The following is a 57,671-nucleotide window of genomic DNA, read 5'->3' on the forward strand; positions in this document are numbered from 1 at the left end:
GTTCGGGGTCCTGCCACTTGCGCAGGTTCATGCGCTGGTCCTGCAGGGCATGCGTCAGTTCGTGCGCCATGACGGGCTTCTGCTGGTCGATCGGAACCCAGTCCAGCAGCGTCATCTGTTTGTTCTTGTTGTCGTAGTACCCGGCGATCTGTTCGGTGAGCAGACTCAGCAGGAACGGCCGCAGCTTGAAGTCGCGGTCGAGCATTCCGAACTTCTTCAGCACAAGTTCGCTGCGCTCCATGCGCTTGTTGCCCTTGTCTTCGTCGAACTTCGTCCGTAACTCTTTGGCCACGGCATCGCGCGGCACAAAGGCCACCTTTACGGGCTTGTGAATGGCAAGTCCGGTATCTTTGCTGACGAAGTGGAAGATGTCCTCTTCGCTCGAGAGGATGTCGCGCTTCTGCTCTTCGGTCAACTTGCCGTCCACCGCGATGGTCGTCTGCCCGCTTTCGAGCACAGGAGGCGTCGTCTGGCCCTTCGGAGCGCCCGCAGCCGGGGTGTTCGAATTCGGCGTTTTTGGAGTTTCGACCGCCTGAGCCTGTACCTGCAGCGTGCCAACCAACAGTCCTAATCCCACCAAACCAACGCCGAAACGACTATCCAATGCTGTTGCCTCCGTAAAACCCACTGCGTGTCATCCACGAGTCTACCCATACCCGGCAAACTTCGCCCAGCCTTAGTGGCTGGAGCGTAGGGTGACGGGACAAAAGCTCACCTCTACTCCGAAAGCAAAAGCAAAAGGGTGAGACGAAGAACAAGAGCAGCTACATCCTTCGCGCAGTATCGCACCGCGATTGAGGTGATTTATTTTGATATCACACCGATTCTCAAATCTTCCTCAGACACAGGCACCTCATGACATCGATTACTACGCGCAAGCTGCGTTTGTCCGCCCTGGCATCGATCCCCGCTCTCCTGCTTTCAGGCTGCGGTTTCGGAACGAGAAACATTACTTCGACTCCTTCAGCCGTTCGCGGAACCGTTTTTGGCGGCCAGCAGCCTGTCACGGGCTCGACCATTACCGTTTGGCAGGCTGGAGAAACCGGCTACGGCAGCGACCCGACCCAGTTGGCACAGACGACCACCGACGGCACAGGCAGCTTCAGTATTCCTGCGGGAAGCTACACCTGCACGGATGCCTCTGCCCCCGTTTACATCACAGCCTCGGGCGGCTATGCCAACCCCGCTTACGCCAACCCGAATATCCTTCTGGCTGCGGGCCTCGGCGCCTGCGGAACGGCACCCCAGGCGATCGTCAACATCAACGAAGTCACCACGGCGGCGACAGCCTATGCGCTCTCGCACTTCTTCACCACGGTCTTTGGTTCGTCCTCGACGAACGGCTTTGGCGCGACCCCAGGGGACATGGCTTCGCTTGAGCTTTCAAACGCCAACACCATTTCCATGCTGGTCGATATTCCGAGTGGTGTAGCCCGCGCCAGCAGCAATGGCATCACCCGCGAAGACACTCGTCTGAACACGATCGCCAACATCCTGGCCGCGTGCGTCAACGACTCTTCGAGCTTCTCGAACTGCGCGACGCTTTACAGCGATGTGCCTCCGCCCGCAGGCAGCACGAACACTCCGACCAACACGCTGCAGGCCGCGGTCAGCCTCGCACTCAACCCGACGCAGAACATCGGCAGCCTCTACTCGCTGCAAGCGGCGACGGCACCCTTTGTCGGTCTGCCGACGCAGCCTGACGATCTCGGCCTTGTTGTCGCTTACAGCAGCACGGACTTTGGACTTGCCATCAACAACGCGCTTCCCGGTGGAGGCTTCAGCAACATCGACATCGATCCCAACGGCCGTGTTTTCTTTCCCTCGGACGCAACCGGCAAAACAGGTATGGGCTACTTTGATCCATCGACGGGAAGTTTCAGCTCTTTGCTGGCGTCAGGTTTACTGGTCACGCCGCAATATCTTGCAATCACCCCGGATGGATTCGTTGCGGAATCAGACCTCGGCTCCAATGTGGTTGCAGCCCTCTCAAATGATCTAACGACGACGCAGACAGAAACTGTTGATACAGCAGGAGCTACCACCAGTGCCGCTTATCTCGTGGAAGGAGAGGAACTTCTTCTTGGAGAACATACCGCCAGTGGAGCGAATACGGTTACTTATGGAGGTGGAAGTATTGGCGCGTTTAGTGCTCCTATAACAAGCATCAATATTGGTTTAGCCTCTCAGACGATCTTCGCTATGACGGGAGGTTTATCCTCCCCCTGCTCACTCGAAGCACTGACCGATGTGGACGACGTTTACACCACCCAGACCTTGTCCGCGACCTCCAGCAACTGCCAGAGCGGCGGTCTATACGCCGCAAGCAACGGTAACAACGCAGTTGCGGTCGGCGCAGCCTCCACCGCGGACCAGCTTTGCACCAACCTCAACGGATGCCTCCCCATTCCGTTTCTAGTTCAGCCTGAAGGCATTGCCCTTGACGGCGGCTTGACCACATGGACTGCCGATGCAGGAAACAACGCAATTGTCGGGGTAAACACCGAGGTCAGCGTCTTCCAGCACCCTGCGACTTTGCCTCGCCCTTACGGGTTGGCCATTGATGGCAGCGGCAACGTATGGGTCTCGAACGCTGGGTGCGTCGCGACCACGACGGACTCCTGCACGCCCGGCACGTTCGTGCTGAGCGAGTTGGTAGGTGCAGCCGCGCCGACCATCGCTCCTCTTGGAAACCAGGTTGGGGATGTGTATGCCGGAACCAAACCCCAGGCACGCACTACGGTCACGCAATCGCTGTCCCTGCACCAATTGCTTTCCCACTCGATCAAGAAGTAGTCAGAAGCCGCCGTTTCCCCCTTCCGCCGCTCCCTTGGGCGGCAGGAGAAACGGCGGCTTTTTCTATCTGCGCGTTTGCGTCACTACAATGGTTGTGGAACGCCGCGCATCTCCTGACGGCGAAGATCATCCAACAGTCCGACGCATGATGCCTTCAAACCAGATCCAGCCCCTCCTCGAATCCGCCGCACTCGCGCAGCTTGCTGACCGTGCGTTCCTCCGCATCACCGGCTCTGACGCCACGCGTTGGCTCAACGGTATGGTGACGAACTCTATCCAGGCCATGCAGCCCGGCGAAGGCAGCTATAACTTCCTGCTGAACGCGCAGGGCCGCATCATGGGCGATGCGTATATCTATCGCGAGCACAGCGAGCCAATCACCTACCTGCTCGCCACCAGCAGCGCACAGGTGGAAGCGATCCGCTCGCTGCTGGACAAGTTCATCATCATGGACGATGTCGAGCTTGCCGACGCCGCACTCGAGCAAACCTCCCTGCTTCTCAGCGGCCCGGAGGCGGCGGTAGCGTTGCAGCGCGCAGGCTTGCCAGCGGTCGGCCCCCTTCGCCTTGCCCTGGCCGATACAGCGCACGGCCCGGTACTACTGACAACGACGCAGGCCGCAGGCACCTTTGAGCTTCGCGCGGAAGCAGCGACCATCGCTGCGCTGCAAGCTGCGCTCGCTCTGCCGGAACTCTCTTCCGCAGCACTTGAAGCTTTCCGCGTCTTCACCGGCACACCGCTTTACGGCACGGACATTCGCAACACCGACACGGCCAAGGACCTGCCTCAGGAGACCAACCAGCCCCACGCCCTGCACTTCAGCAAGGGCTGCTACCTCGGCCAGGAAATCGTCGAGCGCATCCGCTCGCGCGGTCAGGTCCACAAGCTCTTCACAAAGTTCGAGCTCACCGGCGCTCTTCCGGAGCAACTGCCTGCGCCGCTTGAGTCAGAAGGCAAGCCCGCAGGCGAGTTGACGAGCGCAACCCAGATCGGCGATAAGCTCTACGCGCTCGGCTACGCCCGCCGCGAGTTTCTGGAGCTGAAGAAACCGATAACCTATAGCGGTGGCACCGCGACACCACGCCTCTAACCGCCAACGCATCCAACGAGTTACGCAACATCGATTCACCCGACATTCCGAAGCAAAGCGAGAACATCATGGCCGACAAGCCCTTCGTCATCAACGACCGCCGCAAGTTCACCGCCGAAGGCGACATCCGCCCCGACGTGGAGCGCTCCCCTGCCGAGCCCACGCCTGAGCCCAGTGCTCCTGTAGCTGCCGAAGCCGAGGCCTCGCGCGGTCCGCAGCTCGTCACCGAAGCTACGGCCCCGGAAGAGACCGTAGCCGCGGAAGCTCCCGCAGCAGCCAGCGAAGAGGCCGAGCAGCAGGCTTATCCCGAGATCCCAGCCGAGCAGTTTGAGCAGGTGACGCGTGCGTACAACGCCACGCTCGACCGGCTCGATACCGCTGTGCGCGCGATGGATCCCGGCGGCCAGCACATGCCCGCGATGAACTTCGAGCGCTTCATTCAGTCGCTCTACATGCAGGCGCTCATGCAACTTGGCGGCATTCAGGACCCCAGCGGCCAGCCACCGCGTGTCGACCTCATGGGTGCACGCTCGACGATCGACATGCTGGGCCTCATCAGCGAAAAGGCAGACGGCAACCTCAACGAGAGCGAGACCAAGCTGCTCACCTCCGCGCTCTTTGAGCTGCGCATGGCGTTCCTCGAAGTCACACAGGCGCTCTCTCAGCAGGCCGCCCAGCGTGGCCCCGGTGGCGCACCGGGCTCCATGCCTCCACCCCCGGGTGGGCCCACGCTCATCCGCTAAGCAGAACAGCAAATTCAACGGCGTGCCTTCGTGGCACGCCGTTGAATTTAGCCCTTAGCTTTGTTCCGCAAGGCTTTCTCCACAGGGCCACGAACAGCCCATACTCCGCTACCCTAGAGGAAGCAGATGCAAGCCACCCTGACTTTCTTCGGCACCGGTACCAGCATGGGAGTTCCCACGCTGGGCTGCCCGTGCGCCGTCTGTCAGGACGCCTATCTTCCGGGCTCACCGAACCGTCGTACCCGGCCTTCGATTCTGCTCAGCTTCAACGCGCACAACGTCCTCATCGATACCGGCCCGGACTTCCACGTGCAGGCTGTGCGCGAGCATCTTTCGAGCGTCGACGCCGTGCTCTACACCCACGGTCACGCCGACCACATCCTCGGCATGGATGACCTCCGCCCGCTTTCCTTCGGCAAGCCCGGCGGCCTGCCGCTCTTCGCCGACAACCTCACCGCGCCGGTCATCGAGCGTGTCTTCGAGTACACCTTCCGCAAGGTCGACCGCTACCCGACTTCGGCACGCGTTGAGATGAACCGTATTCCATCCACACCAGGCGCACGCATTCCTCTGCTCGGTACGGAGTTCGTGCGTATCCCCGTCACGCATGGGCGAAACACGATCACCGGTTATCGATTCGGCTCCGCCGCCTACCTGACGGACATGAGCGACATTCCAGAAGACGCCCTTCCGCTGCTGCAGGGCCTGGACATCCTGATCCTTGACGCTCTGCGCCGCGAGCCGCACCCGTCGCACTCACACCTCGCGAAGTCGGTCGCACTCGTCGAGCAACTCAAGCCCAAACGAGCCTTCTTCACGCACATCTCTCACGACCTCGATCACAACGCCATCAACGCCGAGCTACCGCCCCACATTCAGCTCGCACACGACAGCCTCAAGCTGGACTTCGACATCAGCCCCATCCCATAGCAATGAAGATTTTTCGCTCCATCGACGAACTCACCAACGCGCTGCCTGCAGGCACGCGCTCGGTTGTCACCATCGGCAACTTCGACGGCGTGCACCTCGGCCACCAGATGGTGATTCGCAACGTACGCACGCGTGCCCGGCAACTCAACGCGCTTGCTATCGCCGTCACCTTCGATCCGCATCCTTCGCACGTCCTGCGCCCCGAGCCGCGCCTTCGCCTGCTTACGCCCGTGGACGAGAAGCTCCGCCTCCTCGCGGCTACCGGGCTCGACGCCGTTCTGCTGCTGCCCTTCACCGAAGACCTGCGCCACACCTCCGCGCGCAGCTTCGCGGAGAACGTCCTCCGCAACGGCCTCAACGCCATCGAAGTCCACGAAGGGGAGACCTTCCGCTTCGGCCACCATGCCGAGGCCGACATCCGGTCGCTTGCGCAGCTTGGCCATGACTTTGCGTTCTCTGTCCGCGCCTGGCAACCGTTCGTGCTGCGCGGCGACGCCGTCTCCTCCAGCCGCATCCGCTCGCTGGTCGCCAGGGGTGAACTTTCCGAGGCACGCGCGCTGCTCGGGCGCAGCTTCTCCGTACGCTCGACGCCAGCCTCCGGCCGTGGCTACGGGACGAAGTACGCTGTGCCCACGATCAACATCGCGCCCTACGCTGATCTTCTGCCCGCAAACGGCGTCTACATTACAACGCTGCGTATCGGCGAAGGCCCCGATGCTCGCCTCTTCCGCGGCGTTACGAACGCGGGGAACCGTCCGACCTTTGGCGCGGACTCCTTCGCAGTCGAGTCCTACCTCTTCCACTTCGAGCCGTTGGAACTAACCGAGCAAACACCGCTGGAGCTGACCTTCCTCAAGCGACTTCGCGCCGAACAACGCTTTGAGTCCCCCGACCTGCTGAAGCAACAGATTGGCCGCGACGTCGCCCGCGCGCAACGCTTCTTCGGTCTTTGCCACGCACTCGATAAGTCCAACCGTTAGCTGGCCTTTCTGTTGACGAAAGATAAAAAGCTCCACGAACTTCTTCGTGGAGCTTTGCGTTTCTAACGACCGTTATGTCGAGGTTTCTCTTACTCAGGCAAATCGTGCATTAAGGCTTAGACGCTCCAGCCTTCGGCGGCCCAGCCACGACGGGAGGCTTGACTACCGGCTTACTTGCCGGAGCAACGGGCTTCGCAGCAGAGACTGCGCCTTCACTACCTCCCACAGGAGCAGGCTCCGGCTGCATCCGAATCACCGGGGCAGGGGGAGAATCGTCGTCATCGTCGGAGTCATCGTCGTCAGACTTCGCAGGCTTCTTCGCCACAATAGGCTGCTCGCCAGCCGGTGCCACTGGCACATCCAGCTGCTTCTTCGGCGCGTCGTAGCGGGCGAACTGCTCGTTCGGAACCTTCTCCGTCGCCACCTTCATGAAGTCCATCCACGCTGGCAAGGCGGCCTTTGCGCCGGTTTCCTTGTCACCGAGCGGCTGCGAAGGGTTGTCATACCCCACCCAGACACCGCACGTCACCGACGGCGAAAAGCCCAGGAACCATGCGTCGGTGAAGCTGTTCGTCGTACCCGTCTTGCCACCCAAAGCATGGTGGAGCTGCAACGCCTGCGTCGCCGTGCCGTGATTCACCACGGCCTCCAGCAGCACCATCATCTTGCGCGCGATGTCGAGCGTGATGACTTCCTTCACCTCAGGCGTCTTCTGTTCCAGCGGCAGGCCATCAGCCTGTGCCACGCGGCGAATGTAATGCGGAGCGATGCGAATGCCGTCGTTCGGGAAGACACTGTAGCTCGCGACCTGCTCGCTCAACGTAATGCCAGCCGCTCCGATAGCCACCGGCAGGAAGTTCGGCAGAGGGCTGGTCACGCCAAAGTTCCGCGCCACTTCGATCACCTTCTTGATGCCGACCTTATCCGCCAACCGCAGAGCCGGGATATTGCGCGACTCCGCAAACGCATCCGTCAGCGTCATCGGTCCCTTCCAGTCGGCCTCGTAGTTGTGCGGCGTATACGGCCCGTTCGGCGTGTAGAAGCTCGCAGGCGAATCCATCACGATGTCTGACGGCTTCATGCCCGCCTCAAACGCCGCAACGTAGTCATATGGCTTGAACGACGATCCGACCTGCCGCTGTGCCTGTGTCGCACGGTTGAACTGGCTAAGAGCAAAGTCACGTCCACCCACCATCGCCAGCACTTCGCCGTTGGCGTTGTTCACCGCCATGATCGCACCCTGCGCGCCAGAGTCCTGCTCCAGCAGCAGCTTCGGAGTCTCCCCTGCCACCTTTGCCGCAATCTTCACATAAACAATGTCGCCGGGCTTGGCCAGGTCAGTCGCCTTCGTCTTCTGCGTCCAGATCCACTGCGTCGCGTCCATCGTGGACTCCACCGCACCGATGCGCACTGTCATCCTGGTCGGCGTCACCTCTGTAACTAGCGCGTGGAAGTACGCACCCTCCACCACAGGCTGCGCCCAATCAGGATGCTTGTACTCTTCGAGCGTCTGCGTGCCGTTCAATACGTTCTGCAGGCGCCCCTTCCAGCCACGACGACGCTCATACGTGGCCAAGTCATCCAGCAACGCCTTCTGGGCCGCACGCTGCATGTCGAGATCGAGCGTTGTGTATACCCGGAGCCCCGCGCCGTGCACCTCTTCGACACCGTACTCGTGCTCCAGTTGACGCCGCACCTCTTCGACAAAGTACGGAGCCTCAGAGTTCGCAGGCGTCTCAAGTTTCAGCCCCAGCGGAGCGTTCTTCGCCTCGGTGTACTGCCCGAGCGTGATCTTGTGGTCTTCGAGCATCTCGCTCAGTACCAGGTTTCGGCGGCGCAACGCGCGCTCTGGGTGCCGCACCGGGGAGAATTCCTCCGGGCCCTTGGGCAACCCCGCCAGCGTTGCTGCTTCCGGCAGCGTCAGGTCGCGAGCGTGCTTGGAGAAGTAATACTCTGCGCCTGCTTCAAACCCGTACGTTCCACGGCCAAGGTAAATCTGGTTCGCGTAGAGCGCAAAGATCTGCTGCTTGGTGAAGTGGCGCTCGATCTGTAGCGTCAGGAAAATCTCCTGCAGCTTGCGACCGTACGTCTTTTCGCTCGAGAGAAACAGATTGCGCGCCAGTTGCATCGTCAGCGTCGACGCGCCCTGCGAACGCTTCTTCGAGTGCAGATCCTTCCACGCCGCTCCGATCACGCGAATCAGATTCACGCCGCCATTCGTCATGAAGTTCTTATCTTCAATCGACAGAATCGCGTCGCGCAGTACCGGAGGGAAATCAGAGTACGGCACAACAATGCGGCGCTCGAGTGCGAAGGAGCCAATCACCTTGCCATGAATGTCGAGTAGCTCTGTCGTCGTGCTGGGCCGGTATCGTTCAAGGTCCGCCATCTGCGGCAGGTTGATCGAGTACGTCATCATCAGCCCGACCATCACGCCAAAAATGGCAGAAGCGCCGATCAGCAGCCAAAACGCCGCCTTCGCCGCAATCTTGCGCGAGCGAAACTCCGGCTCACGAAACGGAAATTTGCCCATCGCGCGCCAGAAGGTTTCGCGCACGCGACCATCGGCCGCAGACTGGGTCCGCTTCGTCGATTCCTGATTCAAGAGGCTCACGGCAAGCTCCACCTTACCACGCACCTGCCAACTTGCTCACCCCGACCGCGCGCTCGCGGCAAGCCTTCCATCGGATCAACAGGACTCAGTATGCTCCGTCCTTCCCCGGCTCCTCTGAAAACGAAAAAGCGGCGGGCCGAAGCCGCCGCTTTTTCAGGTATCGCGAAGAAACTACGCTGCAGCCGTCTTCGCCTTCAGCATTTCGAGTCCCTTGTTCAACTGGGCATCGACCAGCGGTGCCTTCTTCTTCACAGCGGTCTTGGTCGCAGCGTCCTTCGCAGGAGCAGCATCGTCATCCACCGAATCATCCGACAGATCGTTGGAAACCAACGTAGCAGGCGTTACGCCTGCATCTTCGAACTTCTTCCCGTCCGGAGCGGCATACTTGGCGATGGAGAGAATCAACGCTCCGCCATCAGGCATATCGAATGTTTTCGACTGCACACCTTCACCAAAGGTACGCTCGCCAACGAGTTCACCGCGCTTGCTATCGGCAATCGCCGCAGCAGCCAGTTCAGCTGCTCCAGCCGTGCCACGGTTTACCAGAACAACCAGCGGCGACTTCGTGTTCACAGCCTTCGAAGCCTCTGCCGTAAATGTCTGCTTGGCAACCTTCTGACCCTCTAGGGTCGCCAGCGTTCCCGAAGCAACAAAGAAGTTCGCCAGTCGCACGCCTTCGCTCATGTCACCCGTGGCGACATCACGCAGGTCGAGCAGAATCTTCTTACCCGGCTGCTTAGAAGCAGCCTTCAGCTTGCCTTCGATCGCCGAAACATGATCCTTATCCAGAACAACCGGCTTCAGATACACGATCGAGCCGTTCTCGTATGCGGTCTCCGATGGGGCCGGTTCCACGATAACGACGCGATTCACCGTGATCGGCTCAGGCTTTGCCGAACGCGGACGCAACACACCAAGCTTCAACTCCGAACCAGGCGCACCCACCATCATCAGCTGGATCATCGCCAGCGAGATGTCGCGCGTGTCCTTGCCGTTGATAGCTTCGAGAATGTCACCATCGTTCAAATTTGCCTTGTCTGCGGGCGAACCCGGAACAACACTGACGACCGTCGCATAGCCAAAGCGCTTGGACATAACAACGCCAATCTGTCCCTTACCCTGCTTGGCATCTTTCCACGCCTTGTAATCATCGGGATTCAAATAGCTCGAATCTGCATCCAGCGACTCCAACAAACCACGCAGCGCACCGTGCGTCACCTTGGTGATGTTCGGATCTTCCACGTAGTCGTTCTGCACGTGCTGCAGCACTTCCCTGTAGACGTTGATCTGGCGATACGCACCGTCCTGCGGGCCATCGCTCGCCGCATGGACACCATGGAAGTTCACGCCCAGAAACAGGCCAAGCAACACCACTACCGATACCGCCAGCAAACCCAGCTTTGCGCTCTTAGGCATAGACGAAGAACTCGCTCCAGTCACAAACAGAAACACACCGGTAAAACTACCAGTCAACGCAGTTTAGACGCACCACGCACGAATAGGATACCCCCACAGCCTTCGCCATCTCTTTCCCGCGCTTCATTATGTCCCTGTGATCGATTTCCCCACAGAAGCATCGGCGATCCACCTTGCAACCCACAGCCCTCTCGCCTAGAATAGACAAGTCGCAGGTTCGCGGATTTACCGCTGGAAGCTCGGCATCACCCGGCGGTGTAGCTCAGATGGTTAGAGCGACGGACTCATAACCCGTAGGTCACTGGTTCGATTCCAGTCACCGCCACCACTTTCTTTAAAAAACACTCTTTTCTAAAAGCCACGCGTTTGCACCGAGCCTTTCTAACTCGTCCGCTGCTCGCCCTGGCCACCTTCTTTGACCAGCCCTGCAAAATTGCCTCCGACAGCCTTGGCTGCCGCCTGCAGCCCTATTTGACCGGCCTCTATATCGTCGCCGGCATTCTGGGATTGGTGCTCGTCGCGGTCATCGCCGCCGCCATTCAGCAGTACCGCCGTAACAAGCGCACGGACCTCAAACCTCAATGACCGCCAGCCTGAACGTCCTCGGCGTCATCCCTGCGCGCCTCGCCTCCACGCGCCTGCCTCGGAAGGTTCTGCTCCCCCTCGCAGGTGAACCGCTGCTTGCGTGGGTCTACGCCGCGGCGAAACGCTGCCCGCAGTTCTCTGACGTCGTGATCGCCTGCGACTCGCAGGAGGTGGCGAACCTCTGCGCCGAACGCAACTGGCCCTACCAGCTCACCTCGCCAGAGCTTCCCTCCGGCACCGACCGCCTGCACGCTGTCGCCCAGCAGATTCCCGCCGACATCTACGTCAACGTCCAGGGCGACGAACCCCTGCTGCGCGTCGGCCACATCGCCGCGCTGCTTGCCCCGTTTGCTCAGCCACACGTCGACGTCACGACGCTGAAAGTCCGCTGCACGTCCGAAAATATCGGCAACCCGAACGCCGTCAAAGTAGTCACCGCCAACGATGGCCGCGCACTCTACTTCTCCCGAGCCACCATCCCCTACGACCGCGACGCCGCCGGCAACGTAACCTACTTCAAGCATCTCGGTCTGTACGCCTATCGAGCCGCAGCCTTGCGCCGCTTCGCCGAGCTCCCACCCTCACCGCTCGAACAGATCGAACGCCTCGAGCAGCTTCGCCTGCTTGAAAACGGTCTCGCACTCTACGTTACAGAGACGGAGCACGACACCATCGGCGTCGATACGGAAGCCGACCTGGAACGCGTAGCCGCGTTGCTCCAGGCTCCCCAGGCATAGCCTGCTAAACAGTCTTCGCTTCAAACTCCAGCAGCGGCCCGACCGTCTCAATCAGCTGCACATCCGCAAGCGATTGAACCACCCAGTCCGCTCGCGCCTCGCGCACCTGCTCAATCGTGTGCGACGTAACCACGCCGAGTACGCGAGCCCCCGCAGCGTGTCCTGCCTTCATGCCGCTTGGAGCATCTTCCATCACGACACACTGCGCCGGATCAAAGCCCAGCAGCTCCGCTCCCTTGCGATAGGGCTCAGGATCAGGCTTGCCTTTGGTCACGTCATCGGCCGTGATGTAGCGCTCCGGCAACGGTAACCCCGCAGCCTTCACGCGAGCCTCCATCAACCGTCCACTCGCTGAAGTCACGATCGTCCAACGCCCCGCAGGCAGGCTGGCCAGCAGAGCTGCGGCCCCAGGCAGAACATGCACATCTGCGACGTCAGCAATCTCCAGGTCTTCGATCACGCGCAAACCTTCCTGCGGATCGATCCACGGAGCTGACTGCTTCACGATGTCAATTGCCCGCACACCGTGCGGAATCTGAAACGTCTCCCAGCCCGGTACGTTGTACATCTGCGCCCAACGCTTCCAGCAGCGTTCGGCGCTGGCAATCGAAGACAGCAGCACGCCGTCCATATCAAACAAGAGCGCTGCTGCTTCGAATGCCGCCACTTACTTCCCGCCTTCGAGCACAAACTTCTGTGCTGCATCCAGGACCATCTTCACGCTCTCCTGCGAACAGCTCTCGCAGTACACGCGCAGCAACGGCTCCGTGCCGCTGGCGCGCAGCAGTAGCCACGTCTCCGCAGCGTTGGGCTTGCCTGCACAGGCCGGGTTCTCCAGGTAAAACTTGATGCCGTCGAGCGTCTCAGTCTTCAGAACCTTCAGCCCTGCAACCTCGCTCACACCAGCCTTCGCGCGTGCAATCGCCGACTCCTTGACGTCGTTAGTAATGTGCATGTCGACACGACCATACTGGTGCTCGCCGTACTCTTCCTGCAGCGCCGCCACAAGCTCGCCAAGCGTCTTCTTCTCATCCGCCATCACGTTCGCAATCAGCAGGCTGTTCAGCAGACCATCGCGCTCCGGCAGGTGCTTCGAGATGCCGATGCCGCCGGACTCTTCGCCGCCGATCAGAATGTCCTGTTCGAGCATCAGATCGCAGACAAACTTGAAGCCGATACCGTGCTCGTGCAGCTTGCGACCGTACTTCGCCGAGATGCGGTCCAGCATCTTCGTCGTGTTGAACGCACGCGTCACATCGCCCGGCCATCCCTTGCGCTTCAACAGCCACTCGAGAATTACTGCGTAGACCTTATGGGCATCAACAACGTTGCCGTTCTCGTCCACCGCGCCGATGCGATCAGCATCGCCGTCCGTGATCAGACCAGCATCACACTTGGCTTCGACAACGGCCTTCTGCGTCGGTGCAATGTGCGGAAGAATCGGCTCCGGGTTGATGCCCGGGAACGCCGGATTCCACTCCGAGCGGAACTCCACAAACGGAATGCCTGCGCGCGTAAAGATGCCCGCAAGGTAGCCCTTGCCCGCGCCATACATCGTGTCGATCAGGAAGCGGTAGCCCGAAGCCTTGATCGCCTTGAGATCGACAAACGCCTCCAGAGCCGCGATGTACTCCGGCGAGAAGTCGACCTCTTCGATTGGCGCCTTCTCCGCCGCTTCCGGCAACGGCTTCAGCAGGTAGCTTTCGATCGACTTGATGATTCCGGGCGAACCCGATCCACCGTAGCTCGCCTTGTACTTCACACCGTTCCACTCGGCCGGGTTGTGGCTCGACGTAATCATCACGCCGCCAGCAGCCTTGCGCCCACGCACCGCAAACGACAGCTCCGGCGTCGGCGTCACCTTGTTGCCGAGCGCCACAGGAATGCCTGCCGTCGCCAGCACTTCGGCCACCACCTTGGCAAAGGACTTCGAACCGAAGCGCGTGTCATAGCCGATGCAAACACCAGCCTTTGCGTCTTCCTGCTCGATCACATAGTGCGCAATCGCCCGCGCAGCTACGCGCACGTTCTCATACGTAAAGTCGTCGGCAATAATGCCGCGCCAGCCGTCAGTACCGAACTTCACCACCGTCGTTTCGCTCATCGCACTCTCTCTCAAACGATCAAGACGAAAGATCATTCTGATCTCTCGTCTCTGATCTCTCGTTTCGGATCACGTACTAAATCAAATCTTCTCGGCCGCCTTCGTGCACAGCCCGCACAATCTTACTGACATCCTGCGAACGCGCGCGCGTCGTGATCAGCAGAGCGTCTTCCGTCTCCACCACGACCAGGTCATCGACACCCAGCAACGCAACCGTCTTACCCGGCGCATACACATAGTTGCCGCTCGACTGGATCGCAAATACGCCCGTCGTCTCACCATCGAGCACGTTGTCGCCCTCGTGCTCAACGCGGTGTTCATACAAGGAAGCCCACGAGCCAAGATCATTCCATCCGAAGTCTGCCGGCAGGCAGTAGATGTCCGAACGCTTCTCGCCCTTGGTCGAACGGCGTTCGAGGATCGCGTAATCCACCGAGATGTTCTCGCAGTTCGGGTACTCCCGCGCAAACACTGCGTCGAACTCCGGCGTGCCGTACGCAGCCGCAATCTTCTCCAGCGGCTCGGCGAGATCAGGAATGTGCTCGCGAACGGCAGCACACAGAGTCTTCGCGCTCCACAGGAAGATGCCACCGTTCCAAACGAAGTTCCCTGCCGCCAGAAACTTCTCGGCGGTGTGAGCGTCCGGCTTTTCACGGAAGCGCTTCACGCGATGCACAACGATCGGCGCAAAGCCCTTCGCCTGCTCATCACGCTCGTACACCGCGCCCTGCTCGATGTAGCCGTATCCCGTCTCAGCACGAGTCGGCGGAACACCGAGCACCACGATGTTTTCGCCTGCAGCAGCAAGCTCGATGCCCTTCGCAAGAACCTCGGCAAAGCGCTTCGTGTTCGCCACCACGTGGTCGCTGGGGAAGATGCCCAGCACCGTCTCCGGCGCTGCCTTCTCCAGCAGGAACGCAGCCAGCGCACACGCAGGCGCAGTGTTTCGCGCACAAGGCTCGCTGATAACGTGCTCGCCAGTGACTTCCGGCAACTGCTCCACGATCACATCGCGAAGCCAGCCATTCGTGATCACCCACGTATCCGCAGCGGACGCGACCGGCTTCAACCGAGCCAGCGTCTGCTGAATCATCGTACGAGTGCCTTCAAGCGCCAGCACCTGCTTGGCGCGGGCGCGGCGCGAGCGCGGCCAGAACCGCGTCCCGCTACCGCCTGCCAGAATGACCGGTGCAAACTTCACAGCATCGTTGCTTGCCATCGTCGCCATGCGCTCCCGCGCGAACTACTTCAGGTTGCCGAGGAAGGTACGCAGGCGCTCGATGCCCTTGTCGATCACATCAGCCGACACCGCATACGACAGGCGAATGTGCTCCTTCGTGCCGAACGGCTCAGCAGGAACGCACACGATGTGCGCTTCCGTCAGCAGCTTCGCGGCGAGGTCGCTTGCGCTCGTAATGCCACCCTTGCCGATGAAGTTCTTGATGTTCGGATAGACGTAGAACGCACCCTGCGGCACCGTGCACGTCAGGCCAGGAATCGTCTTGAAGCCTTCCAGCACGCGGTCGCGAAGCTTGATGTAATCCGCACGCATCTCCGCAACGCACTCCTGCGACGACGACAGAGCTGCGATCGACGCACGCTGCACGATGCTCGACGTGTTTGACGTCGACTGTGACTGCAGCTTGCTCATCGCCGAGATGATCTGCTTCGGTCCCAGCGCAAAGCCAGCACGCCAGCCCGTCATCGCATAGGTCTTCGAGAGCGAGCCGAGCACGATGATGTGCTCCTTGCACTCGGTCAGCGAAGCGCCCGAGTAGATGTCGCCATCGAACGCGAGGTACACGTAGCACTCGTCGAGCAGCGCATAGATGCCGCGCTCATGGCAAAGCTGAATGATCGCGAACAGGTCTTCCTTCGGCAGAATCGCGCCCGAGGGGTTCGACGGAAAGTTGAGAATGATCGCCTTCGTCTTCGGCGTGATCGCGGCTTCGATCATCTCCTTCGTCACGCGGAAGTTCTCCGCTTCGCTCGTCTCGACGAAGACGCACTTGCCGCCGACGAACTCAACGATGTCCTTGTAGCTCACCCAGAACGGCGTCGGGATGATGACCTCATCGCCGTGGTCGATCAGAACTTCTGCGGCGTTGAAGATTGCCAGCTTGCCGCCTGCCGAAAACACGCACTCTTCCGGCGTGTAATTCGTGCCAAAGTCCTCCGCATGACGATCGACGATCGCCTTACGCACCTGCGGGATACCGGCTACAGCCGTGTAACGCGTGAAGTTCGAATGAATCGCTTCAATGGCTGCGTCTTTGATGTGCTGCGGGGTCGAGAAGTGCGGCTCACCGGCACCGAAGTCGGCGAGGTCAATCCCTGCAGCCTTCATCTTCAGCGCTTCGGCAGTAATGGCCATCGTGGCCGATACTTCAATACGGTTGATGCGGTCGGTAAGAACTTTGCGTGATGCAGCTGTAGCTGAACTCATGCAAACAGTTTCGCAGATTCCGCCGTGTGAAACTACCCCACCGCGTACATCCTTTGGAGCGTTTATCGACGCTTTCGTAACACCCACGTCGTCATGCACCGGTGGTCCTGCACGACGGTCGTTTTCAGCGGGTCCACCATCAGCGCATTCATCTGCTCGGTCATCGACATCAAAGCGGCTTCATCCACCAGAAACCACTCACTGCCATCGTTGATCCGGAAGATCTGCCCATGCAGCCGTTCAAACTCCATGCCAATGCGCGAACCCAACCGGCAGAACAGGACACCGCCCGGCTTTACGCACCGCCAAAGCTCCTCCACCATCGCCAGAAAGTGCTCTTCGTCCCGCGCAAAGTGCAGCACCGAGTTACACAGCACCACGTCGGCCACGCCGTCTTCAAACGGCATCGACTCAATCGCACCCACGCGGAAGTTCTCTGCCGGAAGCTCCGGAGCCAGCAACCCCGCCAGCGCCCGAACATGCTCCACGCCCGCTGGATTCGCATCCAACGCCAGCACCTTGCAGCCTTCGCGCAGCAGGTAAACCAGGTTCCGACCGTAGCCGCAGCCAGCGTCCAACACCGTCATCGGCGGCGCAATATTACCGCGCAGAATCTGGTCAAAAACGTAAATATCGATCTGCCCGAACTGCTCCTCCAGGCTCATCGTCCCCACGGGGGAGTTATGCATCCAAACGCTCCGGAACCTTTCGGCGCAACCGCTCCAGCACCACCGGCGGCACCAGTTCTGAGATATCTCCGCCTAGCTCCACCACGCCTTTGATCATCCGCGAGCTCACATACGTGTACTTCTCTGCGGGCATCATAAAGAGCGTCTCCAGCTCCGGCGCCAGCTTGCGATTCATCATCGCCATCTGAAACTCGTACTCGTAATCGGAGACCGCGCGAATACCGCGAATCACGGCGCGCGCCTGAATCGACCGGGCAAACTCCACCATCAGCCCATCGAACGTCGCCACACGAACGTTACCAAACTCACGCACCGCCTCGCGCGTCATCTCTTCGCGCTCCGGCACGCTGAACAGCGGCGCGCCCTTCTCCGAGTTGCGCAGAATGGCCACGACCAGTTCATCGGCCAACCGCGCTCCTCGCGCAATCAGGTCCAGGTGCCCATTCGTCAACGGATCAAACGTTCCGGGATATATCGCAATCAAAGACATCGCATCAGCAGAATACAGTCTCGCTCCCCCAAGTGCATCTTCACGGGACCAGCCACAAAACTCTGCGAACACTTTTGCCTCTTCGCCGGTCACACTCTCAGCAGAAAATATTGACCCGCCGTGCCCCATTTTCAGAGGCGCGGTGTCTAAGCCACTGTCACACCTATCCGCCTCACCGAGGACACCCACCATGCCGCGCCCGCTCTACCTGCTCACCGCGCCGTTCCTTCTTCTCCCTCTCAGCCTTCATGCTCAGCGCCCAAAACCAGCCTCCGAGACATCCCTCCCGGTCACCCACGTCTCGCTTTATAAAAACGGCGTCGGCTACTTCGAACTCTCAGGCCACGTCACCGGCAACGCCGCCGTCACCATCCCCTTCACCAGCTCGCAGCTCAACGACGTCCTGCAGTCGCTCACCGCCATCGACCTCAACGGCGGACGCATCTCTGGAGCGGGCTACAACTCCACCACACCGCTCGAGCAACAGCTCAAAACGCTCTCCCTCAACCTCAACGAGAACCCCACCGCCGCCGACTTCTACGCGGCGATTCGTGGCGCCCGTGTGGCCGTATCGTCCGGCGGAGCCAGCATCACCGGACGCCTGCTCTCCGTCGAAGCCCGCTCCACCGAGATCAAAGGCGAAGACACGAAGACCGCCGACAAATACTTCCTCACCGTAGCCTCCGACGAAGGCACCGTCCGCACCGTCGAGCTCACCGCCACCACCAGCGTCCGCCTGCTCGACACCGCGCTCCACACCGACGTCACCCGCTACCTGCAACTGCTCGACTCCAACCGCTCACAGGGCCTGCGCCACCTTACCCTCACCGACAGCGGCAGCGGCTCGCGCGAACTCCACGTCAGCTACATCTCCGAGGTTCCGGTCTGGAAGTCGACCTACCGCATCCTCGTCACCGGCACCAACCCCACGGCCACCCTGCAAGGCTGGTCCGTCGTAGACAACACCACCGGCACCGACTGGATCAACGTCCACCTCTCCCTCATCGCGGGCGCGCCACAGAGCTTCATCCAGCCTCTCTCGCAACCCATCTACACCCGCCGCCCCGAAATCCCCATCGCCCAGGAAGCCCAACTCACGCCGCAGACCTTCGACTCGTCGATTGAAGCGAATGGCAAAGCCGATCGCTTTACAGGCGGCGGTCTGGAGAACTTAGCCGCTCCAGCAAAGCTCCCACCCAACTTCCGTACGCGCAACAACAACAGCAATGGCATCGCTGGCATGGCAGGCGGAGTCCCCGGCGGAGTGGCAGGAGGCTTTGGAGCCATGACAGATAGCGTGACCGTAAGCGCCATGTCCGCAGAAATTGCGGTTCCACCACCTCCACCACCTCCACCATCCTCCTACGAAGATTCCGTCATCGCCTCCACCACACCCACCGCCAAAGCCGCAGGCTTCGACGACTTCTTCGCCTACAACCTTTCCGAACCCATCACCATTCGCAAGAACGAGTCCGCCCTCGTCCCCATCCTCCAGACCAAACTCCCCGTCGAATCCGTCACACTCCTCGCCTACCGCAACGGCTACACCTCGCAGCCGCTTCGCGCCCTCTGGCTTACCAACAACTCCGGCCTCACCCTCGACAGCGGCTCCTTCACCATCATCGAATCCGGCAACTTCTCCGGCGAAGGCCTCCTCGATCCCATCCACCCGGACGAAAAACGCCTCCTCTCCTACGCCGCCGACCAGGCCGTCCACGCCACCGCAGATGGCGACCGCTCCAACGAACACATCACCTTCCTGCGCGGCTCGAGAGGCGTACTGAACATCCACCGCATCGACCAGCACGAGGTCACACTCGTCCTGCACAACGCCGCGCCCACCACCCGCACCATCGTTGCCGAGGTGCCCTTCGTCAAAGGCTGGAAGCTCGATAGCCTCGACGCCTCCAACAGCGATCCCAAACCCGTCGAAACCACCCCGACCGTCTACCGCTTCCGCACCGAACTAGCTCCCGGGGAAACCAAGCGCCTCCACATCGGCGCCAACCGCCCCAGCTACGCCACCTACTACCTCACCAACTCCAACGACAACCTGTTCCAGTTCATCCTCACCACCACGAACCACGACCCCGCCCTCGAAGCCGCACTGCAACCGATCCTCGATGCCCGCCGGAACGTCGCCGAAGCTCAAAACGCCGTCGATATCACCAACGCCAAGTTCACCAGCCTCCGCTCCGACGAAGACCGCCAACGCGCCAACATCACCGCCCTCGCCAACGCCGACAAAGGCTCCCGCGAGCGCTTTGTCCGCGACCTGAACAAGACCGAAGACGACATCACCGCCACTCAAACTACCCTCAAACAGCAGCGATCCACTCTGGACAGCGCCAAAGCCGACCTCGCCACAAGAATTGAGAACTTCAGCATTAACACCAAGCACTAAACTTTTGCTCAAACGAACAAACGAAAAACGGCGCGGAGAGCATCTCTCTCCGCGCCGTTCCGACTTCCAGCTTCCTCGTACGTCCTTGCCTTTACGCCTGCGGCTTCGGTACGAACAACACCATCTGCGCAGCGAACGCTGGCCACTTCGCCAACATCGTCTCCGCCAGCTTGCTGTGCGCGAGTTCCTTGTGCAGCTTCACCAGCGAGTTCAAGCCAGCCTGCTGCTCCGGGGTTGCGTCCTCAAACGTCACAGCCTCAAGGAACTCCGTGTGATAGCGCGTATCACGCAGAATATCGCCGTCAATATCCCACACCCACGCCGAGCCACCCGTCATACCCGCGCCGAAGTTAATGCCGATGCGTCCGAGGATCACCACCGTGCCACCGGTCATGTACTCGCAGGCATGGTCGCCCGCGCCTTCCACTACCGCCGTCACGCCGGAGTTACGCACCGCAAAGCGCTCACCCACGCGGCCTGCCGCGAACATACGACCAGCCGTCGCGCCGTAAAGCGCCACGTTGCCCAGCAGAACATGCTCGTGAGACTCGGTTGCTGCGCGACCTTCTGCGCGGATGATCAGGTCCGCACCGCTCAGGCCCTTACCAACAAAGTCATTCGCCTGTCCGGTCAGGATGATCTTCGTTCCCGTACCGGCGAACGAGCCAAACGACTGTCCCGCCGTGCCATGCAGATCAAAGGTCGCATCGATCGACTCGAGTTCGCCCTTCACCTTCAACAGAGCCGCTTCGCCCGCCAGGCGCGCACCCACCGAGCGATGCTCGTTGTTGATCTCAGCCTTCACGTAGAAGGGCTCGCCCTTCTTCGCTGCCGCGATCGCCGGAGCGGTCCACGGCTCGTCGAGGGGATGATCCTCGCCGGGACGCGTGTTGAAGCCGCCCATCCAGCGCGTCGCGCCTTCACCCACCTGTGCCAGTACCGGCGTCAGATCGAGGTTGCCCTCAAACCGCACCTGTTCCAGCAGATCCACGCGGCCAACCGCCTCTTCCAACGAACGCAGACCGAACTTCGCGAGAAGCTTTTGCAGGTCAGCAGCAATCTGCTGGAAGAGCACCACCACATGCTCCGGCTTACCACGGAACTTCGCCCGCAGATCAGGACGCTGCGTCGCAATACCGGTCGGGCAGGTGTTCAAGTGACACTGACGCGCCATATCGCAACCCAGCGCGACCAGCACGGCCGTGCCAAACGCATACTCGTCCGCGCCCAGCAGCGCAGCGACCAGAACATCGCGCGCCGTCGACATACCGCCATCAGCACGCAGACGTACACGACCGCGCATGCCGCTATCGCGCAGTTGCTGCTGCGCTTCCGCCAGGCCAAGCTCCCACGGATTGCCAGCGTACTTGATGCTCGACAGAGCCGCAGCGCCCGTGCCGCCGTTGTTGCCCGCAATCACGATGAAGTCCGCATACGCCTTCGCGACACCAGCCGCAACCGTACCCACACCCATCGACGACACCAGCTTCACGCCAACCGCAGCCTTCGGGTTTACACGCTTCAAGTCATAGATCAACTGGGCCAGATCTTCGATCGAGTAGATGTCATGATGCGGCGGCGGCGAGATGAGAGAAACGCCAGGCTGCGCATGGCGCAACCGCGCGATCAGTCCCGAAACCTTGTGCCCCGGAAGCTGTCCGCCCTCACCGGGCTTGGCTCCCTGCGCCACCTTGATCTCAATTTCTTCTGCATGAGCCAGATACTCGGCCGTAACGCCAAAGCGACCCGAAGCAATCTGCTTGATCTTGTTGTTCAGGCTCACGCCCGTGTGCACCGCCGGAGCCTGCACCAACTCAGCCACAGCAGCTCCACCGCCAGAACCGTTCGCTTCGACAGCCGAACCGCCATCGCCGTTCGGCGTCTGCGGAGCCATGCCAGCCGGACGATACACAGCAGGATCTTCGCCGCCTTCGCCCGTGTTCGAGCGTGCGCCGATCATGTTCATCGCAGCCGTAATCGTCTGATGCGCCTCCGGGCTCAACGAGCCCAGCGACATCGCCGACGCGATGAAGCGGTGGCAAAGCGTATCCGGCTTCTCCACCTCGTCCAGCGCCAGCTCCGGCCCTGCCGGACGAATCTCCATCAACTCCCGCAACGTCGACGGCTCGGTCGTATCCACCGCACGCGAGAAGATCTGGAACGCGCTCGACGGATCTTCCGCCGGAACACCCGCACGCGTCGAGCCCATCACCGTCTGCAGCGACTTCACGTTCAGCGGAGCCCACTTGTGGGGCTCGCTCACATCCGACTTACGGAAGCGTACCCAGCCATAATCCGGCAGGTCGCTCACCGGTGCGCCATCCACCGCAGGAGCTTCCCAGCTCAAACGCAGGCGGCGATCCAGCTCCGCAAAACCCACACCCGACAGCGGTGCCGGGGTTCCCGGGAAGCAACGGTCCACCACGCTGCGGTGCAGGCCGAGGATGTCGAACAGATGCGCGCAACGGTAGCTGTTCACCACCGAAATGCCCATCTTCGACATCACCTTCGCAATGCCCGCATCGAGCGACTTCAGCATCAGCTTCTCGCCGTTAACATCTTCCGGAGCCAACGCCTTCGCGCTCTCCAGCGCCAGCCACGGGCACACCGCGCCCGCACCATATCCCAACAGCACGGCCATGTGATGAATGTCGCGAGCATCGCCCGCTTCCACCGCAATGCCGCACAACGTGCGCAGACCAGCCTGAACCAGCGCTTCGTGCACAATACCCGTAGCCATCGCCATCGGCACCGGCAGGGCCTGCGCGTTCGCTCCACGATCCGTCAGAATCAGCAGGCGAACACCCGAGCGCACCAGTTCCACCGCTTCGCGTGCCAGTTGGTCGGTCGCCTGCTCCAGCGAGAAGTTCGGCGCAAACGTGCACTTCAGCTCTTCGAGTCGCAGATCTTCCTTGTGCGGATACTCCCCCGCACGCAGTGCCGCCATCTGTCCCAGAGAAAGGAACGGCGACTCCATCGTCAGGCCCGGCAACGTCGCATGCTTGTCCAGCATGTGCGCCCAAGGTCCAAGACGCGAGTGCAGGCTCACCACCACGCTCTCGCGCAGCGGATCGATGGCCGGGTTCGTCACCTGCGCAAAACGCTGGCGGAAGAACGCATACAGCGGACGCGGCGACTTCGCCAGGAACGCCAGCGGCGTGTCATCTCCCATCGACCAGACTGCGTCCTTACCGGTCGCAGCCATCGGCTTCAGGATCATGTTCACGTCTTCCTTCGTGTATCCGAAGCCCTTCTGCAGACGCTGCAGCTCTTCCCCAACAGCCGTTTCCCCCGCAGCAATCGCTTCTAGCGGAGTGTCTTCGGCCAGCTCGACGTACGTTGCGCGCACGTCGAACTCATCCAGCATCTCTTCGTTGTGATAGATCTTGCGCTCGGCCATGTCCACGCCCAGCATCTCGCCGGGGCCAAGGCGGCCCGACTCGATCACCGTCGCCGGATCGAGGTCAACGAGACCCGCTTCCGATCCTGCAACAACCAGACCATCGCTCGTAATCGCGTAACGGCAGGGGCGCAGACCATTGCGGTCAAGCGCAGCACCAACCACCACGCCATCAGAGAACGCAATCGCGGCCGGTCCGTCCCACGGCTCGGCGACGTCCTGGTGGTACTTCAGGAACGGGTGGAAGCGCTTCACCATCGCAGGCGGCAACAACATACGGACCGCTTCTGCGATCGTGCGTCCGTTCTGCGAGATCAACTCAATCGTCTCGTCCAGCGAGGTCGAGTCCGTACCGTCCTTCGTCAGCACCGGCTTGCACTCTACCGGCAGCGACGAATCGCGAGCATCCATGCGTGAGCGATTGCCCCACACGGTGTTGATCTCGCCGTTGTGCCCCAGCTTGCGGCCCGGCTGCGCACGGTGCCAAGCCGGCAGCGTATTCGTCGCGTAACGCTGATGGAAGATCGCAAACGGCGTCACATACTCCGGCGACTGCAGGTCCGTGAAGAACTGCGGCAGCAGGCTGCCCATACACATGGACTTGTAGACCAGCGTCGTCGAGCTCAGCGAGCAGAAGTAACCTTCCACTTCACCGTTCTCCACGGCGCGCTCAAACTGCTTGCGCGCAAGATACAGGCGGCGCTCCATCGGACCAATGTCATGCTTGGACGCGTCCTTCACCAGCACCTGCTGAATCATCGGCATCGTCGAGCGGGCGATCTCACCCAGCACCTCCGGCTTGGTAGGAACCTCGCGCCACGTCAACACTTCCAGCTCCTGCGAACGCAGGCAGCTTTCCACCACCGACTGCACATTACGTGCGGTCGCGGGCGTGAACAACATGCCCACACCCAGCGTCTGGTCGTCTTCCAGCGTCACACCGGCAGACTCCAGCAGCAGCTTGCGCGGCACGCCGGTCATAATGCCCACACCGTCGCTCGAAGAGCCATCCGCCGCCACCGCACCGCGATGCGCCAGGCGCGAAAGCGCCGTCAGGGCGTCGTCCAGAATTTTGCGGCTCGGCTTATACAGAGCACTCGCAACAAAGCCCACGCCGCACGAATCGTGATCGAACATGGGATCAATCAAGGTCTTAAACGACGAAAGCTTTCCCGCACCGGCCGTAATGGCCTTAGCCGAGCCAATCACGGCACGCGTCATGGTGGGAGAGAGCTGTTCTTGTGCGCCGCTCATGGGAGCGCGCAGGTCGTTGAACTGATTATCGGCCATACCACACTATACTTCGCATCAAGGTCCAGAGGAAACCTCGCCCGCGTATTTCCTATGGATTACGCCTGTTTCCGCTCAAATCGGCTCCTCCCCCACCCCCTTCTCCCCGGCCGCTAATCGGCCCACTGCCCCCTTCGACAGCAATCGTTGTCAAAGATCCCACCATCGACAACGTATGTGGTATAAAAAATCACAACACAGAAACATTTCCTCGCCTTCTTTACGGTACGTACGAGAATCCGGCGGGTACAGGGCATGCATCGCGCTCATCGACTCGCAACTTCAACTGTTGTCGTGAACAGCATTTGTTCGAGGTACTATGCGCTTCTTGCTTGGCACAAAGAACGGCCGCTGCCAGAAACTGCGCTTATTTCTCCGGCAAACAGCGACCGCATGGACAACATCACCTGCATCTTTCCTGCGAGGTGCCCGTTGATTCGACTGACTGCTGCCCCGGCCGAGACTCCACGATCTGGCCTACGTTCTGCGGAACCGCGCCTCTCGCCGTGCGACCCCGGAAAGGAGATGCTCACCGATGAGTCCCTTGCATTGCACCTGCAGACCGGGGACCCTCAGGCGTTTGAGCTGCTCTTTGCCAGGCACTCTGCCTCTGTCCGACGTGTCGCCGCCAGCATTCTCCGTGACGCAGGCGAAGCCGACGATGTCGTCCAGATTGTCTTCTTTGACGTACACCGCGCCATCAAGCTCTACGACGCCACCCGCGGCACACTCCGCACCTGGCTACTGCAGTACGCCTACCATCGCGCGTTGAATCACAAGCAGTCCCTGCAAAGAAAAGGCTTCTACAGCGGCTCCCCTCTGGAAGCGGCAGAAGCTCCGTCCACCCTGCGTCGTTCCCTGCTCCCAGCGGAAGCGGCACAGGCTGTTCGCCAGGCTATCTCGCACCTCACCGAAGATCAGCGTCGCACCCTTGAGATGCTCTTCCTGGAAGGTGCCGAAATGTCCGACGTAGCTCTGCAGCTTGGGCAAAACCTTTCCAACGTACGTCATCACTACTATCGCGGTCTTCGCAAGCTTCGCGACGTGCTGCAGGGCTAAGGGTCCCGCACCGGACCCCGCCCTGCATCTCTGCGCACCCTCTACTTCAGGTGCGACTGAAACCAATCCAATACATGCGTCAGCAGCGCTTCCTGATGGTCGCGTTCGGCAAACACATGCGGTTCACGCGGAAAGCGAATCATCTCCGCATCCCGGCCCATATAACGAAGCCCGTTGTAGAACTCCTCGCCCTGGAACGTGGGCACCCGGGTGTCGGCATCGCCGTGCACTACGAGAACCGGAGTCACGCAGTCGCTTAGATACGTCACCGGTGAGTGATCGCGGTACATTTCGCGGTGTGTCGCGAAGGGGCCGAAGTAGCCGTCGAGGAAACTTGGGGCGATGTCGGTGGTTGTCGCCATGGAGACCAGGTCTGTCACGCCAGCGCCGATAATGGCCGCTTTGAAACGATTCGTGTGCGTGATCGTCCACGACGTCATGAAGCCGCCGTAGCTCCAGCCACCGGCAACCATCTTGTCCTTGTCCGCGATGCCCTGCGCGACGACGTAGTCCGCGCCATCCATCTCGTCCTTGAAGTCGGCGCCTCCCCAGTCCTGGAAGTTTGCTTCCGTGAACGCGGTTCCCTGTCCATCGGAGCCGCGGGGGTTCGGCAGCAGGACAGCGAAGCCATGCGAGGCCATCATTTGGGCCCAGTCATGCCAGGAGCTTAGCCAGCCGGACTCCCAGTCGCCCTCCGGACCGCCGTGGAACTGCACCAGCGTCTTGTACTTATGGCCCTTGACGTAGCCTGCGGGGAGAACGAGCACACCATAGATGGTGCGGCCATCCACGCTGCTCTTCCAGGAGATCTCCTTCACCTGCCCGAGCTTCCACTCGCGCACCTGCGGATTCGTCTCGGTCAGCGTCGTCCACTTACCGGCCTCCAGCGTGTTCACTTCTGCCGGATGGGCCGAGGTTCCCGTGGCAAATGACCAGCGTTTTGCCGTCTTTGGAGACTTCGTAATCGCGCAGCGTCGACTCATGCTCCGAGACGACCTTGATCGCGCCTGTCTTCAGATCGACTTCGCCGACAACTCCCGTTGTACGGGCGACACCGCTGAAGAAGAGATGCTTGCCGTCGCCGCTCCACTCCCCGTGCTGCCAGGTAATGGGGAGGTTTGCGCCAACGATCTGCTCCTTCTTCGTGGCCACGTCGTAAAGAATGGGAACGCCGGTGATCGAGCGTTCGGTCATCTTGCTGTAGCTCAGGTAAGCGCCGTCTGGCGACCAGTGGATCGGCATCGACATGGCATGCTCTGCGAGCGTTTGCTCGACCTGGCCGGTCGTGCTGCTGAGAATCTGGATCTTCGAGACGCGCCAGTAATCGTCGAGACGCGGGGTGGGCGAGATGCGCGTGAGGAAGTGCTTGCCGTCCGGCGACCAGTCGAAGTCGCAGAGGTTGCGATCGCCTTCGGTTACGAGCGTCGCGGTATGTGTCGCGAGGTCATAGACATAGAGGCGGTCGAAACGATAGTCAAAGTCCACGCGATAGTCGTCAACCTTCTTGTCCTTGCGCTCGCGCTCGGCTTTCGCGTCGGTATCGGTGCGCACAAAGGCGATCTTCGTTCCATCCGGCGACCACTTGAAGGTGGTGATGTTGCCGGGCAGATTTGTGAGAGGAACAGCCTCTCCTCCGCCCATGGGGAGCATCCAAAGCTGGTTCTCCTGCTTGGCATCCTTCGGCGCATCCTGCTCTTCTGCTTCCTTCAGCTCCGGGCGGGTTTCGACGCGCGCGAGCTTGAAGGGGATGGGGCTTTCGCCGTGCAGTTTGATGGGGTTTTTGCGGCGTGAGAGGAAGGCGATGGTCTTTCCGTCGGGCGACCAGCGCGGGAGCGAATCTGCGCCATCGCCGGAGGTTAGCTGGCGTGCGGTGCCGGCCTGTCCGGCGTTGGTGAGCCAGAGGGTCTCCATCTTAGGCAATGTCGCGGGTTGCGGGGTGGTGACGGAGTAGGCGATCTGTGCGCCGTTGGGCGAAAGCTGCACTTCACCGACCTTTTTCAAGGTGACGACGTCATGCGGTGTGATGACTTTGTCCTGTGCCGAGGCGGCCATGGCCGTCACCGCAAAGAGTGCAGAACCCGCAAATCGAATCGAAGCGCGCATCAGAAACCTCTCCCAAACTCATGTTTTGAAACGATTAAAACTACTACCGAAAAACTGGAAAACGTGCCTAACGGAGAAAAAAGTGGGATGCCCGTCTGACGGGGCATCCCTAGCCGTGGTGGAGACAACGTCGTTAGAACATGTACTTCAGCGCGAACTGCATCTGGCGCGAAGTTCCGAAGCCGAGCGTGTTGCCAAAGGTGCTCGTCAGCTTACCGAAGTTTGTTGTGTTTCCAGGAGTCGTCCAAGCAACGTTCGGGAAGCCAAAGTTCGGATGATTGAGGATGTTGAAGAACTCGGCGCGGAACTCGAGCGTCTGTCCTTCAGTGAGCTTCGTGTTCTTCAGCAGAGCAAAATCCCACTGGTTGAACTTCGGCCCGTAGATGGTGTTGCGGGACGAGTTACCGAACGTGCCGGTAGCAGGTCTGCTCCACGCAGCGGGATTCAGGTAGGTAATGTAGCCAGACGAATCGAATGTTCGGGCAAGATACTTGCCATTCGCGGGGTTAACGTCCGGGCGCTGATTGGTGTAGTTCTGGTTGCCGTAGGTGTTGATGCCAGACATAGCAACACTGGACGTTACACCGCTGCGGAAGATACCGAGCGAGTTGATGCCCCAACCTGTGGCAGCGACACGAACCGGAGCAGGTGCGGTACCAAGGAAGCTATGACCTTCTCCCATTGGCAAGTCATAGAGCAGGCTGAAGCTCATGTTGTGACGGATGTCACCAGAACCATTACCACGCTCTGAACGGATGTTGTTGACGTCCTGAGGATCGCTGGCATACAGACCCTGATCCTGGACGTCGTCGATGACGTGACCCCAGCTGTAGTTGCCGGTGAAATTCAGCGATTTACCCATGCGCTGCTTGACCTGCAGGTTCATGCCGCTGTAGCTGCTGAAGCCTGTGTTGGTCTGCAGATAGACATTGCCAAACTTCGTGTTCGGACGCACTGTAGCGTTCTGAGCGAAGAGGTTTGCATTCTCCTGGCGCCAGAGATTCACGCCATGGTTGCCAACGTAGCCCAACTGAACACCGGTGCTCTTGCCAATCTGCTGGGCAACACTGATGTTCCACTGAACCGAGTAGATGTCAGGCTTCGAGGTGGGAAAGCCATACACCGTGGGAGCAGGAGCTACGCCTGAAGACAGATAGTTGTTATACGGATAGGAAAGACCAGGGCTGGTCGTCTGCGTCAACTGAAGGTTGCCACTTACGTTGTTCAGAGGCACATTGTAAGAGCCAAAACCTACCGGATATGCCTGATAGAAGATACCTGAGCTGGCACGAATGACCGTGGTGGGCGTTGCAGAATAGGCCAAGCCAACGCGAGGCCCGAAGTCACGATAGTTGGTCTTGAAGTAGCCCTGGCCCGGGTTCATCAGGCTGGCCGTGATGGGGTCGTACGACTGTGTTGCATAGAACTTATCGTGAGGCACAGAAGCAACATCCCAACGTAGACCATAGTTAATGGTCAACTTCTGGTCGATCTGCCAGCTATCCTCAACGAACATTCCATACTGGGTAGCACGCGTTCCGTGTCCGGGGTTACCGGCAGTCTGCGTTACCGTCTGGAGGGTATTGTTTTCAAAAGCCAGAACATTTGCATAAGCAGCTACGCCTGTCGTAATGCTTTGGGAGTTCAACTGGATGCGATAGATTGTGCCGCCCCACTTGATCGTGTGGTGTCCCTTGACCAGGGTCATCTGGTCACCCCACTGGTAGCTGTTGTTGTTGCTGAGAGAGTTGCCACGCGAGCCAACAACTGTATCCATACCCGAGATCGAAACCTGCGGAATAGCTTCTGAAGAATCCAGACGGCTTGCCCAGCGCTGGAAGCCCATCAGGAAGTTGTTCAAGAAGTTGGGGTTGAACGTGTGTGTTTCGTTGATCGCGATGTTCGTTGTACGAAGCGGAACATTCTGATGGTCATTGAGACCAAGAGCCGTTGTTGTTACCCCAAACAGAACGCCTGTCGTCGCAGAGTCATTGATGTTTGCACGGACAAACATCGAATCCTTCGGAGTGAAGTTGTAGTCAACACGGATACTCCCCGTATTCTCCGCAACATTCGTGTTGCCAACAGTGGTGTAGCTCGCCAGGTCGGGATTGGTCGAAAGCACATTCGTCGACGTCGGCAAGTTGGCAAGGATCGGTGCGAGTTCAGGATGAGCAGCGAGAGCCGTGGCGCGAGCAGCATTGCTCAGTACCGTTCCAGTGCCCGGAATACCAATGATCTGGCGCGAACCTTCGTAGTTTGCGAAGAAGAACGCCTTGTTGTGAATGATCGGGCCGGTGAAGTTGCCACCAAAGTCGTTGTAGCGGAACTCGGGCTTCGTGGTGCGCGAGAAGTAGTTACGTGCATCCAGCGCATCGTTGCGGAAGAAGTCATACGCTTCGCCGTGGTACTTGTTGGTACCCGACTTCGTAACAACGTTCACAAGCGAACCTGCAGCACGGCCGTACTCTGCCGGATAGCCGCTGGTCTGTGCGCGGAACTCCTGAATTGTCTCCAGCGAACCGGTCAGCAGGCGCGAACCGCGCTCGTAACCATTTGCCATGTAAGGCTGGTCAACACGCGAAGCATCGACACCGTCAATCGAGTACTGATTATGTACCGTGTGAAGGCCGTCGAAGCTGATATCCGAGATATAGCGCGAGCGGGCCACGGCACCGGGAGTCAACAACGAGAGGCGAGCGTAGTCGCGACCGTTGATTGGCAGATTCGTGATCTGCTTGTCCGTGATCGTTGCGCCCAACGAAGAGTCTGTAGAGTCAAGCATCAGCGAATTGGCATCAACGGTAACGCTTTCAGAGGCAGAGCCAACCAGAAGCGATACGTCGATACCATTGGTGACTGCAGCCTGCAGCGTGATGTTCTTGACGTCCTTACCTTCAAAGCCAGCGGACTCTACGTGCAGGGTATAGACGCCGGCTTCAAGGTTAGGGAACACATAAAAGCCTGAGTTGCTGCTCTTTGTCGTGCGTTCGACACCCGTGGCGGTGTTCCGCAGCACGATCTTCGCGTTGGGAATGACGTTCTTTGACGGGTCCGTGACAGTGCCGGACAATCCGCTGAACGCCTGCGCCGCCATGTACGCCGTGGTGCTGACAGCAAAGAGAGATGCACATAAGAATCGTGAAAATTGCTTTCGCAAACTGGCCTCCTCAGAACGATCGAGTCAAGGCCTGCATCGCGTTCGGCTCAGCACATATTCGTTGTGCTGTAGCGTCGCGGTACATTCGCAGCCTCGCAAAATTCCTTCTGTACTGTGAATTGCCGCAGGGAGATGAATTTTGTACCAAGTGAGGCAACTTTTTTCTGCGTGGTACATTTTGCCGCCTCGAACTGCATATCCAGTACGCCTACATCCGCTTGCTTTTGCGGAACTTCGAGGAGGATTTTCATGCGTTCCAGACACACAGCCGCCGTGGCTGCCCTGATTTGTTTCACCACGTACACGGCCGCGGCTGCGGCACAGACGCCCTCGGCCGACGTCTTTGCCCCGGGCCCCAGCCTTGTGCCGATCTCCACGCCGACGGTGCCGATGTCGCTGATGCGCAAGGCTTCGCCGTATACCGAGCACCGCGACGCGCACTTCGAGTCCTGGAACCCGACCAAGCGTTCCCTGCTGGTGCGGACGCGCTTTGGCGAGGTTCCGGGGATTCACGAGGTCAGCCAGCCGCTGGGGACCCGTCGCCAGATGACGTTCCTCCACGAGCCTGCGCGTGAGGCGCACTGGCAACCGAAGCTAGGAACGTACTTCACCTATATGAGCGATACGGGCGGAGCCGAGCAGTATCAGCTCTTCCGCAAGGACGTGGCCACGGGCGAGACGACGCTGCTGACAGATGGCAAGTCGCGCAATATGTACTCGGCGGCTTCGCCGGATGGACACTACATTGCCTGGGCGTCGACGCACCGCAATGGCGCTGATCTGGATTTGTGGATGGAAGATCCGCTGCATCCTGAGTCGGCGCACATGCTGAAGGAGTGGAAGGGTGGCGGTCTGCAGGTGCAGGACTGGTCGCCGGATGCGAAGTCGATCGTCGTACTGAACTATGTTGCAGTGACGGACTCTTCCCTTTCGCTGGTCAATGCGGAGACGGGTGAGGTGCGGAATCTGACCGCAGAGTTGACTCCCGGCACGCCGATGTCGTGGGCGGAGGCTCGTTTCTCCCCGGATGGCAAGTCGATTCTGGCGCTCTCGGATATGGGCTCGGAGTATCACCGGCTGTGGCGGTTGCCGCTGAACGGTGGCAAGCCTGTTTGCCTGACGCCGAAGATTCAGCGCGGCATCGATGTCTACGCCATCACGAAGGATGGCAGCACGATCGCGTACAGCCTGAACGATGAGGGCGTGAGCCGTCTGCACCTGATGCGGGCCGCGACCGGCGCAGAGCTGCCCGCACCGACGCTGCCGACGGGCGTGATTATGGACATGGGCTTTCATCCGCTGACGGGTGAGCTGGCGGTCTCGTTTTCGACGCCGACGAAGCCGTTCGATGTGTACACGTTGCCGCGTGGCACCGCTAAGCTGGTGCGCTGGACGTCGAGCGAGACAGGCGGGCTGGACCTGAGCGATGAAAAGCCTGCCGAGCTTATCCATTGGAAGGCGACAGATGGGCTGAAGCTTGCGGGCTTCCTCTTCCGGCCTCCGGCACGCTATACCGGCAAGCGCCCTGTGATCATTGATATCCACGGCGGTCCTGAAGGCCAGGCGCGTCCGGATTATCTCGATGATTACCACGAGTATCACTACTTGATCCGCGAGCGCGGCATTGCGGTGATCTATCCCAACGTTCGCGGTTCTGTGGGCTTTGGCAAGACGTTTTCGAAGCTCGACAACGGCGTGAAGCGCGAGGACTCGATCACCGACATTGGTGCGCTGCTGGACTGGATTGCTCAACAGCCTGATCTGGATGCCTCGCGCGTGCTGGTGGCGGGTATGAGCTATGGCGGCTATATGACGCTGTCGGTGGCGACGCAGTACAACAACCGCATCAAGGCGTCGATTGACACGGTTGGGCTGTCGAACATCATCACCTTCCTGGAGCACACGGCGGAGTATCGTCGTCAGCTTCGTCGCGTGGAGTATGGCGATGAGCGTGACCCGGCTGTTCGTGCGGCGCTGGAGAAAATTGCCCCGGCGAATCTGGCGGGAAATCTCACCAAGCCGATGATGATCCTTGCCGGACAGCGCGATCCGCGCGTGCCTTACTCGGAGTCCCTGCAGATGGCGGCGGCGGCGCGCAAGAACAATGCGCCGGTCTGGTTTCTGGGGATGAAGGACGAAGGTCACGTCTTCCAGAAGAAGAGCAACATCGACTACGGCTTCTACCTGAAGATCATGTTCGTGGATGAGTATCTTCTGAAGCCCTAACCGCGTCTCTACGAGGCGCACGTCCGTCCATCACTCAGGAGTGCTGAGGTGATATCACTTCAGCACTTCCTGATGTACCCTTCCTAAGTCGCAGCGGGACCCACTTTTCAGGAGCCGAAACACACCGTGCCGGACCAGAGCCTAAATACGCACGCTGATTTCGAAGAACGCACAGCACTTGCCGCAGGTGGCTATCTGCCTGCCGAGGAGATGGGTGCGTTCAAAGAACACCTCCTCGTCTGCGAGGAGTGCAGCCGACTGTACGAAGAGATGGTGGAACTCACCCTTCTGCTGCAACTCTCTTCCGAAGAGATCTTCGAGACCCCACGCAAGAAATAACCAAAGTTTCTCCACCTGCTGAAAGCATAACGAGAACGGCCGCCTGCGCGTGCAGGCGGCCGTTCTCGTTGTGCTGCGGAGTTGTTACTTCTTCTCTATCGTGGGGATAGAAGTTCGCCTGCTGCCACCAGCGCTCGGGCGTCTTCTTTGCCTGCGGCCAGATTTCGTCCAGGTTGTCGCCGCTGTAGAGCATGCCGCCACGCATCACCCAATGCACGCTGTTCGTGTTGTGGATGTCGGCGAGCGGGTTGCGGTCGAGAACGACGAGGTCGGCGAGTTTGCCCGGCTCGAGGGAGCCGAGGTCCTTCTCCAGACCGATGGCCTCTGCGCCGTCGAGGGTGGCGACGCGGAGCACCTCCATCGGCTTCATGCCGCCCATGGCCATCGCCCACATCTCCCAGTGAACCTGGAGGCCCTGCATCATGCCGTGGCCGCCCATGCCGACGATGCCGCCAGCGCGAAGGATCTTCGCGGCGTCGGCTGCCTGCTGAGGAAAGATGTACTCGTCGTCACGCGTCCACTGCATGCGCTCGGTGTCGTGTGCGAGGACGTAGGGGTCGATGAAGTGCTGGATCTTCGGGTCGTCGTGCACCTCGGTGTGTTCGAGGAAGTACTGCGTAGCCGTGGGGCCGCCGTAGGCCACGACGAGCGTGGGCGTATACGTGGTCCGGGCCTGCGCCTGCAGTTGCACGATGTCCTTGTAGATCGGCGTCTGTGGGTAGTTGTGCTCGTTCCCGCTGAAACCGTCGATGACCTGCGTGAGGTCCATGCGGGTGTCGATGCCGCCTTCGGTTGTCGGCATGGCCTTCAACTCCTGCGAGGCTTCAACCATCCACTGACGCTGCTGGCGGTCGCCCACCATATAGCTCTTCAGCAGATGCGTGCGATAGTACTGGGTGTAACGGCGGACGGTGTCCTCGGCGTCCTTCAGCGAGTGGAAGTCGTTCTCGTGGAAGATGCCGGGGCCGGTGGAGAAGGCTCGCGGACCGAGCACCCGGCCGGTGTCGGCGAGGTCCTGGTAGGCGAAGGCGTCGATGGTGAACGTCTGAGGATCGCGGGCGGCGGTGACGCCGTAGGCAAGATTTGCCTCAAGCGGCCAGTTCTCAAGATCAAGCACGTCGCGCCGGACCTGTGTCCAGTGGGCGTGAATGTCGATGAGGCCCGGGATGATCGTCTTGCCGGAGACATCGAGCACCTTGGCGTCCGCGGGGACAGCAACCGAACCCTGTGGGCCTACGGCCATGATGCGATCGTGCGTGACGACGACGTCGGCGTTTTCGATGACCTGATCGCCGTTCATCGTGATGACGCGTGCGCCGCGCAGGACAACGCTTCCCTCAGGCATGGCACGCGGCTCTTCGACACGCAGGAAGGTGTGCTGCGTATCCAGCGTTGCGGCTTCCTTGGCGCTGGCTGCAGGTGTCTTCTTTTTTCCGTCTTCCGCCTTCGCAGAGAACTCCTGCGGGGCTTTCGCGACCTTGTCCGCATCGGCGCTTTCCGCCGCGATGACCGTGGCGACGGGAATGCGGAAGAGAGTGGCCCCAGTGGTCCAGTAGATCTGCTGACCGTCCGGCGACCAGCCGATGTCGTCCACGCCTTCGACGCTGACGCGCTTGCCAGCAAGGCTGGGCTTCATGGGATCGAACTCAACGGCGGGGCCGCCGATGCGGGGCAGATCCACGAGCCAGGCTTGATGGTTCACCAACGCCACGGCGCGCGTGCCGTCGGGGCTTGGTTCGACCAGCGTGGCGTTGATCAACTCCTTGGCACCCTGCACGTCCCTGGCCTTGACGACCATGAGTTCGCGCACGTCACTGCCGTCGCGGCGCATGGAGATCAGGCCCTTGGGGCCGTCTGCGTAGATCCGGTCAGAACCGTTGACGAAGCGCGGACGGATGATGCCGCGAGCAGGCGTGAGGACCTGCGCCTTGCCGCCGTTCGCGGGAACGCTGACGAGGTCCGTGCCGGGGACGATGTTGACGCCGTGGAACATGTACTCCACACGACGCTCGCGGCGCGACTCCAGCGACGCACGCAGCGAGAGGATTTCATTGCCGCTGGGGGACCAGACGGGATCGCTGAAGAAGCTGGTGCCGTCGGTCAGGCGGACGGGATCGGCGCCTTCGACGGGAGCCTTCCAGATGGCACCACCGGCTTCAGCGTCCCAGGTGACGTAAGCGAGGGTTTTGCCATCGGCAGACCAGGCTGGCTGGAACTCTGCTGCGTCGCTCTTCGTCAGGCGACGCGCTTTGCCTGTGGCGACATCCGCCACGAAGACGTGCGCCAGAGAGGAGAACGCGACCCACTTGCCGTCGGGCGAAAGCGTGGCGTCGGAGGTGATGCGAGCCACAACCGGGCCTTCTTCCACGCGATGCGCGGAGTGAACGAGCGGACCGAGTTCCTGCTTTACGTCTGCGGTGAACGGGATCGGCGAGGCCTTGCCCGTGGCGACGTACACGCGATGCAGCTTGCCCCCGTAGGAGACGATGATCGCCGAGCTATCCGGGGTGAATGCGTAGCCCGGCAGCAGATCGCGCGTGCCGATGCCCTCCTGCTCGTCGCGGTCGATGGGATAAGCGAGCCAGTGGTCTTCCCCGGTCGCGAGGTTCCTGGCCTTCAGTCCGGATCTTGCGTTGAGACGAGTGCCAAAGACCATCCACTTGCCATCGGGCGAGATGCGCGGACGAATCGCGGAGCCCTGCTCGTCGGTGATGACGTCGTCGATGCCGGTGGTGGTGTCGCGGCGAACGATCTGCCAGAGGGGAAAGACAGCGTTATAGCCAAAGAGGCCCTTCCGCTGGCTGTAGTAGATGTAGCGGCCGTCGGGCGACTCCACGGCGCTGGAGACGTTCAGTTGCTGACCGCTGGGCATATTCGGCGTGGTCGCAGCCTTTGTGATCTGCACACCGTTTCCGCCGAGCACGTCATACATCCAAAGCTCGCGGCCGCCAAAAACGTCGGAGGTCTTTTCGACCAGGATGTACTTTCCATCGGGCGTCCACTCGGGGGAGACCCAGCCGGTCTGACGGTCCTTGGTGAGAGCGCGCGCGGCTGTGCCGTCGGTGTTCGAGATCCAAACGTTCTGTGCTCCGTCGCGATCGCTGACGAAGACAAGCTGCTTGCCGTCCGGCGAGTAGCGCGGCTGGGCGTCGTACGCCATGCCCGTCATCAGTGGCCTGGCTTCGCCGCCGGTGATGGGGAGCGTGTAGAGATCGCCAAGCAGTTCAAAGAGGATGGTTTTGCCGTCGGGCGACAGATCGAGGGAGATCCATGTGCCTTCGTCGGTGGTGAAGTGGATCGTGCGCGTCGACTTCAACGAGAGCGGCTGCGGCACGAGACCCTTCTCCTGTGCCAATCCAACTGTTCCTGAAGCGCTAACCGCAATTAGAGCCAAAGCTGTGCAAGCGCGGCTGAGGCCACGCAAAGCGAACGGTCCATTCATGGTGTTCACGGTCTCCTGACAAGTAGTGGGAGGGTGCGCTCCGCGAACTGCTACTGGCAGAAGTAGCAGCCTCGCGGCGCAGAGTCAACGCCCGATCTATCGCTTATCGACATTTGCCCGCGCGGGCCTGGGGTAAGCCCTACCGGGAGAGCCGGATAGAGGCTGCCGGGGAGCAGCGATTTCCCACAGAAATTCATCTTCAGAATCTTGACAAAACGGGCTATGAATATTTATACATAAGGAGTGGATTTTTATGCACCGTGACGCATTTTCGGCGTCACGTTTTTGTTTTGCCTGAAATCAGTGTCGATTCGCGGAAAGGAGCGCATAAAGATGAAACAACAACGTCACAGCGCTATCCGCGATCTGCTGGTGAAGAGCTCGGTTGCCAGCCAGGATGTGCTTCGCCGCAAGCTGGCGCAGCGCGGCATCCACGTCACGCAAGCGACGCTCTCGCGCGACATTAAAGAGCTGAACCTGCTGAAAGGCCAGGCAGGGTATGCCCTGCCTGCGTCGTTTGCCGTGGAAGAGGACGATGATGAGCCTGAGCTTGCTGATGTGCTCGGGAGCTTCGGCCTTGAGGTGCGGCAGGCGCAAAACCTGCTAGTTTTTCTGACCACCACTGGCGGCGCGCAGCCTATCGCCGCTCATATTGATTACGAGGAGTGGCCCGAGGTCGTTGGCACGATTGCCGGCGACAATACCGTCCTCCTCGTTTGCCCGGACAACAAGCAAGCAACGGCCCTGAAGGCCCGCCTGGACTCATACATTGCCTAACGCTACGCCCAATTCGCTCCGCGTCGCCGTCGCGGGTGTGACCGGTTATGCCGGTGCTGAACTCGCCCGCATTTTGCTCGACCACCCGCGCTTCCGCACGCAGGCACCGATCTTTCTTGGCCGTCCGGCGAGCGAAGGCGGCGCGGCTATCGCGCTGACGTCGCTGCATCCGCAGCTCTCCGGTCTGCCGAATACGGATGGCCTTTCTGTGATTCCCTTCGATTGGAACGAGTTGCAGCGCGAAGGCGTGGAGTTGCTCTTCCTGGCGACGCCGCATGAGCAGTCGCGCGAGTGGGCGCAGCAGGCGCTGGCGCACGGCATCCGCGTCGTGGACCTTTCTGCCGCGTGGCGGCTGGACACGCCGGCGTATCGCGCGATCTACAAGTTGGAGGACACGCCTGCGACCGACGCGCTGCAGACGGAAGCGGTCTACGGCTCGCCGGAGTTGCATGGCGCAGAGATTGCCAAGGCGCGGCTGGTGGCCAACCCAGGCTGCTATGCGACCAGCGTGATCCTTGCGCTGTCGCCGTTAGTACGCGCCAATATCGTTGATCTATCCGCAGGGATTATTGCGGATGCAAAGTCTGGTGTTTCCGGCGCGGGGAAGGCTCCCTCCGCCACCACGCACTTCATGTACGCGGCGGACAATCTTTCGGCGTACGCGGTCTTCGGCCATCGCCACACGGGCGAGCTGTATGAACAGCTCCAGCTGCAGCCGGACCAGATCCAGTTCACGCCGCACCTGCTGCCGATTCCGCGCGGCATTCTTTCAACGGTGTATGTGCGCTTTGCGGAGCCGCAAACTTTGATGTCGGTGCAGGCGCTGTTCAACGAGTTCTACCGCGATGCTCCGCTGGTGCGTGTGCGACAGAGCCCGATGCTGCCGCAGATCCAGCATGTGGTGCGGACGAGCTTCTGCGATATCGGCTTCCAGCTTTCGCCAGACGGCAAGCGCGCGGTCATCATCGCCTGCCTAGATAATCTGTTGAAGGGCGCTGCCTCGCAGGCGGTTGAGAATATGAATCTGATGGCCGGATGGCCGCAACAGGAGGGCCTGATCTAAATGCGTACGACGATCCACACCAATACGCGCGGCCTTGAACCGGTGGATGAACGCTGCGAGTTCCTGCACCACAGCAACCGGCAGACAGCCACAACGCAGGCGGTCGACGCAGCAGAGATCGTGCTCGAGCAGCGACGACAAGCGGCTTCCAGCGAAGACTCGCTTCCCCTCTCTGCCCTCTAATCCGTTTTCTTTCTCACCACGAACATTTCGTATCTGACGCACGGAGCAACACCATGAAATTCGTCATTAAACTCGGCGGAGCCGGTCTGGAAAATCCCACCACGCTTGCGCTCGCTGCAAAGTCACTCGCAGAGCTCGTCGCGGACGGGCATAAGGTCGCTGTGGTTCACGGCGGCGGCACGCAACTGACCAAGCTGCTCGCACAGCTTGGCAAGAAGAGCGAGTTCGTTGCCGGCCTTCGCATCACCGATGCGGAGACTCGCGATGCTGCGCTAATGGTTCTGGGCGGCCGCGTGAACAAGACGCTGGTTGCAGCGCTGAACAAGGCTGGCGTTTCGGCGATGGGCCTTACGGGCGGCGATGGACACGTCTTCAAGGCGCGGAAGAAGCACACCGAGCATGACCTCGGTTTCGTGGGCGAGATTGCGGCGACCGATCCCAAGTGGCTCGACGCGATCTGGGCGCTGGGTGCGATTCCTGTGATCAGCTCGATTGCTCTCGGCTTCGACGGCGAGTACTACAACATCAACGCCGACGAGATGGCTTCGGCGTGCGCGGTGGCGACGAAGGCGGATGCGCTGGTGTTTCTCACCGACGTTCCGGGCGTGAAGGGTGCAGACGGCGAAGTAATGCGCTGGCTTTCGCTGAAGGATGTACCCGAGTTGCAGAAGCAGGAAGTGGTCTCCGGCGGGATGCTGCCGAAGCTGAACGCCTGCAAGGACGCCCTGGCACATGGCGTGAAGCGCGTGCGTATTCTTCCGGCGGATGCAGCAGACCTGCTGCCGTCCTTCAGCTCGCAGCGCATCGATCGCGGAACGGAAGTTCTAGCGGCGTAGTCGCTACGCAGCGAATGATTCTTTGCGCCGATGGCGCGACCTACAGATTGTGACAAAAGGAACGCACACCATGAGCCTGACTGAACTGCAAGCTGCCGAATCGAAGCTCCTGCTTAATACCTATGCCCGCTACCCGCTGGAGATGACGCGCGGCGAAGGCGTGCGCCTGTTCGATGCCGAGGGCAACAGCTATCTCGATCTGCTGTCGGGTATCGGTGTTAGCGCGCTAGGGTACGGGCATCCGGCTATCACGGCGGCGATCACCAAGCAGGCGGACACGCTCATCCACACGAGCAACCTCTTTTACAACGCAGTGACGACAGAGTTGGCGCTGCGCTTGACGGAGACGACCGGACTCGACCGCGTGTTCTTCTGCAACTCCGGCACAGAGGCCTGGGAGGCTGCGATCAAGCTGGCACGCGCACACGCGTTGCTGCTACGCAACGAAGGCAAACAGATCGGCACGAAGATTCTTGCGCTGGAGCATAGCTTCCACGGCCGCACGATCGGTGCGGTTTCAACGACGCACAAGGCGGCGTACCGCGAGCCCTTTGCACCGGTTATGCCGGACGTCGTCTTCATTCCGCATAACGATGTGGCTGCGCTGAAGGCGACCTTCGACAGCTCGTTCTGCGCGATTGCGTTTGAAGTACTGCAGGGTGAGGGCGGGATCAACCCGATCTCGCAGGAGTTCCTGCAGACCGCGCGTGAGCTTTGCGACAACAGCGGCGCATTGCTGCTGCTTGATGAGATTCAGTCCGGCATGGGCCGCACCGGCAAGTGGACCGCGTATCAGCACTACGGCATTCAGCCTGACGTGACGACGTTGGCCAAGCCGATTGCAGGCGGAATTCCGATGGGTGCGATGCTCTGCACCGAAGAGGCTGCGCGCGCGTTCACGCCGGGGATGCATGGTACGACTTTTGGCGGCAATCCGTTTGCGTGTGCGGTAGCTGTAGCGGTGGTCGACACGATCAAGCAGGACAAGCTGCTCGACCATGTCACTGAGCTTGGCGCATACTTCAAGCAACAGCTTGTCGAGCTCAGCAAGAAGCACACCGCGATTGTCGATGTACGCGGTACAGGCTTCATGCTCGGCGCAGAGGTTGCGTCTGCTGATCTGGCCAAGGACGTTCACGCCACGATGATGAACGAACACCGCATCCTGCTGAACCGCACGCACGAAACAGTGCTGCGTTTTCTGCCGCCGTACCTGATTACCAAGGCTGACGTCGACCAGACGATCGCCGCGCTTGATACTCTCTTCGCAGCAGCAGCGACGAAGAGCCAAACCGTCGCAGTTACGGCTGCATCGTAGACCGCATATTGCGGTCTGCACGTTGATTTTTATATTCAGTTTCGGAGCAACAAAACATGGATACCAAGACCATCACCATGCCGACTCGCGGCTTCTCTTCCAAGGCAGCCGCTGCTATTCAGTCCGACACACGCTTTACCGAGATAGCCAAAGGCCTCTCCGGTCGCGACCTTACCTCAATTGCCGACTTCTCGGCCGAAGAGCTTGCTGCGGTGCTTGAGCTGGCGCACGCGGTGAAGGCGCAGCCGGAAGAGTTTCGCCACGCGCTCGACGCCAAGCAGATGGTCATGTTCTTCGAGAAGGCCTCGCTGCGCACACGCCTGACGTTTGAGGCTGCGATGAACACTGTCGGTGGCAATGCCATCTTTGTCGACCAGACGAAGGAGCCGCTCGGACAGCGCGAATCGATTCCCGATGTTGCTCGCAACCTCGAGCGCTGGATGAACGTTATCGTTCTCCGCACCTTTGCGCATGAGACCGTTACCGAGATGGCCGCGAACGCCAAGGTGCCGGTGATCAATGCGCTCTCGGAGCTGGAGCATCCGTGCCAGGCTGTTGCCGACTTCATGACGCTTGAAGAGCGCTTTGGCGATCTGACGGGCCTGAAGTTCACCTATGTGGGCGATGGCAATAATGTTTGCCACTCGCTGATGCTGGCAGGCGCGCTGCTTGGTGTCCATGTGACCGTGGCGACGCCGAAGGGCTTCGAGCCCGACCTCGACATCATCCACAAGGCGATTGAACTGGCCGAAGAGCATGGTGGCACGATCACGCTGACGCACGATGCGGCCAAGGCTGCGATTGGTGCAGACGCGATCTACACCGATGTCTGCACGTCCATGGGCCAGGAGGCTGAGGCGACCAAGCGTGCGCCTATCTTCAAGCCCTACCAGGTCAACGAAGAGCTGATGGCGCAGGCGCAGGAGTCCGCCGTCTTCATGCACTGCCTGCCGGCTCATCGCGGCCAGGAAGTTACCGATGCGGTGCTCGACAGCGAACAGTCGGTGGTCTTCGACCAGGCGGAGAATCGTATGCACGCGCAGAAGGCGATTACGCTGATGCTGCTTGGCGGCGCGAAGCGGCTGCCTAAGAATAAGGTACGTCGGTAATTTCACTTGCATGCTCTCTTCAAGAAGAGAGCATGCAAATGCTTCGGTTCATGTCATTCCCTGCTTAGCCTGACACGGAGTTTCACACCACGACTGTATGACGATCACCGGCTCAAGGACGATCAACCTCCAACATCCTTCGATCAAAGAGGAGTTGAAGTTTGGCATCCTCGAATTCGCAGGAAAGAAGTCTGCGAAGGTTCCTGTCGTCTTCGAGTCAGCTTTTCCGGTTCCTCCCTCTGTGCTGGTCAGCCTCTCGGGAGTATGGAACCGCCAGGGTAGCTCCATCTGCGAACTGACCGCAGCCAACATTACCGTCGAGGGCTTCGATATCGTGGTTACGATAGGCCCTGAAGACAGCAACCTATCCCTTACCGCGAGCTGGCTCGCGACTAACGCCTGATTCGAAGGAAGCGAAGTAATCCATGTCCAGTACCACCGAACAACCCGCTCTCAAAATGTGGTCCGGCCGCTTCCGCGAGCCGCTTGATCGTACCTTCGAGCAATGGCAGCGCAGCTTCCCTTTTGACTGGCGTTTGCTGCCGCAGGAAGTTGCCGCGAGTCAGGCGCATGCGCGTGCGATTGCCGCGGCTGGCGTGCTTACTCCGGAAGAGCTGGACAAGATGCTCGCGGGGCTGGAAGCTGTTGGACAGCGTCCGCTGAACTGGTCGCATCGCATCTCGGCGACCTCGGGCATCCCCGATTACGAGACTTCAAATCAGCAGATCGCGGCCGCTATCGTCGCGTCTGCACCGCAGGCTGAGGACATTCACCACTACGTTGAGCTTGAGCTGACGAAGGAAGTCGGTTCGCTTGCGCTGAAGCTGCACACCGGTCGCTCGCGCAACGAGCAGATTGCCACAGATATGCGACTCTTCGTGCGTGAGGCGATTGATGCCACAACGCAGGGCCTTATCCGCTGGGCCGATGCCCTGCTCGCAGTGGCAGAGCGCTCAGGCGATGACGTGATGCCCGGCTACACACACCTGCAGCGCGCGGAGCCTGTGCTGGTTGCCCACTGGCTGATGGCCTATGTCTCCATGCTGGAGCGCGACCTTTCGCGCTTTGCGGACGCACGCGCGCGCATGAACTTCTGCCCGCTCGGCTCAGGAGCCATTGCAGGCGCAACGTTGAAGCTCGACCGCACGATTGCGGCCAAGGCGCTGGAGTTCACCGGACCAACACCGAACTCGATGGACGCCACCAGCGACCGCGACTTCATGCTCGACTTTGCGCAGGCTGCGTCGACGCTTGGCTTGCACATCTCACGCTTTGCGGAAGAGCTGACGCTGTATGCGACCGCCGAGTTTGGCTTCGTCGATCTGCCAGAGGCGTTCTCCACGGGCTCATCCGCGATGCCCCAGAAGAAGAACCCTGACCTAACCGAGCTTGCGCGTGGCAAGAGCGGCCGTTTGCTTGGCGCATCGACTGCGCTGGCGACGATCGTAAAGGGTTTACCGCTGGCGTATAACAAGGACCTGCAGGAAGGCCAGGAGCAGATCTTCGACATTGCCGACACGCTTGCTGGCTTGCTGAGTGTGCTGCCAAACTTCACGCGAGCGTTGAAGTTCCGTGGCTGCGCGATGGCTGTTGCGGCTGAGACCGGCTACCTAAATGCGATGGCCGCAGCGACGTATCTTTCGAACAAGGGTGTACCGTTCCGCAAGGCGCATGAGATCGTTGGCAACGCGGTACGCATGGGGCTGGAGCGCAACCTTGAGCTCAATGCCCTGCCGCTCGCGGATCTGCAGACACTGTCGCCTGAGTTCAGCGAAGATATCTTCGACGCCATCGACATCCGCGCAACGCTCGACTGCCATGACAACGCAGGAGGCACAGCAGTATCCCAGGTTCACGCCGCACTGCATGCCTCCAAGGCTCGCATTGCACTGCTTACTGCAAAGGAGGGCGCACTTGGCTAGCGATCCACATATTCGCGCCCATAAGGCCCGCCTTCAAGACGCGGAAGATATCTTCAACCTTGTGAACTCGCTCTCCGGCGACGGTACCCTGCTACGCCGGTCCTATGCTGAGGTCTGCGAGAACATTCGCGACTTCACCGTCGTCCATCGCGCGACACCTGAGGGAGAGCAGACCTTCCTTGGCTGCGGCGCGCTTCATCTTTACGGCCCGCACCTCGCAGAGGTGCGCTCGATTGTCGTGAAGCCGGAGTTCCGTGGCCTTGGCGCAGGCGATGAACTCATCGAAGCCCTGCTGCTCGAGGCCGAAGAGCACAAGGTGCTTAGCGTCTGCCTATTTACGCGCATCCCGACCTACTTCACGCATCTCGGCTTCCGCGAAGCCGATCGCGATGCGATGCCCGACAAGATCTACAAGGACTGTCAGACATGCCCGCGTCTCTATGCGTGCGATGAAGTTGCGATGGTCAAAGGCCCGCTGCCGAACGTTGCTGTTCTTGGACCGAAAACCGTGCAACGTCCAGAGCTTGTGCAGATCAACGCTGTAGCAACGCCGCAGCTTACTGGAACCCACTAAGTTAGCAGGGACCTTCAGACAACAGCGCACACGCCCAAAGAGGATGTGCGCTGTTCTTTTTTTGTGCCTCTTGCCTGTAATTTCAGCCGGTCAAACGACCTCAGGCTTTGCCAGGTACATTTCAAATCTCTCCACAAACTCCGCCACATGCGAACCATCCGCCAAAGCATGGTGCGCATGAATCGACACTGGCATCGCCTTCCTGCCGTTCGCATCTGTAATCTTGCCAAACGTGATTCTTGGAGCGGAGTCCGGTCTCTGGTCGTCGCGCGCATGCGAGATAGAAGTGAAGTCGAACCAAGGCAGGACCGAGTAGCGTATGAGATTTTGATACGGATAACGCTCCAGATCGTTCTCTGCTTTCACGCGTTCCAACACCTTCGCGCCTTCACGAGCAAACTCAACCACTGACGGTCGATAGATGTAGTGGCCAAAGCCAATTGTTCCGTTGGCTCGCCCCACCGCACTGCCAGCATGAATGGTTCGAAACGAATAAACCTTGCCATCCACGATGCGCGTTTTGAATGCCTCAATATCTTGAGCCGCGCGCAGCGAGCGATGCTGGAGCGAAAGAAACATAGAGAGTCCGTTCTGCTTCGCAAAGCGAAACGTCTCGGTGCAATCCACACGAAGGCAGACGCCATGAAAGGGCTCGCTAAACGTGGAAAACAACTCAAAGAGCGAACGCCGCTCCCAGCGTTCCATATCAATCTCTGTAGCGTGTGTATCGAAGGCGGAAAACATACGCTTCCAGCTTATCTTCCATTACTTCACTTTGCCTTTTCAACGAAGAAAAGCGGCGATTGTGTATAGACATTTCGCCTTTACACAATCGCCGCTCAGCTTAGGTTGCCGACTCAAGCCAGCAACAGATTACTGACCTGCAGGAGCCGCTGCCGGAGCAGCCGCAGGCTGGTCCTGTCCACCGGTGATGCCCTGGTTGACCAGCACCGTGACAACAACACGGCGGTTCTGAGCCTGACCTGTACGCGAGTGGTTATCAGCCACCTGGTTGGTCGTGCCCATTGCAGCAGGAGCAAGAATACGCGTGAGCGGTACTGCACCCGACTGCTGAATGACCGTCAGTACGTTGTCAGCTCGTTCACTGCTCAACTTCTGATTTCGGGCAGCATTGCCGACCTTCGAAGCATAACCCTGAACCTGCAGCATGAAGCCCTGCGTGCTCGCGGCCTGCTTCACGAAATCTTCAAGAGCGTCGCGGTCCTTCTTCGCGATTACAGAGCTTCCGTTGCGGAAGTTGATCGTGATGGAACCCTTCTCGGTGTAGGTATCGAGCTGACCGATGCGACCGTTGGTTGCCGTGATGGCCTGACCGTTCTGCGCAATCAGGTTGCCATGCTCATCGATCTTGCGGCCCTGATCATCGATACGATTTCCGGCAGCATCAAGATCCCGACGCTGGCTCATCAACTGATCACCCTGCGATGCGACCTTCGCATTGACGGGGTTCAAACCAGCATCAATCTGACGGGCTGTGCGAAGCGATGTTTTCGAAAATTCAACCTTGCGAGCGACCAATTCATGGTTCGGGTTGTAAGCACCCTCAACCTTTACGGCCAGTCCCGGGACAAGATCGGCTACGCCGTGATCCTTGTGGCTCCAGCCGAGGAAACCGCCCTTTTCCGTCGCCTTCGTCGAGTCTGAGAGCACCACAATCTGGCGTGGAGCCTCGCTGGTCTGTACATACATCGTTGGGCCATCGCGACCGATAATCATGCCTTCCACGTTCGCTTCCTGCGCATAGGCAGAAGCACCCAATACCGTGAACATGGCAACCGACATGCCAACACCAAATACCTGCTTGAATCGACGTTGAGTATTCATTACTAGCGTCCCCTTTTCTTCTCCAGCCGCTGGTCTTTGAAATGCACCACAGCATACGTTCAGCTTTACCAACTGCTGCATCAGCGTTGAACCGTCTTGCGACGTTTCCTAACCGACTTGAAACCTTAGACGGAGCCCTATAGCGCTCCCGATGCCTGACCACGGCAAAAAAGAAGGTGGAAAAGTTTCTATGCTCAATATTCATCCTGCCAAATCGTCGCAAACAATGGGATATGAGTCAGATACAAGATAAGTGGATTTTGTATTATTTGCGCGATATCGCCTTCCCAAAGCAATAACTGCGACAATCTTTCTTGCCCTATGCTGCTTTCTGTTGCCATCCTTGGTTCGCTTTCGTGGTTTTACCTCGCGTGCTTGCACGGACGTTTCTGGTCTTCAACGCCTACGCTGCCTGCGCCTCAAGCGCTGAAGCAGTATCCTCGCGTTGCTGTCGTCGTGCCTGCTCGTGATGAAGCTGAGAACATAGCGCAGAGCCTCGCCTCTCTGCTGGCGCAAAATTATGAAGGCCAACTCGACGTCATTCTCGTGGACGACAACAGCAGCGATGGCACAGCAGAGATTGCGTCTGCTCTAGACAATCGGCAGCGACTCACCATTCTCTCCGGCAAGCCGCTCGAAGCTGGCTGGAGCGGTAAGCTGTGGGCTGTGCATCAGGGACTATCCCTGCCCGCAGCACAATCAGCGGACTATATTCTGCTGACGGATGCAGACATTGAACACCAGCCAACACATGTTGCTGCACTCGTGCAGCAGGCTGAAGCCCAGAGGCTTGATCTCGTCTCCGAGATGGTTCGTCTGCACTGCGATACCGATGCGGAGCATGCGCTGATTCCAGCGTTTCTTTTCTTCTTCCAGATGCTTTATCCGTTTGCGTGGACGGCTGACCCGAAGCGGCGCACAGCAGGAGCAGCAGGTGGAACGATGCTGGTGAAGCGGAGCGCCTTCGAACGCATTGATGGTGTTCAGCGCATTCGCCATAACCTGATTGATGACTGCGCTCTTGCCCATGAGATCAAGTCCACCGGTGGCCGCATCTGGCTGGGCCATGCAGAGCTTGCAAGCTCGCTTCGTGTCTATGCGGACTGGCGAGAGGTATGGGACATGGTCGCTCGCACGGCCTATGTTCAGCTTCGCCACTCGCCGCTGGCTCTGCTTGGCTGCGTCGCGGGCATGGCTCTTCTTTATATAGCGCCACCGGTGCTTACGTTGTTTGCACATGGAGCGTCACACTGGCTTGGGATTGTGACATGGATCGTCATGGCCGCCGTCTTCCAACCAACGCTTCGTCGCTATCGCAGGTCCCCGCTTTGGGGCGTCGCTCTGCCAGCGATCGCACTCTTTTATATAGGAGCAACCGTTGCCTCGGCCGTACGTCATCACCTTGGGCGGGGTGGCGGATGGAAGAATCGCACCTACTCTTCGACGTAGTAGTAAGGGCTGCTCTGCAACAACTCCGTTGACCTCATTCTGCTAGTCGTGTCCGATCCCGATCTCATTGCCTTCAGGATCATGCAGTGAAAGATGCTGCGGCTTGCCTTCGGCGTTCAAGTTCGCTTTCACATCTGTGCCCTTTGCCTTTAGCTCTTTGTAAGCAACATCTAGCGAAGGCACTTTGAAGACAACGTGAAGCCACCCCTGCTCAAGCGGTCCGGCCTCGGTGCGATGACGTACCGAGCCATTTTGCTTCACCAGGTCGATACGAACTCCGGGTGCAACAAGATGCGCCACGATCATGTGCGCGGCATCGCCTTCACGAGACTGCTCGTGAAAGCCGAAGATGCGTTTATACCAATTCACTTCCGCGTCCAGGTCCTGCACGGAAGCTGTCACATGCTGGAAAGACAACGGAACGAACGTGTCTTTCGCGCTCTGTGCGTGAAGGACTGGCAATGAGCCCATGCACAAGACAAACGAATTGAGTGCAAGAACAAAGCGACTACCACGCATTGAAGTATCCCTCTCTTTCGCTCATCTGAATTTGACGGCCAAAGAGTTCTGTCAGCTTTGCCTCCGTCAGGAGTTCCGCTTTCGATGCGTCGGCAACGATGCGTCCTTCACGCATCATCACGACGCGCTGCATCTCCGGGATGATGTCAGCAACATGATGCGTGATGAGCAGAATCGCAGTTCCCTGTGAGGCAAGCTCACGCAGGAGATCGCGAAGGTCTTGTTGTGCAGCTAGATCGAGAGCGTTCGTGGGTTCATCGAGCAGGAGCATCTTTGGATCGCCGGAGTTACCCACGCCGCGATTGCCGGCGATGGCACGCCCGATCATCACGCGCCGTTGCTGGCCGGCACTCATCTCTCCGACAAACTTTTCGCGGAGCTTCTCCGCACCAACGAGCGTAAGAATCTCTTCGGCCTTCTGGCGCATTTCATCTGTCACCGTCAGGTTCGGCCAGAGAGTTGATGACGAAAAAAAGCCGGTGAGGATCGCGTCAAAACCGGTGGTTGTCAGCGTCTGCTTACCCGGCAGTTCCGCGCTCACGATCCCCATGCGACGCTTTAGCTCGGTGAGGTCCCACCGCGGGCGCCCCATGATCTCGACGCTGGTTTTTGGCGGAGTCCGCGTGCCGAGCATGCGCTCTGCGCTGTCTTCGCTCAACGTCAGCGGATAGAGCTCGCAGGTGATCGTCTTCAGCAGCGTGGACTTGCCGCAGCCGTTCGGGCCCAGAATCACGACGTGCTCGCCGGACTCAATCCGTACGCTTACGTCGTTCAAAATCACCGACGCTCCGCGCGCCACAAAGACATGCTGCAAATCAACAATCGCGTTCATCAAACAATGTTCTCCATCGAGGGAAATGAGTCGTGGCTGGTGACGCCACGCCGCAAGACTCGTTACTCCTACCCTAATCGCTGTTTGGCGAGCACCAAGAACTTTGAATAGCGGGATAAGCTCGCAAGCAATACAAAAGGCGTCTGCGATAACCGCAGACGCCTTTTGTGTTTTGCAGCGAATGGTTAGAAGTACAGCGTTCCGGAGAACTGCATCTTACGGCCGTTGGCCGAGGTGTTTCCGTTTGTGCCATACGTCGACTGCACGACACCATAGGTGTTGTTGCCGAAGGATGCGCACTGCTGCAAGGGAGCGGATGCGGTTGTACCGGCCACATTGGCAGAGCACGAGTACTGCGCGGTTGGGTTCTGCAGATTCGGTGTGTTCCAGACGTTGAATGCTTCCGCACGGAACTGGAACCGCATTCCTTCACGAATGCTTGCCAGCGGGAACTGACGGCTGACCGACATGTTTGTCAGAAGATAACCAGGACCACGCAGGAAGTTACGCGGAATCGAATCATGCAGATCGGCGGATGGATAGGCGAACGCATAGGTGTTGAACCACTGCTTGATCTTGTCTGTACGATGACGATCCGAAGGCAGGTTTGGATTTGCACCCGGCAACAGTGCAGGACGCGATTTAGGCTCTGCATAAATCGTTGTGGCATTGGTTGTGATGTTGAACGGCTTTCCGGTGCGTGCGTTGAACGTACCAGCGAAGGTCCAGTTATTCACCACAGCTTTCAGCAAGCCATTGCCGCCCTTGCGGTTCGGCAGGTTCAACGACCACCCCATGTTAAAGATGTGCTTCGCGTCGAAGTCAGAGACGCTACGCTCACGCGATACATCAAAAACATAAGGAATGGTCGTGGCCTGGCCGGACTGCGCCTTGCCGTCGGTCGCCATATCAATGGACTTCGAGTAGGTATACGACGCCGTCACGTTCAACAGCTTGCCACCACGCTGCGACCACATCACCTGCAGACCGTTGTAGTTCGAAGAGCCCGACGACTGGTAATCCACCAGGCCAGCGCCACCGTAGTTGAACGGCGTGTAGCGCAGGCGTTGCGGAATGCTGCCCTTCGTATTCGGGTTCGAGGTTGTGTTGGCCGAGTTGCAGTACAGATCAGGGTTGGCCTGGAAGTATCCTCCCGTGCAGTCGTAGATGGCTGGGTTCTGATCGACGGCCATGGTCTGCTTGCGGCCAAGCTTGCCGACGTAGTTCACCTCGACGCGTGCCGTCTTGGTAACGCGTGCCTGGAAGCCGATGTTCATCGCTTCGTAGTACGGCGTACGGAAGTTGCGGTCAGGGTAGAACAACGTATACGGAGCAAAGAACTGCGGATTCTGCGGGTTGTAGCCGTTCGGAATCTGCAGGATCGAGCCGTTCGTGCCGTAGGACGACAACGGGACAGAGGCGCCGCCCGGAGGAAGGTTCTTGAAGATCTGGAAGTAGAACGGTTCGCCTACGCCGATCACGTTGGCATTGATCTGGTCGAAGAACATGCCGAAGCCAGCACGCAGCGAGAGCTTGCCATTCCCAAAGACGTCATAAGCAACGCCGATACGGGGCACGATGCCGTTGAAGTCTGTCGGAACCAGCGACTTCTGTACTCCCGGGTCACCAGGAAAGGCCAGGCCACCGATTGCGTTGGGGAAGCGAGCCGACTGATGCCCTGCGATGAAGGTGGAAGAGTACCCATTCGGCTGATACCACTGGAACGGCAGCTCATAACGAGCTCCCAGATTCAGTGTCAACCTTGGTGTGGCGCGCCAGTCATCCTGTATGTAGCTGAAGATGCCGTTCTGGACACCGCCCTGAACAAGGGGGCTGTTTGCACGCACGCTGGTCAGAAGACCCATCGCTTCGTCAGCATAAGAGAAGCCGGTGAACGTGGACGAGAACGAAAGCGATCCTGGGTAATCCGTGCGGTTGAGGTACTGCAGGCGAAGGTAGTTCACACCGAACTGCAGTTGATGAGAACCCCTTGTCCAGGAGATCTGATCGTAGCCTTCAATGTTCTCGTTGATCACCGTGGCATTCGCCTGCCCAGTGTTGCCCAGGGTGTATTGGTTCGACGCGCTGACGACGGGAAGTGTTGGCGTGCCGGGCTCCGTAAAGTTTCCCCCGAGGTCGTTCCACGTGGTGTTGTCCGCAGGCGGGCTTGCAAACGAGTAACGCTTATAACCCAGGCGAAGGACGTTCAGGATATTGGGCGTGATGACCCAGGTGTCGCCGATATTGCCGAAGTTCGAAAGCGCATGGTCACGGCTGGGTACTACGCCAGCAATACCCAGGCTCGTAGAACTACTTACGCCCGAGGCCAGCAGATCGTCCGAGTTGATCATGTTGTAACGCATATCAATGGTGTGGTGAGACGTGACAATCCAGTCGCCACGAACGGTGAAGTTCTTCTCGTTCCGAGGCAGAGGAGCCTGCGATACGTTCACCCGACCGGTTACTGTCGTCGTATTCGGCAGACCGACATACTTCTTCAGAAGCTTTTCAACGACCGGGTTCAAGCAGGTCGCGGGCACTTGCGCGTTCGGCAAAAAGTCTGAGTGAATCTTGCCGTCGAAGTAGTTGTGCGTCGCAGCCCAGGTTGCAGCTGTCTGCAGATCGGTAAAGCAAGGGTTGGTTCCAGTTCCACCCGCCTGAGAGTAAGCCGAGCTCAACATGCTGATGGCATCGGAGGAGGACGCCTGCAAACCGCTTGAGCTGGCGAAGACATAAGGGTTGTAGAACTTTGTTGTTGCGCCAGACTGATCCGTGAAGTCCGCGCAGCGCGTTGTTGAGTACGCCGGACCGCTCGAACTGCATGGGTACGGGGTGGAGTAGTCCGCCATGTAACCCCGGTTGGCTGCGGATTGCGAAGGCGTGATGCCGGTCTGCACCAGACGCTGCACGATGGACTGAAACGTGATCTGGCCGAAAAGCTTGTCCCGCTTGATCGGACCACCAATCGTGAAGCCGAAGGTGTTGATATTGTTCTCAGGATTACGCTGCGTAATGTAATCCGAAGCGTTGAACATCTGGTTCTGCAGATACTCCCACACAGCGCCGTGAATCGTATTTGTTCCCTGCTTGGTCACCACATTGAAGACCGAGCCTGCGTTACGACCGTACTGCGCTTTGAAATTATTCAGCAGAACAGAAATTTCCTGCAGGCCATTGGGCGGCGGGAACTGAATGCCTGTGTTGAAGAACAGGTTGTTCCACATCAAGCCGTCGAAAAGCTGCAGATTTTGCGAGCTACGCGAACCCGAAACCGAGTAACTCGATCCCGTTTTGTCTCCGGTGTTGGTCGAAGGCGCGTTCAGATCCGTAACGCCGGGCAGCAAGCTGGCAAGCGCAACGACGTTGCGCCCATCAATCGGCAGATCTTCGACGAGCTTGTTATCGATCAGCGCACCAAGTGTCGCAGAACGAGTATCCAGAGCCGTGCCTTCGGCGTCGACCTGAACGGTTTCTCGCGCGTCACCCACCACCATCTTCGAGACGATCTTCACTTCAGCGTCTGCGTCGACGGTGATCGAGTCGGCGATATAAGTCTGAAAGCCGGAGCCCGTAACCGTGACCGTATAGACGCCGATTGGCAGTGACGGAAAGACGAACTCGCCCGACTTGCTGGTCGCGACGGTTCGCATGACACCCTTATTTGGCTCTGCTGCCACAACGGTCGCACCAGCGACGAACGCGCCGCTTGGATCAACTACCGAACCATAAATAGATCCAGTTCCCTGGGCCTGCGCCGAGGCTCGGCCAACGTCCAACGTCATGGCCATCAGCAGCATCATGCAGACCAGAAAAGCCTGCGAGCAGGACTTCACCAATTTTTCAGCACCTGTCAGACATGGCGCTGCGTTCACACATCCACGCACCGGAAACTTCACGTGTCTCTCCTACGACTCACTTAGAGCTGCATGGCAGCTATGCTTTTTGGGACGCGGCAAAGTATGCGCAGGCCAGACGGGCGTTGTCAACAAATTCCTTCAATTTCTTCCGAGTTCCAAAGCGGAACAATTTCACATGCGGTCTTACAGATATTTTTCCGAATCGAGCGAAATATCGGTTTGACAGATTTGTTCTGTCCTAGGTACATTTCCTCGCGGTTCCCCATGTGTGTCTTTCTCGGACGCCTGCGTTCTTACTTTGTGAGATACAGGTCTCGCCGTCAGTCGCATGGGCGCGTTCTATTGATCCATCAGGAGTCTTCCCGCATGCGTTTCGCCGGCATCGACTTTCGCCAACTGTCGATTTTCTCTTTCGCGGCCCTCGTACTTTTGGCCGTCCCCAGTTCGCTTCGTGCGCAGCAGGCACCGCAGGTGCTGCCCTACACCGTCAGCACCTTCGCGGGTCCTCATGCCGCCTATACGGTAGGCGCGGCCTGCGGCAGTCGTGTCGCGCTCGATACGTTAGGCGATGGCTGCTATGCCACGGATGTGTCCGTAGGCGCAGACCCTCATGACCTGCGCGTCGACGCAAAGGGAAACGTCTATTACATCGACAACGCCTCTCTGGGATACATCCACAAGATCAACGCCACCACCAAGATCGAGTCGATGTTCCTCGGTTCCACAACGCAGAGCAAAGCCTGCGCCGCGGCTACGGACACGTACGGGGATAACTGCGTCTCTACAGATGGAGCGGCGAACAATAATCCCTTGATCCTGACGACGACGTCCAAGGTCAAAACCATGCGCGGCATGAGCATAGCGCCGAACGGCGACATCCTCATTGGCGGCTACAACGATTACTACGTGCATAAGATCTCGGCGAGCACCGGTATTTATTCCGTCGTCGCAGGAACGGGTACCTCCACTACCGGAGCCACCACAGGGCCAGCACTCACCACCGGCATTGGTTCTTCACGCGGTGCCGCAGCCGATAGCAACGGTACGGTCTACATCGCGGATACAGCGCAGAGCGTGATTCAGCAGGTGGCCAACGGGCAGATTACGCTGGTGACCGCCCCGAATACTTCGGTGACAAAATCTGCAACCAGCGGCGTACTCGCCAGCACAGCTCTCGTAGCTTCTCCGGAAGACGTGGCCGTGGATCCCAATGGCAACCTCTACATCTCCGATGCGGGTAACAACGTTGTGCGCGCGGTTTACATGGGCAAAGGTTCGCTCATCGGCGTGAGCAACCCGCAGACCGGCTATATCTACAGCATTGCCGGCGGCGGCTCAGGAACCTACGCGATCGGTTCGAGCACTATTGCAGCAGCGGTGCCTGCGACTTCAATTTCTCTGGCTATCCGCCATATTGCTTTTGACAATCGCGGCAATCTTTATATCGCCGATACGACCGATGGATACATCTGGTTCGTCGATGCCACAACGGGGTATATCCGTCTGATGCTCGGCAACTATGGTGGAACCATTGGAGGAGCAGCCACCGGCTGCGCAGCCTCTTCCGGAAACACCATCGGCGATGGCTGCCCCGGCGTACAGGCGATGCTGTACGGCACGAGCGCTACGTCCATCGGCGTTTCGCCGGACAACCAGGGCAACTTGTATATCAGCGATCCGCAGGGCGGTCCGGTGGCAAGCTCGCGCATCCGCAAGCAGCTTTCGGGGCTCAACTTCCCTGTCACCGCCAGCGGCGTGACGGTTACGCAATCCATCGACATTCACTTCGGAGCAGGAGACAGTGCTGCTGCGACGGGCGCTTACACCTTCGTCGGCACGACCAGCTTCGCGGCAGGCACGGCTACCTGCACCACAAATGCGGATACCACGGTTGACTGCATTCTTCCTGTTACGTACACCGCGACCAAGCCCGGCTACGATACAGGCACGCTCACCATCAAGAGCACTCTCGGTGGAGCTTCCGCGTACCTCGTCAGCGGAACGGGAACGGTCGCGAGCGTTGTAGTTGATCCGGGTCAGGTCACAGCACTTACCGCTACGGCCACCTCATCGCCTGCGAGCGTTCTTGTGGGTGGAGGCGGCATCACCTACATTGCCGACACAGCGAACAACCGCATTCTGGCGGTCAATGGTTCCACCACCACCGTCTTTGCCGGAACCGGCACGGCGGGCTACTCCGGCGATAGTGGCCTGGCGACTTCCGCAGCCCTCAATGGCCCGACCGCTATGGCTATCGGCACCGGCGGCTCCCTGCTTATTGCAGACACCGGCAACAATGTTATCCGCCGCGTGAGCCGTGCTACCGGCATCATCACGACCTACGCTGGTGGAGCTTCTTCCGTCTGCTCGACAGCAACAAACACGCGCGGCGATGCCTGCCTCGCGACCTCCGCGCTCTTCTCCAAGCCCGCAGGCCTGGCGGTCGATCGCTATGGTGTGGCTTACATCTCGGACACAGGCAACAACGTTATTCGCCAGGTCGACCTCAACGGCTATGTCTCGACATTTGCCGGTGGAGGAACGCCGTGCGCAACCTCGGCTGGAGCAGTCGACGTACAGGGTGATGGCTGCCCGGCGACGCAGACGACCTTCTCTTCGCCAGCAGCGATCGCCTATGACCAGACGGGCAACTATCTCGTCGTAGCCGATACAGGTAATAGCCTCGTTCGCAAGATTAACCTGGGGAACGTGGTTACGGCTTCCTCTGCAAACGTTGGTCTTGCCGTTGCCAACCCAGTCGTTCTCGTGGCTGGTAACGGGCAGGCAGGCTCCACGGTGGACTCCAGCAGCCTGGCAACGAACTCGCAACTCAACACGCCCAAGGGCGTGACGGTGGATGCGGCGTCCAACATCTACATCGCAGACACCGGCAACCACGCCGTCCGTCTCGTCACTCCTGCGGGGCTTATCTCCACCGTTGGCGGCATTCTTGGCGCTTCAGGAGCCACCGCTCTTCCAGCGGCGTCAACTGACTTGCTGATGAACTCGCCTGCAGGCATCGCCGTCAGCTCCACCGGTCAACTTGTTATCGCAGACACTGCCAATAGCCGCGTGCTTGCCGATGCTCGTTCCTCCACCTCGTATAACTTCGGACGCGTGCAGCCTGCCAGCACCAGCACGACGCAGAACTTCGTTGAGCTGAATGTTGGTACCCTCGCCAATACTCTTCCCTCCACGCTGACAAGCACCGGCGACACGTCCAGCTTCTCTCTCATATCGAGCAGCACAGGCGGTTGCAGCGGAGCGACTCTCAGCATCGGTGGCAGCTGCAGCCTGATCGGAAGCTTCCTGCCTGCGACGACCGGAACGTTCTCCGCCAGCTACACCTATACGGAGTCGGGTTCCACAGCAATCGCCACACCCACCATCACCCTCACCGGCACCGGTGCGATCCTGACCACGACCTCAGCCGTTGTGGCGCAGAGCGCACCGACCACCGGCAATGCCCAGTACGGCGGCTCCCTCACGCTAACCGTTACAGTGGCAGCCTCGACCTGCAACACAGCAGCTCCAAGCTGCGTCCCCACGGGCACGGCGCGCATCATCGTCGACGGCGTGGCAGGCACTCCCACCACACTCACCTCAGCAGGAACGGCCTCTGGAACCTTCAGCGGTCTGGCTGTTGGAGCGCACACGGTCTCCTGCTCGTACTCAGGCGACGGCTTCTACGCTGCGGCGTCGTGCCCGTCGGTGACGATCACGGTTGCCCCTGCGTCCACAACCTCTCTGCTCACGATTTCAGCGAACAATATGCCGCAGTTCAGCTCGATCGTACTCACGGCCACCGTAACCTCAAACACCTCCGGTATCCCAACCGGCACGGTCAGTTTCTCCGCGACAAGCACTTCAGGAGGAGCAGCGACAAGCATCGGCTCTTCGTCACTGAATGCAAGTGGCGTGGCTACCTTCACTATGCAGCAGGTACTTGACTCCACCGGAGCGCAGACATCGAACAGCACGCTGGTACCGGGAACGTACAACCTCTCCTGCACCTACAACGGCTCGTCAAACTTCGCGACCTCCTCCTGCACGAACGTTTCGTTCACCGTGGTTGCAGACCCAGCTTCCTTGACGCTTGTCACGAAGGGCTGCTCCACGGCCGCGACCGCAGCAACCGTTACCAGCGCCCCCAACCAGGGAGCCACCTGCCCCAGCGCACTGTTCATCAGCGGCATTCCTGCTGTGGCAACAGCTCAGGGTTCGACGACGGATGCGGCAATCTTCATTACGCCGTCCAACACGCTAAGCGGCAAGCTCACCTTTGCCTGCTCAGGCCTGCCAACGTTTGCGACCTGCACGTTCGCCACCGCGCAGGGATCGTCC

General features: G+C 59.6%; 42 protein-coding genes and 1 tRNA gene (2 of these 43 only partly in view). 23 read left to right on the plus strand and 20 right to left on the minus strand.

Translation table 11 applies throughout. The annotated features are described in order from the left end of the window. Positions 1-604: the 5' end (the start) of a hypothetical protein gene (locus PW792_09440; GenBank protein MDE1162151.1), read on the minus strand. It extends 1,004 nt beyond the left edge of the window; 604 of the gene's 1,608 nt are visible here — the first part of the coding sequence; its start codon is at positions 602-604; its stop codon lies beyond the left edge, outside the window. Between the two features lie 251 nt (positions 605-855). Between PW792_09440 and PW792_09445 the strand changes: the two genes are divergently transcribed. The 5 genes from PW792_09445 to ribF all read left to right on the plus strand — a co-directional run bounded on the left by PW792_09445 (position 856) and on the right by ribF (position 6,539). Further along, positions 856-2,796 carry a hypothetical protein gene (locus PW792_09445; protein MDE1162152.1) on the plus strand — a complete coding sequence of 647 codons (1,941 nt, stop codon included), beginning with the start codon at positions 856-858 and terminating at the stop codon, positions 2,794-2,796. A 145-nt stretch (positions 2,797-2,941) separates the two neighbouring features. After that, on the plus strand, positions 2,942-3,886 hold the full coding sequence (locus tag PW792_09450; GenBank protein ID MDE1162153.1) for a folate-binding protein: 945 nt from the start codon (positions 2,942-2,944) through the stop codon (positions 3,884-3,886). 68 nt (positions 3,887-3,954) lie between these two features. Beyond that, positions 3,955-4,629, plus strand: a complete 675-nt coding sequence (locus tag PW792_09455) for a DUF1844 domain-containing protein (protein ID MDE1162154.1) — start codon at positions 3,955-3,957, stop codon at positions 4,627-4,629. 126 nt (positions 4,630-4,755) lie between these two features. Next, positions 4,756-5,559, plus strand: a complete 804-nt coding sequence (locus PW792_09460) for an MBL fold metallo-hydrolase (GenBank protein ID MDE1162155.1) — start codon at positions 4,756-4,758, stop codon at positions 5,557-5,559. A 2-nt stretch (positions 5,560-5,561) separates the two neighbouring features. Continuing rightward, positions 5,562-6,539: a riboflavin biosynthesis protein RibF gene (gene ribF / locus PW792_09465; GenBank protein MDE1162156.1), complete on the plus strand. Its 978-nt coding sequence runs from the start codon at positions 5,562-5,564 to the stop codon at positions 6,537-6,539. A gap of 109 nt (positions 6,540-6,648) precedes the next feature. Here ribF and PW792_09470 read toward each other — a convergent pair whose 3' ends face one another. Together PW792_09470 and PW792_09475 are read right to left on the minus strand one after the other, a co-directional pair. Beyond that, on the minus strand, positions 6,649-9,072 hold the full coding sequence (locus PW792_09470) for a PBP1A family penicillin-binding protein (GenBank protein MDE1162157.1): 2,424 nt from the start codon (positions 9,070-9,072) through the stop codon (positions 6,649-6,651). 252 nt (positions 9,073-9,324) lie between these two features. Further along, complete coding sequence (locus PW792_09475; GenBank protein ID MDE1162158.1) at positions 9,325-10,569, minus strand: S41 family peptidase; 1,245 nt, start codon at positions 10,567-10,569, stop codon at positions 9,325-9,327. Between the two features lie 251 nt (positions 10,570-10,820). Between PW792_09475 and PW792_09480 the strand changes: the two genes are divergently transcribed. The 3 genes from PW792_09480 (at position 10,821) to kdsB (ending at position 11,891) form a co-directional block, all read left to right on the plus strand. Further along, positions 10,821-10,897: transfer RNA gene (locus tag PW792_09480), tRNA-Met, on the plus strand. Positions 10,898-10,935: 38 nt separating this feature from the next. Continuing rightward, a complete protein-coding gene (locus PW792_09485) occupies positions 10,936-11,154 on the plus strand; it encodes a hypothetical protein (GenBank protein MDE1162159.1) in 219 nt (72 codons plus the stop codon). After that, a complete protein-coding gene (gene kdsB, locus PW792_09490) occupies positions 11,151-11,891 on the plus strand; it encodes a 3-deoxy-manno-octulosonate cytidylyltransferase (protein MDE1162160.1) in 741 nt (246 codons plus the stop codon). Before PW792_09485 ends, kdsB begins: the two co-directional genes overlap by 4 nt. A gap of 4 nt (positions 11,892-11,895) precedes the next feature. Here kdsB and PW792_09495 read toward each other — a convergent pair whose 3' ends face one another. The 6 genes from PW792_09495 to coaD form a co-directional block, all read right to left on the minus strand. Beyond that, the gene (locus tag PW792_09495) at positions 11,896-12,558 is read right to left on the minus strand and encodes an HAD-IA family hydrolase (protein ID MDE1162161.1); all 663 of its coding nucleotides are present in this window, start codon (positions 12,556-12,558) and stop codon (positions 11,896-11,898) included. Continuing rightward, a complete protein-coding gene (locus PW792_09500; GenBank protein MDE1162162.1) occupies positions 12,559-13,995 on the minus strand; it encodes a phosphoglucomutase/phosphomannomutase family protein in 1,437 nt (478 codons plus the stop codon). It abuts the gene before it with no gap. A gap of 76 nt (positions 13,996-14,071) precedes the next feature. Continuing rightward, positions 14,072-15,214, minus strand: a complete 1,143-nt coding sequence (locus tag PW792_09505; GenBank protein ID MDE1162163.1) for a mannose-1-phosphate guanylyltransferase — start codon at positions 15,212-15,214, stop codon at positions 14,072-14,074. 24 nt (positions 15,215-15,238) lie between these two features. Then, positions 15,239-16,441, minus strand: coding sequence for a pyridoxal phosphate-dependent aminotransferase (locus PW792_09510; GenBank protein MDE1162164.1), 1,203 nt, complete (start codon positions 16,439-16,441; stop codon positions 15,239-15,241). Positions 16,442-16,503: 62 nt separating this feature from the next. Continuing rightward, positions 16,504-17,130 (minus strand): class I SAM-dependent methyltransferase, encoded by a 627-nt coding sequence (locus PW792_09515; protein ID MDE1162165.1) that lies wholly within the window; start codon positions 17,128-17,130, stop codon positions 16,504-16,506. Next, on the minus strand, positions 17,123-17,620 hold the full coding sequence (coaD, locus tag PW792_09520) for a pantetheine-phosphate adenylyltransferase (protein MDE1162166.1): 498 nt from the start codon (positions 17,618-17,620) through the stop codon (positions 17,123-17,125). Before coaD ends, PW792_09515 begins: the two co-directional genes overlap by 8 nt. 190 nt (positions 17,621-17,810) lie before the next feature. Here coaD and PW792_09525 point away from each other — a divergent pair, with 190 nt between their 5' ends. Continuing rightward, complete coding sequence (locus PW792_09525) at positions 17,811-20,024, plus strand: DUF4139 domain-containing protein (protein ID MDE1162167.1); 2,214 nt, start codon at positions 17,811-17,813, stop codon at positions 20,022-20,024. Between the two features lie 91 nt (positions 20,025-20,115). On the opposite strand, the gene PW792_09530 is transcribed toward PW792_09525, so the two are convergent. Continuing rightward, positions 20,116-24,561: a glutamate synthase-related protein gene (locus tag PW792_09530; protein MDE1162168.1), complete on the minus strand. Its 4,446-nt coding sequence runs from the start codon at positions 24,559-24,561 to the stop codon at positions 20,116-20,118. Positions 24,562-25,239: 678 nt separating this feature from the next. Between PW792_09530 and PW792_09535 the strand changes: the two genes are divergently transcribed. Then, a complete protein-coding gene (locus PW792_09535; GenBank protein MDE1162169.1) occupies positions 25,240-25,773 on the plus strand; it encodes a sigma-70 family RNA polymerase sigma factor in 534 nt (177 codons plus the stop codon). A gap of 41 nt (positions 25,774-25,814) precedes the next feature. Here the strand turns inward: PW792_09535 and PW792_09540 are convergent, their stop codons facing one another. The 4 genes from PW792_09540 to PW792_09555 all read right to left on the minus strand — a co-directional run bounded on the left by PW792_09540 (position 25,815) and on the right by PW792_09555 (position 31,287). Then, positions 25,815-26,756, minus strand: a complete 942-nt coding sequence (locus PW792_09540; GenBank protein MDE1162170.1) for a S9 family peptidase — start codon at positions 26,754-26,756, stop codon at positions 25,815-25,817. Then, complete coding sequence (locus PW792_09545) at positions 26,647-27,876, minus strand: hypothetical protein (GenBank protein ID MDE1162171.1); 1,230 nt, start codon at positions 27,874-27,876, stop codon at positions 26,647-26,649. Before PW792_09545 ends, PW792_09540 begins: the two co-directional genes overlap by 110 nt. A 133-nt stretch (positions 27,877-28,009) precedes the next feature. Continuing rightward, a complete protein-coding gene (locus PW792_09550) occupies positions 28,010-31,036 on the minus strand; it encodes a TonB-dependent receptor (protein MDE1162172.1) in 3,027 nt (1,008 codons plus the stop codon). 47 nt (positions 31,037-31,083) lie between these two features. After that, complete coding sequence (locus PW792_09555; GenBank protein ID MDE1162173.1) at positions 31,084-31,287, minus strand: hypothetical protein; 204 nt, start codon at positions 31,285-31,287, stop codon at positions 31,084-31,086. Here PW792_09555 and PW792_09560 point away from each other — a divergent pair. Next, the gene (locus PW792_09560) at positions 31,286-33,262 is read left to right on the plus strand and encodes a prolyl oligopeptidase family serine peptidase (protein ID MDE1162174.1); all 1,977 of its coding nucleotides are present in this window, start codon (positions 31,286-31,288) and stop codon (positions 33,260-33,262) included. The two genes, PW792_09555 and PW792_09560, sit on opposite strands and share 2 nt — an antisense overlap. Before the next feature lie 126 nt (positions 33,263-33,388). Continuing rightward, positions 33,389-33,601, plus strand: a complete 213-nt coding sequence (locus tag PW792_09565) for a hypothetical protein (GenBank protein MDE1162175.1) — start codon at positions 33,389-33,391, stop codon at positions 33,599-33,601. Here the strand turns inward: PW792_09565 and PW792_09570 are convergent. Then, complete coding sequence (locus tag PW792_09570; GenBank protein ID MDE1162176.1) at positions 33,543-36,956, minus strand: amidohydrolase family protein; 3,414 nt, start codon at positions 36,954-36,956, stop codon at positions 33,543-33,545. The genes PW792_09565 and PW792_09570 overlap by 59 nt on opposite strands. A 420-nt stretch (positions 36,957-37,376) precedes the next feature. Between PW792_09570 and PW792_09575 the strand changes: the two genes are divergently transcribed. The 9 genes from PW792_09575 (at position 37,377) to PW792_09615 (ending at position 44,825) form a co-directional block, all read left to right on the plus strand. Continuing rightward, positions 37,377-37,820: an ArgR family transcriptional regulator gene (locus tag PW792_09575; protein MDE1162177.1), complete on the plus strand. Its 444-nt coding sequence runs from the start codon at positions 37,377-37,379 to the stop codon at positions 37,818-37,820. Then, the gene (gene argC, locus PW792_09580; GenBank protein MDE1162178.1) at positions 37,813-38,883 is read left to right on the plus strand and encodes an N-acetyl-gamma-glutamyl-phosphate reductase; all 1,071 of its coding nucleotides are present in this window, start codon (positions 37,813-37,815) and stop codon (positions 38,881-38,883) included. The genes PW792_09575 and argC overlap by 8 nt, the downstream gene beginning before the upstream one ends. Next, complete coding sequence (locus PW792_09585; GenBank protein MDE1162179.1) at positions 38,884-39,066, plus strand: hypothetical protein; 183 nt, start codon at positions 38,884-38,886, stop codon at positions 39,064-39,066. A gap of 53 nt (positions 39,067-39,119) precedes the next feature. Next, positions 39,120-39,902 carry an acetylglutamate kinase gene (gene argB / locus PW792_09590; protein ID MDE1162180.1) on the plus strand — a complete coding sequence of 261 codons (783 nt, stop codon included), beginning with the start codon at positions 39,120-39,122 and terminating at the stop codon, positions 39,900-39,902. Positions 39,903-39,972: 70 nt separating this feature from the next. Next, complete coding sequence (locus tag PW792_09595) at positions 39,973-41,220, plus strand: aspartate aminotransferase family protein (GenBank protein ID MDE1162181.1); 1,248 nt, start codon at positions 39,973-39,975, stop codon at positions 41,218-41,220. A gap of 56 nt (positions 41,221-41,276) precedes the next feature. Then, positions 41,277-42,329 carry an ornithine carbamoyltransferase gene (gene argF, locus PW792_09600; protein ID MDE1162182.1) on the plus strand — a complete coding sequence of 351 codons (1,053 nt, stop codon included), beginning with the start codon at positions 41,277-41,279 and terminating at the stop codon, positions 42,327-42,329. A gap of 97 nt (positions 42,330-42,426) precedes the next feature. After that, a complete protein-coding gene (locus PW792_09605) occupies positions 42,427-42,732 on the plus strand; it encodes an H-type lectin domain-containing protein (GenBank protein MDE1162183.1) in 306 nt (101 codons plus the stop codon). Between the two features lie 22 nt (positions 42,733-42,754). Next, a complete protein-coding gene (gene argH, locus PW792_09610) occupies positions 42,755-44,251 on the plus strand; it encodes an argininosuccinate lyase (protein MDE1162184.1) in 1,497 nt (498 codons plus the stop codon). Further along, entirely contained in the window at positions 44,244-44,825 is a 582-nt protein-coding gene (locus tag PW792_09615) for a GNAT family N-acetyltransferase (protein MDE1162185.1), read from the plus strand. Before argH ends, PW792_09615 begins: the two co-directional genes overlap by 8 nt. A gap of 90 nt (positions 44,826-44,915) precedes the next feature. Here the strand turns inward: PW792_09615 and PW792_09620 are convergent, their stop codons facing one another. Together PW792_09620 and PW792_09625 are read right to left on the minus strand one after the other, a co-directional pair. Beyond that, positions 44,916-45,569 (minus strand): CatA-like O-acetyltransferase, encoded by a 654-nt coding sequence (locus tag PW792_09620; GenBank protein MDE1162186.1) that lies wholly within the window; start codon positions 45,567-45,569, stop codon positions 44,916-44,918. Between the two features lie 129 nt (positions 45,570-45,698). After that, positions 45,699-46,670 (minus strand): OmpA family protein, encoded by a 972-nt coding sequence (locus PW792_09625; GenBank protein MDE1162187.1) that lies wholly within the window; start codon positions 46,668-46,670, stop codon positions 45,699-45,701. A gap of 321 nt (positions 46,671-46,991) precedes the next feature. Here PW792_09625 and PW792_09630 point away from each other — a divergent pair, with 321 nt between their 5' ends. Beyond that, on the plus strand, positions 46,992-48,119 hold the full coding sequence (locus PW792_09630; protein MDE1162188.1) for a glycosyltransferase: 1,128 nt from the start codon (positions 46,992-46,994) through the stop codon (positions 48,117-48,119). Between the two features lie 42 nt (positions 48,120-48,161). On the opposite strand, the gene PW792_09635 is transcribed toward PW792_09630, so the two are convergent. The 3 genes from PW792_09635 to PW792_09645 all read right to left on the minus strand — a co-directional run bounded on the left by PW792_09635 (position 48,162) and on the right by PW792_09645 (position 53,366). Beyond that, entirely contained in the window at positions 48,162-48,581 is a 420-nt protein-coding gene (locus PW792_09635) for a VOC family protein (GenBank protein ID MDE1162189.1), read from the minus strand. A gap of 46 nt (positions 48,582-48,627) precedes the next feature. Continuing rightward, entirely contained in the window at positions 48,628-49,470 is an 843-nt protein-coding gene (locus PW792_09640; GenBank protein ID MDE1162190.1) for an ATP-binding cassette domain-containing protein, read from the minus strand. 185 nt (positions 49,471-49,655) lie between these two features. Further along, positions 49,656-53,366 (minus strand): carboxypeptidase regulatory-like domain-containing protein, encoded by a 3,711-nt coding sequence (locus PW792_09645; protein ID MDE1162191.1) that lies wholly within the window; start codon positions 53,364-53,366, stop codon positions 49,656-49,658. A gap of 327 nt (positions 53,367-53,693) precedes the next feature. On the opposite strand from PW792_09645, the gene PW792_09650 reads away from it, so the two are divergent. Further along, positions 53,694-57,671, plus strand: the 5' portion of a protein-coding gene (locus PW792_09650) for an Ig-like domain repeat protein (GenBank protein ID MDE1162192.1). Its footprint extends 420 nt past the window's final position; 3,978 of the gene's 4,398 nt are visible here — the first part of the coding sequence; its start codon is at positions 53,694-53,696; its stop codon lies off the right edge, out of view.

The sequence above is a fragment of the Acidobacteriaceae bacterium genome, assembly GCA_028283655.1.
In the GTDB taxonomy this organism is placed as follows: Bacteria; Acidobacteriota; Terriglobia; order Terriglobales; family Acidobacteriaceae; genus Granulicella.

What these genes read in the sequence shown, in the direction of transcription:
- PW792_09445 (MDE1162152.1), top strand. Translation starts at nt 856, where the DNA reads ATGACATCGATTACTACGCGCAAGCTGCGTTTGTCCGCCCTGGCATCG.
- PW792_09450 (MDE1162153.1), top strand. Translation starts at nt 2,942, where the DNA reads ATGATGCCTTCAAACCAGATCCAGCCCCTCCTCGAATCCGCCGCACTC.
- PW792_09455 (MDE1162154.1), top strand. Translation starts at nt 3,955, where the DNA reads ATGGCCGACAAGCCCTTCGTCATCAACGACCGCCGCAAGTTCACCGCC.
- PW792_09460 (MDE1162155.1), top strand. Translation starts at nt 4,756, where the DNA reads ATGCAAGCCACCCTGACTTTCTTCGGCACCGGTACCAGCATGGGAGTT.
- ribF (MDE1162156.1), top strand. Translation starts at nt 5,562, where the DNA reads ATGAAGATTTTTCGCTCCATCGACGAACTCACCAACGCGCTGCCTGCA.
- PW792_09470 (MDE1162157.1), bottom strand. Translation starts at nt 9,072, where the DNA reads ATGGGCAAATTTCCGTTTCGTGAGCCGGAGTTTCGCTCGCGCAAGATT.
- PW792_09475 (MDE1162158.1), bottom strand. Translation starts at nt 10,569, where the DNA reads ATGCCTAAGAGCGCAAAGCTGGGTTTGCTGGCGGTATCGGTAGTGGTG.
- kdsB (MDE1162160.1), top strand. Translation starts at nt 11,151, where the DNA reads ATGACCGCCAGCCTGAACGTCCTCGGCGTCATCCCTGCGCGCCTCGCC.
- PW792_09500 (MDE1162162.1), bottom strand. Translation starts at nt 13,995, where the DNA reads ATGAGCGAAACGACGGTGGTGAAGTTCGGTACTGACGGCTGGCGCGGC.
- PW792_09505 (MDE1162163.1), bottom strand. Translation starts at nt 15,214, where the DNA reads ATGGCAAGCAACGATGCTGTGAAGTTTGCACCGGTCATTCTGGCAGGC.
- PW792_09510 (MDE1162164.1), bottom strand. Translation starts at nt 16,441, where the DNA reads ATGAGTTCAGCTACAGCTGCATCACGCAAAGTTCTTACCGACCGCATC.
- PW792_09515 (MDE1162165.1), bottom strand. Translation starts at nt 17,130, where the DNA reads ATGCATAACTCCCCCGTGGGGACGATGAGCCTGGAGGAGCAGTTCGGG.
- coaD (MDE1162166.1), bottom strand. Translation starts at nt 17,620, where the DNA reads ATGTCTTTGATTGCGATATATCCCGGAACGTTTGATCCGTTGACGAAT.
- PW792_09525 (MDE1162167.1), top strand. Translation starts at nt 17,811, where the DNA reads ATGCCGCGCCCGCTCTACCTGCTCACCGCGCCGTTCCTTCTTCTCCCT.
- PW792_09530 (MDE1162168.1), bottom strand. Translation starts at nt 24,561, where the DNA reads ATGTTCGATCACGATTCGTGCGGCGTGGGCTTTGTTGCGAGTGCTCTG.
- PW792_09535 (MDE1162169.1), top strand. Translation starts at nt 25,240, where the DNA reads ATGCTCACCGATGAGTCCCTTGCATTGCACCTGCAGACCGGGGACCCT.
- PW792_09540 (MDE1162170.1), bottom strand. Translation starts at nt 26,756, where the DNA reads ATGAGTCGACGCTGCGCGATTACGAAGTCTCCAAAGACGGCAAAACGC.
- PW792_09545 (MDE1162171.1), bottom strand. Translation starts at nt 27,876, where the DNA reads ATGCGCGCTTCGATTCGATTTGCGGGTTCTGCACTCTTTGCGGTGACG.
- PW792_09560 (MDE1162174.1), top strand. Translation starts at nt 31,286, where the DNA reads ATGCGTTCCAGACACACAGCCGCCGTGGCTGCCCTGATTTGTTTCACC.
- PW792_09555 (MDE1162173.1), bottom strand. Translation starts at nt 31,287, where the DNA reads ATGAAAATCCTCCTCGAAGTTCCGCAAAAGCAAGCGGATGTAGGCGTA.
- PW792_09575 (MDE1162177.1), top strand. Translation starts at nt 37,377, where the DNA reads ATGAAACAACAACGTCACAGCGCTATCCGCGATCTGCTGGTGAAGAGC.
- PW792_09585 (MDE1162179.1), top strand. Translation starts at nt 38,884, where the DNA reads ATGCGTACGACGATCCACACCAATACGCGCGGCCTTGAACCGGTGGAT.
- argB (MDE1162180.1), top strand. Translation starts at nt 39,120, where the DNA reads ATGAAATTCGTCATTAAACTCGGCGGAGCCGGTCTGGAAAATCCCACC.
- PW792_09595 (MDE1162181.1), top strand. Translation starts at nt 39,973, where the DNA reads ATGAGCCTGACTGAACTGCAAGCTGCCGAATCGAAGCTCCTGCTTAAT.
- argF (MDE1162182.1), top strand. Translation starts at nt 41,277, where the DNA reads ATGGATACCAAGACCATCACCATGCCGACTCGCGGCTTCTCTTCCAAG.
- PW792_09605 (MDE1162183.1), top strand. Translation starts at nt 42,427, where the DNA reads ATGACGATCACCGGCTCAAGGACGATCAACCTCCAACATCCTTCGATC.
- argH (MDE1162184.1), top strand. Translation starts at nt 42,755, where the DNA reads ATGTCCAGTACCACCGAACAACCCGCTCTCAAAATGTGGTCCGGCCGC.
- PW792_09620 (MDE1162186.1), bottom strand. Translation starts at nt 45,569, where the DNA reads ATGTTTTCCGCCTTCGATACACACGCTACAGAGATTGATATGGAACGC.
- PW792_09625 (MDE1162187.1), bottom strand. Translation starts at nt 46,670, where the DNA reads ATGAATACTCAACGTCGATTCAAGCAGGTATTTGGTGTTGGCATGTCG.
- PW792_09630 (MDE1162188.1), top strand. Translation starts at nt 46,992, where the DNA reads ATGCTGCTTTCTGTTGCCATCCTTGGTTCGCTTTCGTGGTTTTACCTC.
- PW792_09640 (MDE1162190.1), bottom strand. Translation starts at nt 49,470, where the DNA reads ATGAACGCGATTGTTGATTTGCAGCATGTCTTTGTGGCGCGCGGAGCG.